The sequence below is a fragment of the Streptomyces sp. NPDC055189 genome (assembly GCF_053606765.1).
Genome location: NZ_JBSGSG010000009.1, coordinates 57,672 through 114,741 on the forward strand (window position 1 = coordinate 57,672; position 57,070 = coordinate 114,741).

Consider the following 57,070-nt stretch of genomic DNA (forward strand, 5'->3'; position numbering starts at 1 on the left):
GACGGTCACAGCGAAGCAGGCCACCGCGACCGCCGCCCCCGAGGCGTCGGCCGTAGATGTCGCAGCTGAGGACTCGCCCGCGAAGAAGGTCGCCGCCAAGAAGACGACGGCAAAGAAGGCCGTCGCCAAGAAGACCGTCGCCAAGAAGGCGACGGCCAAGAAGACGTCCAAGCAGGACGACGAGATGGTGGACGACGAGGCCACCGAGGAGACGCCCGCCAAGGGCAAGCCCGGTGAGGGCGAGTCCACGGAAGAGGGTCCCCAGGCAGGCTTCGTACTGTCCGACGAGGACGAGGACGACGCCCCGGCCCAGCAGGTCGCCGCGGCCGGTGCCACCGCCGACCCCGTCAAGGACTACCTGAAGCAGATCGGCAAGGTCCCGCTCCTCAACGCGGAGCAGGAGGTCGAGCTCGCCAAGCGCATCGAGGCCGGCCTGTTCGCCGAGGACAAGCTGGCGAACGCCGACAAGCTCGCACCGAAGCTCAAGCGCGAGCTGGAGATCATCGCCGAGGACGGGCGCCGCGCCAAGAACCACCTCCTGGAGGCCAACCTCCGCCTGGTGGTCTCCCTGGCCAAGCGCTACACCGGCCGCGGCATGCTCTTCCTGGACCTCATCCAGGAGGGCAACCTCGGTCTGATCCGCGCGGTCGAGAAGTTCGACTACACCAAGGGCTACAAGTTCTCCACGTACGCCACATGGTGGATCCGTCAGGCGATCACCCGCGCCATGGCCGACCAGGCCCGCACCATCCGTATCCCGGTGCACATGGTCGAGGTCATCAACAAGCTCGCGCGCGTGCAGCGCCAGATGCTCCAGGACCTGGGCCGCGAGCCCACCCCGGAGGAGCTGGCCAAGGAACTCGACATGACCCCGGAGAAGGTCATCGAGGTCCAGAAGTACGGCCGCGAGCCGATCTCCCTCCACACCCCCCTGGGTGAGGACGGCGACAGCGAGTTCGGTGACCTCATCGAGGACTCCGAGGCGGTCGTTCCGGCCGACGCGGTCAGCTTCACGCTCCTTCAGGAGCAGCTGCACTCGGTGCTCGACACCCTGTCCGAGCGTGAGGCGGGCGTGGTCTCCATGCGCTTCGGTCTCACCGACGGCCAGCCGAAGACCCTCGACGAGATCGGCAAGGTCTACGGAGTGACGCGTGAGCGCATCCGTCAGATCGAGTCGAAGACGATGTCGAAGCTGCGTCACCCGTCGCGTTCGCAGGTCCTGCGCGACTACCTCGACTAGTCACCAGCGCTCCACAAGGAAGACCCGAAGCCTCGACGAGGCTTCGGGTCTTCTGTTTGTTCGAAGCGTTCACCCGGCGTCGTCCTGTTCTATGCGTCCGCCCCGGTCCGGACGCGCGTGGCGCGGGTGCGGGGCGTGCCGCTCTGGATCACTGTGGGTGTGCCATGGCAACCCAGAGTGAGGAGTTCGCATGCCTCGTCCTTTCGCCCGAACATTTACGGCGGCGTTGGCCCTTGTCGCACCGGTGGCGGTGCTGCCGCTGGCCTCACCGGCCCCGGCGGCGGCCGACAGCGTCGTCATCGGAGGCAGTCCCGTCCGGGTGGCCGACAGTCCATGGGTGGTGGCGCTGTCCAGCCGTGACCGGTTCGGAGGTACGCGCTCAGGACAGTTCTGCGGAGGGGTGGTCGTCGGGCGCTCGACGGTCCTTACCGCGGCGCACTGCCTGGGGGAGGAAGTCCTCGGAGTGCCGCTGAGGAGGATGAGTGACCTGAAGGTGATCGCCGGCCGGGATGATCTGGGCACGTCGGAGGGGCGTGAGATTCCGGTGCGTGAGGCGACGGTGAATCCGAAGTACGACAGCACCTCGAACGCCGGTGACGTCGCGGTGGTGACGCTGGCGAGCCCGCTTCCGGAGGGCTACGTGATCCGTATGGCCGGGGCGGGCGACCCGGCGTACGAGCCCGGCACGCGCGCGGCCGTCTACGGCTGGGGTGACACGACGGGAGCGGGCGATTACGCGCGTACGCTGCGGGCCGCGAATGTGCGGGTGCTGCCCGACTCGACGTGCAAGAAGGCCTATCCGGGCAGTTCTGACGGAACGTACACGCCCGCATCCATGCTGTGTGCGGGGGAAGTCAAGGGCGGTCGTGACGCCTGCCAGGGGGACAGCGGCGGTCCGCTCATCGCGCGCGGGCGGCTGATCGGCCTCGTGTCGTGGGGGAGCGGCTGCGGGCGGGCCGGGAGTCCCGGCGTCTACACGCGGATCTCGGGTGTCGCGCAGGACATGCCTCTGCGCGGCTGAAAGCGCGGGCGTCGTCGGCGCGGGGAGTGCGGGGCGCCGCGGGGGACCGCCGAGAAGGGGTCTGGGCGCCCGTGTGACGAGAGCGGGCGGCCGCCCCTGGGGTTGGCAGGGTCGGCCGCCCGGTCACCGGCCTGGAGAGCGCCGGATGGCTCGTCGTGGGTGCGAGGTGTCAGCGATCCTCGTCGTTTGTTTCCGGGACGGCCGTCAGCCGCTCCGTCTCGTCCTGTATCTCAGCGGCGATCTTCTTGAGTTCCGGCTCGAACTTGCGGCCGTGGTGGGCGCAGAAGAGCAGTTCACCGCCGCTCAACAGGACGACGCGCAGGTATGCCTGGGCGCCGCAGCGGTCGCAGCGATCAGCGGCCGTCAGGGGGCTCGCGGGGGTCAGAACAGTAGTCACGTCGCCTCTTCTCTAGCTCGACGAGCTGTCGTACCAGGGTCAACATCCAACCAGGCCGAAAACGTTCCCGCTCGTGGCTTTTCCTCGAAGTTTTTTCCGAGGCGGCTGTCTGCTGCCGGTTGGCGGCGAATGTGCCGTATTACGTCTCTAACGTGTCGTACGGTTTCGCGCTGTCTGTCAGGTCGGTCGTCCGCCGGCTGGGTTGCCGGTTGTTCATGAGGACGTGCCCGGAGCCTAAATGGTTCATGCCTGGAAGGGAACGTGACGTGCGCTTCACTCAATCGAGGGATCGAACAAGCGTGCGGCACTGGACTAGTGTGAGTTGAGACGAGGGTGGCGTTACAACGGCTCTACCAGGCCTCGGTACCCTCTGAGCGGCAACCGAAGCCGGGTCCTTACCCCAAAGGACCCCATTTGAAATTCAGCGAGGAGCGAACCGCGTGACCGCCGAGACGTCCGTGCCGTCCACAGCGTTGCTGACCGGAGCAGACCGGGACGGTTCCAACTACACCGCGCGGCACCTGCTCGTCCTGGAGGGGCTCGAGGCCGTTCGCAAGCGTCCGGGCATGTACATCGGGTCCACGGACAGCCGTGGCCTGCTGCACTGCCTCTGGGAGATCATCGACAACTCCGTCGATGAGGCCCTGGGCGGCTACTGCGACCACATCGAAGTCATCCTCCACGACGACGCCTCAGTAGAGGTCCGGGACAACGGCCGAGGCATCCCGGTGGATGTCGAGCCCAAGACCGGCCTTTCCGGGGTCGAGGTCGTCATGACGAAGCTCCACGCGGGCGGCAAGTTCGGCGGTGGCTCCTACGCTGCCTCCGGCGGCCTGCACGGCGTGGGTGCCTCCGTGGTGAATGCCCTGTCCGCGCGCCTCGACGTAGAGGTGGACCGCGCGGGGCACACCCACGCGATCAGCTTCCGTCGCGGCGTTCCCGGCGCTTTCACCAAGCCCGGCCCCGATGCCGACTTCGACTCGTCGGCCAAGCTGCGCAAGGCCAAGAAGATCCCAAAGAACCGCACCGGCACGCGCGTGCGCTACTGGGCCGATCGCCAGATCTTCCTCAAGGACGCCAAGCTCAACCTGGACACGCTGCACCAGCGCGCCCGCCAGACGGCGTTCCTGGTGCCGGGCCTGACCATCGTCGTACGCGACGAGTACGGCCTCGGAGAGGGCGGCACCAAGGGCGAGGAGTCCTTCCGCTTCGACGGCGGCATCAGCGAGTTCTGTGAGTACCTCGCCCAGGACAAGGCCGTCTGCGACGTCCTGCGCCTCACCGGGCAGGGCAGCTTCAAGGAGACCGTCCCGGTCCTCGACGACCACGGCCAGATGACGCCCACCGAGGTCACCCGTGATCTCACCGTGGACGTCGCCATGCGCTGGGGCACGGGGTACGACACGACGCTGCGGTCCTTCGTCAACATCATCGCCACCCCCAAGGGCGGCACCCACGTGACGGGCTTCGAGCGCTCCCTCACCAAGACGATGAACGAGGCTCTGCGGGCCCAGAAGGTGCTGCGCGTCGCCGAGGACGACATCGTCAAGGACGACGCCCTGGAAGGGCTGACCGCGGTCGTCACGGTCCGGCTCGCCGAGCCGCAGTTCGAGGGTCAGACCAAGGAGGTGCTCGGCACCTCGGCGGCCAACCGCATCGTCGCCAACGTCATCGCCAAGGAGCTCAAGGCGTTCCTGACGTCCACCAAGCGCGACGCCAAGGCGCAGGCGCGCGCCGTGATGGAGAAGGCCGTCGCCGCGGCCCGCACCCGCATCGCGGCCCGTCAGCACAAGGACGCCCAGCGCCGTAAGACGGCCCTGGAGTCCTCTTCGCTGCCCGCGAAGCTGGCCGACTGCCGCAGCGACGACGTGGAGCGCAGCGAGCTCTTCATCGTCGAGGGAGACTCGGCGCTCGGCACCGCCAAGCTGGCGCGGAACTCCGAGTTCCAGGCGCTCCTGCCGATCCGCGGAAAGATCCTCAACGTTCAGAAGGCGTCCGTGACGGACATGCTGAAGAACGCCGAGTGCGGCGCGATCATCCAGGTCATAGGGGCGGGGTCCGGCCGGACCTTCGACATCGACGCGGCGCGTTACGGGAAGATCATTCTTCTCGTCGACGCCGATGTCGACGGTGCGCACATCCGGATTCTGCTGCTCACCCTCTTCCAGCGCTACATGCGCCCGATGGTGGAGGCGGGCCGGGTCTTCGCGGCTGTGCCGCCGCTGCACCGGATCGAGCTGGTGCAGCCGAAGAAGGGCCAGGACAAGTACGTCTATACGTACTCGGACAATGAGCTGCGCGAAACGCTCCTGGAGTACCAGCGCAAGGGGATCCGTTTCAAGGACTCCATCCAGCGCTACAAGGGCCTCGGCGAGATGGACGCGGATCAGCTGGCGGAGACCACCATGGACCCCCGCTACCGCACGCTGCGGCGGGTCAACATCGGCGACCTGGACGCCGCCGAGCAGGTCTTCGATCTGCTGATGGGCAACGACGTGGCGCCCCGCAAGGAGTTCATCACGAGCTCGGCGGCGACGCTGGACCGCTCGCGCATCGACGCGTAGGGCTCGCGCCATCGGGGCGTAGCGCTCGCGCATCGAGGCCGGTGATCGCGCGACGCCGGTGCGTTGTGCGTACGGCGTGCCGGTGCGTTCCGCCTGCGGAGGTGCTGGTGTGTTCCGCTGGTGCGGAGCGCACTCCACCCGTGGGTGGAGCCGACGGCTCCACCCACGTTCCACCCCTGCGCCGATGTCCTGACCAGGTCTTTTCCGTAGCGTCGAAGGCGTCGGTCCTCCTCGGATCGGCTCCGCACTTCTTCGCCCCACGGAGGCCGTCATGTCTGGGCTCACCAATGTTCTGGTGATCTGCGCCGTCGTCGCGTTGGTGATCGTGCGCCAGTTCAAGGCGCAGCAGATCACCACGGACAGGCGCTGGTGGGTCATACCTGCCGTGCTGGTCTTCATGGTTGTGCGTGAGCCCGACCTGCTGGATCCGCATCACCGGGCGGTGGCCGTCGTTCTGCTCGGCGCGGAGCTGCTGGTCGGTCTGGCCATCGGCTTCGGCTGGGCACGGACCACGCATGTGTGGACGGCGCCGGACGGTGCGGTGTGGGGCAAGGGGACCAAGGCCACCGCCATCGTCTGGACCGTCGGGATCGGGCTGCGGCTCGGCCTGTTCGGCATCGGCGCGCTGCTCGGGGTGCGCCAGGGCAGCGCCGCTCTGATGCTGGCCCTCGCGGCCACGCTCCTGGTGCGCAGCGGCATGCTGGCGCAGCGGGCCGGCCTGTTCCGCCCGGCGTACGGTGTTGCGGACGCGGCGTACGAGCCGATGCGGAAGGACCCCGTGTGATCTCGGACCGGTGGATGAGATGGCCCTCCCGGGAAGGGCTCACCCGGGGAGGGCAGAGCCTCGCCAGGATCTGGTTCGTCAGGGTCCTGAGGGTGGCGATCGCCTGCGGCCTGCTGTGGAACGCGTTCCATCACGACAGGGGCTGGCGCCTGGTGGCCGGGGTCGGCCTGGTCGTGCTCTGCTGCGGGCTTGCCTGGGCTTTCCTGCGTACCTCCTTCGATCGGAGGTTGTGGCCCTCGGTCACTCTGCTGCTCCTGCTGATGGGCGGCGGATATGCCGCCCAGGCGGGCGACTGGAGGGTGCTGGCGCTCGTCCTCTGGTGCAGCACCGGGGTCCTGGCCCTGGAGCGGCTGCCGCTGCTGGCGGCTGCGGCCTGTGTGCCCGTGGCGATGATCGCGTTCGCGGCCCACAACAACGACAACTGGCTCGTCACGGGCCTCATCGTCATCGGGCTCGCGCTGGCCGGGTACACCCTGCGGCTCGATGCCGACGCGCGGGGCAATGCCCAGCGGCTCCTGGCCCAGGAGCGGGCCGCCCGCACCGCGGAGGCCGAGACGGCCGCGCTGGCCGAGCGGGCCCGCATCGCCCGGGAGATCCACGACGTGCTCGCGCACAGCCTCTCCGCGCAGCTCGTCCACCTGGAGGCGGCGCGGCTGCTGATCGAGGGGGACGCGACACGCGATCAGATACTCGAACGCGTGGTGGCGGCGCGGTCCATGGCCAGGGAAGGGCTCGCGGAGACCCGGCAGGCGCTTTCCGCACTGCGCGGGGAGATGACGCCGGTGGAGGACTTCCTGCGCGAGCTGGTCGCTTCGGACAAGGCGTCGGTGTCCGTGACGGGGGAGCGGCGCGCTCTGCCCGCCGAGGCGTCACAGGCGGTGCGACGCGTCGCGCAGGAGGCCCTGACGAACGTCCGCAAGCACGCGCCGGGCGCGAAGGTGTTCGTGCGGCTGGCGTACGGAGAGGGGGAAGTCACGCTGGACGTGCGGGATTCGGGCGGACCGCCGGGTGAACTGGCGGCGTCCGGTGCCGGGTACGGTCTGCTCGGAATGCGGGAGAGGGCCGAGCTGCTGGGCGGCTCGCTGACGGCCGGGCCGGGCGAGGAGGGCTTCAACGTGTCACTGAAGGTGCCCACATGACGGCGGAGGGCGGCGCCAAGGCGCCGGCGCGGGTGATCGTGGTCGACGATCAGACCGTGGTGCGTGAGGGCATCGTGATGCTGCTGGGGCTGTTGCCCGGTATCGAGGTCGTCGGTTCCGGGGGAGACGGCGAGGAGGCCGTCCGGCTCGTCGCCGAACTCGCTCCGGATGTTGTCCTGATGGACCTGCGCATGCCTCGGGTCGACGGCGCGGAGGCCACCCGCCGTATCCGTGCCGAGTATCCGGGGACGCAGGTCGTCGTGCTGACGACCTTCGCCGACGACGACTCGCTCTTCCCGGCGCTGAGAGCGGGCGCGCGCGGCTATCTCACCAAGGACGCGGGCGGGGACGAGATCGTGCGGGCCGTCGAGGACGTGCTCTCGGGTGACGCGGGGCTGTCTCCGCAGATCCAGCGGCGTCTCCTCGAGCGGCTGTCGGAGCCCGAGCAGCCCGCACCCGCGGTGGAGCCGCCCGACGGCCTCACCACGCGCGAGACCGAAGTGCTCGTCCTGATCGCCGAGGGAATGACGAACCAGGAGATCGCCCGGGCGATGAATGTCTCCACCGCGACGGTGAAGACGCACATCAACAACCTCTTCGCCAAGACGGGGCTCAAGGACCGTGCGCAGGCGGTCCGTTATGCCTACGGGCACGGTCTCGTCACGCCACCGAGCAAGCCGCCGGGCGCCGGTCGACCCAAATGGGGTCTTTGATGAGGTCCTTCACCTGATGGGGTGAAGAGGAGGGAGAGAAGAGTCAGGGATCTTCCCGTTCTGTCCATCCTTGGGCACGCGGCCGAACAGGGCTGCGGACAAGGAGAGTTCGGTGGAGAAGCACGACGGGCGCGATGCCGGGCAGGCGCGGACCGGTGATCCGAGAGATCCCTGGTACGACGCGCTTGCGTCCGGCTGGGGCGAGTTGGACGGCACGGGTGCGCCGGCGCCCGTGGTGCCGCCCCGGGCCGCGCCGGAGCGGAGCGCGGCCGACATCTACCTGGAGGTGCAGCGCAGTGCGGCCTTCCAGGAGGTGCGCGCCCGGTATCGGCGCTTCGTCATCCCCGGGGTGGCCGTCTTCTTCACCTGGTACGTCGCGTATGTCGTGACGGCGACGACGGCGCCCGGCCTCATGGCGCGGCCCGTCGCCGGATCCGTGAACGTCGCGATGCTCGCGGGCCTCGGGCAGTTCCTCACGACGTTCCTGCTGACCTGGGCCTATGCCCGGCACGCTCGGCTGAGGAGGGATCGCGCGGCGCTCGACCTGCGCTGGGCCGTGTTCGAGCAGAAGCGGGAGCAAGATCAGAAGCGGGTCCAGGGCCGGCGGCAGCATGATCAGCGGGAAGTCGACTCGAGGGAGCCTGAACACCGGGAACATGACCTGCGGGAACTCGACCACCGCGGACACGACCACCGCGAAGACGACCGGCGAGGGCGCGATCAGCGGGAAACCGGCTCGTGGGGCGTGCAGGAGCCGGTCCGGGGGAGCGAGCGATGACCGCAGACCATCAGACGCTGGCGCTCCTGCTGTTCGGCGTGTTCGTGGCCGTCACCCTCGGCATCACGACGTGGGTGAGCCGGAACCGACACGGCTCGGCGGAGGAGTTCTATGCGGGCGGGCGGCTCTTCTCGCCCATGGAGAACGGTTTCGCCATCGCGGGCGACTACATGTCCGCCGCGTCCTTCCTCGGTATCTCCGGACTGATCGCCCTCTTCGGGTACGACGGGCTGCTCTACTCGGTGGGCTTCCTCGTCGCGTGGCTGGTCGTGCTCTTCTTGGTGGCCGAACTGGTGCGCAACTGCGGGCGGTTCACGCTCGCCGATGTCGTGGCCGCCCGGATGAGGGAGCGGCCCGTGCGCATCGCGGCGGGAACTTCCTCGGTGACCGTGTCCGTTCTCTATCTGGTGGCGCAGATGGTGGGGGCGGGCTCACTGGTCGCGCTGCTGCTCGGCGGGACGAGCGGGGCGGCGCAGGCCTGGACGGTGATCGGCGTCGGCGCGCTCATGGTCGTCTATGTGTCGTTGGGAGGGATGCGGGCCACCACCTGGATCCAGATCGTCAAGGCCGTCCTGCTGATGTGCGGCGCGATCGCGCTGACGGTGCTCGTTCTGGTGCGTTTCCACGGCGACTTCGACCAGTTGCTGAGGACCGCGGCCGACCGCAGTGGACATGGCAGCAAGTTCCTCGCACCCGGCCTGAAGTACGGCGGCGACTGGACCTCGCGCCTGGACTTCATCAGCCTCGGGCTCGCGCTCGTGCTCGGCACGGCCGGTCTTCCGCACATCCTCTCCCGCTTCTACACGGTGCCGACCGCGCGGGCCGCACGCCGCTCGGTCGTCTGGTCCATCGGCCTCATCGGCAGCTTCTACCTGATGACGATCGTCCTGGGCTTCGGCGCCGCGGCCATCGTGGGATCCGATGCCGTACGGGGATCGAATGCCGCGGGGAACACGGCGGTTCCGCTGCTCGCGCTCGATCTCGGGGGCGGCGCGGACTCCACTGGCGGAACGGTTCTGTTCGCGATCGTCGCCGCGATCGCCTTCGCCACGATCCTCGCCGTCGTCGCAGGGATCACGCTCGCCTCCTCGGCCTCCGTGGCCCATGACCTGTACGCGTCGCTGCGGCGCAAGCGTGGGAAGCCGCGCAGCGAGGTCGCGGTGGCGCGCCTCGCCGCTGCGGGGGTCGGGGTGGTCGCGATCGGCCTGGGGCTGCTCGCCCGGGATCTGAACGTGGCGTTCCTGGTGGGCCTCGCCTTTGCGGTCGCCGCGTCCGCGAACCTGCCCGTGCTGCTCTACTCGCTGTTCTGGCGGAACTTCACCACGCGGGGAGCGGTCTGGTCGGTCTACGGCGGCCTGGTGCCCTCCCTGGTGCTCGTCGTGCTCTCACCCGTGGTCTCCGGAGGGCCGAGTTCCCTCTTTCCGGGGGTGGACTTCCAGTACTTCCCGCTGGAGAACCCGGGGCTCGTCTCCATCCCGCTGGGCTTCCTCGCCGGATGGCTGGGCACCGTCACCTCGCGGGAGCCGGCGGACGAGGCCAAGCACGCGGAGACCGAGGTGCGGGCGCTCACCGGGGCGGGAGCGGCGTAACACCCGGCTACGAAGCGCTCGGCGCCCATTCGTAGCGGTGCTCCGGGCGGCCCGTGTCGCCGTACTTGAGACTGAGCCGGACCCGTCCCGAGCGCTCCAGGAGCTTCAGATAGCGCTGTGCCGTCTGACGGCTCAGCCGGGTGCGGTCCGCGAGCTCCTGGGCGGACAGAGGCCCTTCAGCGCCCATCAGGGCCCTGCGGACCAGTTCGGCCGTGGTGGGGGAGTGCCCTTTGGGCAGCTCCGGTGCCGGAGTCGCCGAGAGTGCGCCGAAGATCCGGTCGACCTCGGCCTGCTCGGCCTCGCCGCCGCCGTCCAGGGTGCGGCGCAAGGTCGCGTACGCGTCGAGCTTGGCGCGGAGTCCCGCGTAGGAGAACGGCTTGACCAGGTACTGCAGGGCGCCGTGCCGCATCGCGGCCTGGACGGTGGCGACATCGCGCGCGGCGGTCACCATGATCACGTCGGTCTGATGGCCGCGCTCACGCAGCGTACGGACCACCGCGAGCCCCGTCTCGTCCGGCAGATAGTGGTCGAGCAGGACCAGGTCGACGGGGAGTTCGTCGATGAGGCGCAGCGCCTCGGCGGCGCTGTGGGCCTTCGCGGCCACCCGGAAGCCGGGCACCTTCGCGACATAGGCGGCGTTGACGTCCGCCACCCGGACGTCGTCGTCCACGACGAGCACCTCGATCATCGCGCCTCCTCCGTGGGGGCCGGTTCGGACGCGCGGGCCCGTTCGGACGTGGGAGCCAGTTCGGACTGTGCGAGCGCTTCCGGCAGGACGACGGTGAACTCCGCGCCCCCGTCGGGCGCGGCGCCGGCCCGCGCGCTGCCGCCCTGGCGCTCGGCGAGCCTGCGGACCAGGGCGAGCCCGATGCCGCGCTTGCCGTGCGCCGGGGGCTCCTTGGTGGACCATCCCTCGGTGAAGATCGTCTCGCGCTGATCGGCCGGTACGCCGGGGCCCGTGTCCCGCACCCGCAGGACGACGGCGCGTCCCTCGGTACGCACATCGACCTCCACGCGCGCGTGCGCGGTGCCCGCCGCCGCGTCGAGCGCGTTGTCGACGAGGTTGCCGACGATGGTGACCAGACCGCCCGGGTCGACGAGACGGTCGGGCAGCGCGGTGTCGCGCGGCACGGAGAGGACGACCCCGCGCTCCGCGGCGACCGTGGCCTTGCCCACCAGGAGTGCGGCGAGCAGCGGATCGCCGATCTTCTCCGTGATCTGCTCGGCGGTCACCCGGTGCGCGCCCGCCACCTCGCCGACGAACTCCGCGGCCTCCTCGTACATCTCCAGTTCCAGGAGGCCGAGCAGCGTGTGCATGCGGTTGGCGTGTTCGTGGTCCTGGGCGCGCAGCGCGTCGATGAGGCCGCGGGTGGAGTCCAGTTCGCGGCCCAATTGCTCAAGTTCGGTGCGGTCGCGCAGGGTGGCGACGGCGCCCCCGTCGTCCGTGGGCATGCGGTTGGCGACCAGTACGCGCTGGCCGCGGACGGTCAGGAGGTCGGTGCCCGTGACCCGTCCGGCGAGCACGTCCGTCGTACGGCCCAGGCCGAGCGCGGTGTCCAGCGGCTGCCCGATGGCTTCCGTTCCGAGGCCGAGGAGGCGCTGGGCCTCGTCGTTGAGCAGGCGGATCCGGCCGGCGCGGTCCAGCGCGACGACGCCTTCGCGGATGCTGTGCAGCATGGCCTCGCGTTCCGCAAGGAGTGCCGAGATATCGGAGAAGGCCAGGTCACGCGTCTGCCGCTGCACCCTGCGTGAGATCAGGTAGGCGGCGAGGGCGCCGACGGCGAGGGCGCCGCCCGCGTACGCGAAGAGACCGGGGATGGCGTGGACGAGGCGGGCGCGGACGCTGTCGTACTCGATGCCCACGGAGACGGCGCCCACGATGTCCCCGTCGATGTCCCGCAGCGGCACCTTGCCGCGCGCCGAGCGGCCCAGGGTGCCGTCGTCGATCTCCATGACCTCGTCCCCAGCCAGCGCGTCGCTGGGGTCGGTCGAGACCACCTGGCCGATCTGGTCGTGGTCGGTGTGCGACCAGCGGACGCCGTCCTTGTTCATGATCACGACGTATTCGGCGCCGCTGGCGCGCCTGATCCGTTCCGCTTCCGTCTGCACGGGCCCGTCGACGGTCGGCTTCGAGGAGCGCAGGTCCTCGGCGATCTGCGGCTGGGCCGCCGTGGTCTGCGCGATGGCGAGCGCGCGGCGCATCGCCTGGTCGTCCAGCTGATCGCTGAGAGGCGCGAGGAAGAGCCCCGTGGCGAGCACGGCGACCCCGGCGGCGATCGCCAGCTGCATCAGCAGCACCTGCGAGAAGACGCGCCGCGGCAGGCCGAGGCGGAGTCGTCGGGCAGGGGAGGCGGGGCTCATGTGTACGAACGGTACGGCGACCTGAGCGCTACTCCGAAGTCACTGTGGCGTGGATCTCCTGTACGGAGTCGTACGCGACCTGCCACACCGCCACGACATCCATGCGCGCCGGGGCCGCCAGTGCCGCCCCGCAGCTCTCGGGGCGCGGCGGCAGCGAGGCCCCCTGCGCGACCGTCACGCGCCATTGCCGTCCGTCGGCGTGGGCCACCGTCACGTCCCAGCGGGGGGCCGCACCGTCCGTGTGCACGACGCTCAGGGCGCCCGCGGCGTCCTCGCCCGTCGAGGTGCGCACCGCGAGCTCGGCGGCCTGTCCGGGACGATCCCAGGCGGAACTGCCCCGGCAGCCTGCGGTGACGACGCGGCCCGTGCGCACCCCTTCGAGGATCTCCTTGACGTCGGCCTGCCCGGAGCGGCCGTACGCGTACCCGTAGGGCAGGACGAGGAGCGTGGGGGAGAAACGGTGGCCACCCAGATGGGTGACTTCCCAGGCGCCTTGTTCACCGGAGGCGGCGAGCTCGGCGGCGAGGGGCCTGCCCAGCAGGGCACAGCAGCGGTCACGCTTGCCGTTCGTGCAGACGAGGGCGAGCGGGTCGCCCGTGTGCGGGGTGCCGAAGCCGCCGTGGTCGCCCGCGCCGAGAGCCGCGAAATCGAGGTCGAGCAGCTCCCGGGGCCGGTCCGTGACGTGATCGCGCAGCCAGGTGTTGCCGGGCGCGGTGTGGGCCGCGTACACCCGCCGGAAGGCCGGGGCACGGCTGTCGGCATGGCGTCCGGGGCGGCGGATCAGCGCGACGCGGACGCCGGTCCCCTCGGCGGCTGCCTCAAGAGCGCGGCCGACCTCCGGGTCCAGGTGGCTGGAGGTGAGCGCCTTGGCGCCCCACGGGCCCGGCTGCTCAAGCAGCAGCCAGGTCCTGGCGGTGGCCGCGGTCCCCGCGAGAGGCTCGTCCAGATCCCGCGAAGCGGTGGCGCACTTACTCACAGAGGTGAGCCTAACCTGCGCCGGGTCTGCGGCGATTCATCCCCCGTCGGGTGGCGCGGGCATCGGCTGGGGCGGACGCAGCCCGACGTACTGCCCGCTGGGCCGCATGCGCAACGGGCGCTCCTCGTACTCCTCGAGGGCGTGGGCGATCCAGCCGGCCGTGCGTGCCACGGCGAAGATCGTCTCGCCTGCCTCGGCGGGCATCCCGGACGAGGCGGTCAGGACGGCGAGAGCAAGGTCGACGTTGGCGTGCAGAGCGGTGTGGCGGGCCGTGGTGGCCACCACGTCGCGAGCCGCGGCCAGGGCGGGGCCCGCCCCGGGGATGGCCTCCAGGAGGGAGAAGAGAGCCTGCGCGCGCGGGTCGTCGCCCGGGTAGAGCCGGTGGCCGAGGCCGGGGACGCGGCGGCCCGCGCGGAGTTCGTCGGCCACCACGGGGGCCGCGCTGCCCCGGTCGAGCACGTCCAGGAGCATGCGGTGCGCGAGGCCGCTGGCCGCGCCGTGCAGCGGGCCCTCCAGGACGCCGAGGCCCGCGGACACCGCCGCGTACGGGTGGGCGCGGGCGGAGGCGGCGACGCGGACGGCGAGCGTGGAGGCGGCGAGGTCGTGGTCGACGAGCAGGGCGAGCGCGGTGTCCAGGGCATGCAGGGAGGCGTCGTCCGGCTGCCGCCCGGTCAGCCGTGCCCAGAGCTGATGGGCCAGGGGGCCTGTGTCCCGGTGGGCCCGGCTGACCGGCGGCAGTGCGGTGACGAGGGTGGGGATGAGGGTGCGGGCGGTGCCGATGACGGCCTCTTCGGAGAGATCGAAGCGCAAGGGGTCGGCTGCCGCCGCCGAGATGGCCGCCACGCGCAGACGGTCGGTCGGGCCGCTGTGCTCGGGCAGCGCGTCGACGGCGCGGCGCGCGGCGCTTGCGGTCTCCTCGGGGGCGGTGAAGCGGATTCCGGGGCGCATGACGCCGGTCCACAGCCACTCGGCGACCTCTTCGTAGGAGTGCGTCAGGGCCAGTTGCATCGCGTCCACGCCGCGGTAGTAGTAGCGGTCCTTGTCGATGAGCGTGATGCGGGTGCGGACGGAGAGTTCGCCGCTCGCCGAAGTGGCCGCGAGTTCACGGCGGTTCCTGCGGGCGAGCGACCCGACCTCCTTGGCGTCGAAGGTGCTGCCCCGTGCGCCGGGGCCGCGGCGGCTGGTGAGCTGGCCGCGGCTCACGTAGGCGTACACGGTCTCCGGCTTCACGCCGAGGAGTTCGGCGGCTTCCCGGGTGCTCAGGCGCGGGCCTTCTTCCGGGGTGGCCTCTTGATCCGTCATGGGTGTCACCGTATCCAGATTGCCTGATATTGATTCAATCAATATTGACAGAGATTCAGTCAAGCATGGACAGTCGAATCAAGTCCAGGGAGGAAGTCGAGGAAGAACATGCCGATCAATGGCTCCACCACCACCCCCACCGCACCCGTGGAGGTCCCCCGCGGCCTTGCGGGCGTCGTCGTGACCGAAACCCGGCTCGGCGACGTCAGGGGACACGAGGGCTTCTACCACTACCGCCAGTACTCGGCCGTCGAGCTCGCGCAGACCCGCAGCTTCGAGGACGTCTGGCACCTGATGTTCCACGGCGCGCTCCCGGATGAGGGACAGCGCGCCGCCTTCGCCGCGCGGACCGCGGGCCTGCGCCGGCTGCCCGACGAGGTGCGCGCCGCGCTGCCCGCCATAGCCCGCGCCAGCGCCCTGTCGGGGCCGCTCTCCGGGCTGCGTACGGCACTGTCGCTCTTCGGTGCGGCCAAGGGCCTGCGCCCGGTGTACGACATCGATGAGGACCGGCGCCGCGAGGACGCGCTCGCGGCGTCCGCCGTGGTGCCGACGCTGCTCACTTCGCTCTACCGGCTCGGCCAGGGCCTCGATCCCGTGGAGCCGCGCGAGGATCTGTCGTACGCGGCCAACTACCTGTACATGCTGACGGGTTCGGAGCCGGACGCCGATCGTGCGCGGGCGATCGAGCAGTACTTGATCTCAACCATTGATCACGGGTTCAACGCGTCAACGTTCACGGCCCGGGTGATCACCTCGACGGGTGCGGATGTCGCCGCCTGCCTGGTCGGTGCCGTAGGTGCGCTGTCGGGTCCGCTGCACGGAGGGGCGCCGAGCCGCGCGCTCGACACCCTCGACGCCATCGGTACGCCCGAGCGTATCGACGGCTGGATCCGTGAGCGGGTCCTCGCAGGTGACCGCATCATGGGCTTCGGACACCCCGTCTACCGCACGGAGGACCCGCGTTCGCGCATGCTGCGGGGTATCGCGCAGCAATTCGGGGGCGGGTTGGTGGAGTTCGCGATCGAGGTCGAGCGCCAGGTCGAGGCGATCCTCGCCGAACTGAAGCCGGGGCGTGAGCTGCACACCAACGTGGAGTTCTACGCGGGCGTCGTCATGGAGCTGTGCGGCCTGCCGCGCGAGATGTTCACGCCGACGTTCGCGGCGGCGCGGGTGGTGGGCTGGGGGGCCAACATCCTGGAGCAGGCGCAGGACTCGAAGATCATTCGGCCTGCGGCGCGGTATGTGGGGGCCGTGCCGCCGGTACCGGTGCCGCCCGCAGCGTGACGCCCATGAGTCCCGGCGCAATGGAGTGATGCGTATGAGGTCCGGCGGTGATCGCTCGCCGGACCCCAACTTCTGCTTGGCCGATGGGAGGGGGAGGGGTGCGGCCCCCCGTCCGAGCCGGTGGAAAGTCCCGGAGGCAGGTCTCAACGGGGTGACCGGAGTGCCGACCTCGACGGAAGAGGCCGGGGCGAATGCCGATCTCGGCATCTCGCCCCAGCCTCACGCGCTGGGGATGTCCGCTTTTGCGCGGATGAGTGTCTCCCTGCTGACGATGACGATGCGTTCGTAATCAGCACGTGCGGCGTCCGGGGGCAGCTCGCCGTCGAGGGCTGCTGTGGCCTCTGTCCCGATGACGGCGAAGTTCCCGTCGCTGAGCTCGAAAATGTCGGGGCAGGTGTCGCCGGTGAGACTGCCACGTTCGCGTGGAGACGCACCGATGCGGCGCACGATCTTCAAGAGGATCCCGGTCCTTAGGATTGAAGACGGTCAGAACGGGTACAGATATAGCCCACTTCTCCGGCACATCTGTGCGCCTCCGTCAACTTGGCCCTAATTGATGGGCGGTTGACCCTCGGATGGCGGTTCACCGATGACCCACCATTCCTCTGACTCGGATTCCTCGATCTCGCGGACGAGAGTGTCCGTCATGCGCCCCATCCTGGCCTCGTCCGACGAGTCCTTGAGGCTGGCACGCTGATGACGTGTCGCCCGCCAGTACTGGCGGAAGATCGGGTTCGCACACATCACACGAACGTGTCCGTGCAGCTCCTCCCAGTTGACGACACCGATGCGATAGGCCAGCAGGGCGTTCGTGTAGAGCGCGTTGGCGAAGAGGAACTGCCGCTGCTGGGCCGGTGAGTCCGCCTCGGCGATGCTGAACACCGCGGCCAGGTCGGGATCGTCGATGGCCTTGCGCAGCAAGTACAGCTGCAGCTCGTGCTGCTCCGCCATCATCGTGCGACGCCGGTCGGCCCGCTCTGCTCGATCGACCTGCAGGCGCAGTTCGGCGTACCGGCGTTGTTGTGCGGCAAGCAGAGCCAGGGCTCCCGCCGCGAAGGCGAGGCCCGCTCCGGCGGCCGGACTCACGCCTCGTTTTCCAAAAATCTTTGTGGCCATGTCTCCCCCGAATCAGCGACCGTCCGCCGGTCGTCGTGTGCGGGTCGACAGGGAGCGGACCGGCGAGCGATGGGCGGTGCGCTTGCCGACTCCCAGGGTGCCGAGCGGCTCTGATCGGCAGGGAGGCGGAGAGGAGGCGCACAGGAGGATGCAGCGGTCGCGTGTCCCGGCGCCGTGCTCAATGTGTGCCCCGCCTGCGCCGCTAACAATCGTTCACTTCGCGGTGTTTCTACGCGCACATATCCTGGGGCCGTCTGCATTCGTCGTACGGGATCCGGAGAGGTCGCACGTGAGCAAGCAGCAGATCCCGGTCGTTGTCCTCACCGGTTTCCTGGGTTCCGGCAAAACAACCCTGCTCAATCATCTGCTCCACCGTAGCGGCGGCAGCAGAATCGGTGCGATCGTCAACGACTTCGGGTCCATCGAGATCGACGCCATGGCCGTGGCGGGGCAGCTCGGTGACTCCACCGTCTCGCTCGGCAACGGTTGTCTGTGCTGCGCCGTGGATGCCGGCGAGCTCGACGAGTATCTGGAGAAGCTCGCTCGGCCCGCCGCCCGGATCGACGTCATCGTCATCGAGGCCAGTGGGCTTGCTGAGCCGCAGGAGCTCGTGAAAATGGTGCTGGCCAGCGAGAATCCGCACATTGTGTACGGAGGGCTCGTCGAGGTCGTCGATGCCGCCGAGTTCGACGCGACCCGGCAGGCGCATCCCGAAGTCGACCGGCATCTGGCGCTCGCCGATCTCGTCGTCGTCAACAAGGCCGATCGCGTCCCCGACGAGGAGCGGGAACGCATCCTCGGCGTCGTTCGCGGCTTCGCCGATCGCGCGGCCGTCGTCCCCGCCTCGTACGGGCGCGTCGACGTGGAGATGCTCCTCGACCGCAAGCCCGTGGGGGAGCGGGTCGGCCAACTGTCCTTCGACGACCTGCACGGTCACGACCAGGGTGACGACCACCACGACCACCTGCACTCCGCCTACGAGAGCCTTTCCTTCTCCTCCGAAGTGCCGATGGGCCCCCGCCCGTTCATGGCCCTCCTCGACAGTCGGCCCGAGGGGCTCTACCGCATCAAGGGGTACGTCGATTTCGGCGCCGCCGACCCGCGCAACAAGTACGCCGTGCACGCCGTGGGACGGTTTCTGCGCTTCTACCCCGAGCCGTGGGCGACGGGCGAGCCCCGCCTCACCCAGCTGGTGCTCATCGGGTCGGGCATCGACCTGCCCGCTCTGGAGAAAGAGCTCGGGGCATGTCGTGAGGACGCCCCACGGGCCGGTGCCGACGAGCACGGCATGTGGGGCGTCCTTCGCTACGTCCAGGAGCCCGGACCCGTGGAGCCCGAGCCCGTGGAATAGGCGGCTACGCCGGGCCCGCCACCGCTGCCACCGGCTTCGCCAGGGAGACCCCCGAGCCGTCGCGGCGCGGGTCGATCTCCGGAAGCTGCGCCGGCAGGCCGCTGCGCTGGGCCGCGAGCGGCGGCGTCGGGCCCGCCCACGCGAAGCTCAGGCAGTCCTCGCCCTTCAGGAAGCGCTGGACGCGAACGCCGCCCGTGGCCCGGCCCTTGCGGGGGTACTGGTCGAACGGCGTCACCTTGGCCGTCGTCTGCACCGAGTCGTCGAGCGTGCCGCGCGAGCCCGCCACCGTGAAGACCACGGCGTCCACGGCCGGGTCCACCGCCACGAAGGAGATGACCTTCACGCCGTCCGCGAGCTTGATGCCCGTCATGCCGCCCGCGGGGCGGCCCTGCGGACGGACCTGGGCGGCTTGGTAGCGGAGGAGCTGGGCGTCGTCGGTGATGAAGACCAGGTCCTCCTCGCCCGTGCGCAGCTCGGCCGCGCCGACGATCCGGTCACCGTCCCTGAGGGTGATGACCTCCAGCTCTTCCTTGTTGGACGGATAGTCCGGGACCACGCGCTTGACCACGCCCTGCGCGGTGCCCAGGGCGAGGCCCGGTGAGGACTCGTCCAGGGTCATCAGGCAGATCAGGCTCTCGTCCGCTTCCAGGGAGAGCAGCTCCGAAACCGGTGCGCCTCCGGAGAGGTTGGGTGCCGACGCCGTCTCCGGAAGCTGCGGGAGGTCCACCACGGAGAGGCGCAGGAGGCGTCCCTCGGACGTCACCGCGCCCACCTCGCCCCGCGCGGTGGCGGGGACGGCGGAGACGATCACGTCGTGCTTGACGCGCTTGGTGTCGTGCTCGGCGAACGGCTCGCCGTTGGCCGTACGCGCGAGCAGGCCGGTCGAGGAGAGCAGCACGCGGCACGGGTCGTCCGCCACCTGGAGCGAGAACGTGGGTGCCGGGGCGCTCGCCGACTCCAGGAGGACCGTGCGCCGGTCCGTGCCGAACTTCTTGGCCACGGCGGCCAGTTCGGCGGAGACCAGCTTGCGCAGCTCCGCGTCCGACTCCAGGATCCGGGTCAGCTCGTCGATCTCGGCCTTGAGCTTGTCGCGCTCGGACTCCAGCTCGATGCGGTCGAACTTGGTCAGGCGGCGCAGCGGCGTGTCCAGGATGTACTGCGTCTGGATCTCGCTCAGCGAGAAGCGCTCCATCAGGCGATCCTTGGCCTGCGCGGAGTTGTCGCTGGAGCGGATGAGGCGGATGACCTCGTCGATGTCCACGAGGGCGACCAGAAGGCCCTCGACCAGGTGCAGCCTGGCCTGCTTCTTGCCGCGGCGGAACTCGCTGCGGCGGCGCACGACGTTGAACCGGTGGTCGAGATAGACCTCGAGGAGCTCCTTGAGGCCCAGCGTGAGGGGCTGGCCGTCCACCAGGGCGACGTTGTTGATGCCGAAGGACTCCTCCATCGGCGTCAGTTTGTAGAGCTGCTCCAGGACGGCCTCGGGGACGAAGCCGTTCTTGATCTCGATGACCAGGCGCAGGCCGTGCGAGCGGTCCGTGAGGTCCTTGACGTCGGCGATGCCCTGGAGCTTCTTCGAGCCGACCAGGTCCTTGATCTTCGAGATGACCTTCTCGGGTCCCACGGAGAAGGGCAGTTCGGTCACGACCAGGCCCTTGCGGCGGGCGGTCACGTTCTCCACGGCCACCGTCGCGCGGATCTTGAAGGTGCCGCGCCCTGACTCGTACGCGTCCTTGACCCCGGACAGGCCGACGATACGGCCGCCCGTGGGCAGGTCCGGGCCCGGCACGAAACGCATCAGCGTCTCCAGGTCGGCCCCGGGGTGCTTGATCAGGTGGCGGGCGGCGGCGATGACCTCGCCGAGGTTGTGCGGCGGCATGTTCGTCGCCATGCCGACCGCGATGCCCGACGAGCCGTTGACCAGGAGGTTCGGATAGGCGGCCGGCAGGGTGACCGGCTCCTGCTCCTGGCCGTCGTAGTTCGACTCGAAGTCGACCGTGTTCTCTTCGATCGACTCCGTCATCAGGGACGTCGCGTCGGCCATCTTGCACTCGGTGTACCGCATGGCGGCCGGCGGGTCGTCGTTGCCGAGCGAGCCGAAGTTGCCGTGCCCGTCCACCAGCGGCAGGCGCATGGAGAAGGGCTGGGCCATGCGGACCAGGGCGTCGTAGATCGACGCGTCGCCGTGCGGGTGCAACTTACCCATGACCTCGCCGACGACGCGGGCGCACTTCACATAGCCGCGGTCGGGGCGCAGGCCCATCTCGTTCATCTGGTACACGATTCTGCGGTGCACCGGCTTCATGCCGTCGCGGGCGTCCGGCAGGGCGCGCGAGTAGATGACCGAATACGCGTACTCGAGGAAGGAGCCCTGCATCTCGTCGACGACGTCGATGTCGAGGATCTTCTCCTCGAACGACTCGTCGGGCGGCGGGGTCTTCGTGCTGCGGCGGGCCATCGCTGCTGCGGCTCCTTCACGGTGTCTGCCAGGGCATCAGCAAGATCTGACGCCGACCATCAACGGGATCTGACGCCGACCATTGTGGACTGTCCCACTGACAACGCCGACCACGACCCGGACTTCGGGCACGAGTACGCCGAGCGCGGAGCGGGAACTTCGCCGGTAGTCAGCGCGCTTGCATACAGTGTCAGGACTGGCAGAAATTCCAGCTTTTAGCGATCGAAGGGACGTACATGCCCATGGGTCACACGGCCACAGCCGAGGCCGGCTCCGGCGGCCTGACAGCGACCGAGCACCGGCTGGCCAACGGCCTGCGCGTGGTGCTCTCCGAGGACCACCTGACCCCGGTCGCCGCGGTCTGCCTCTGGTACGACGTCGGTTCGCGCCACGAGGTCAAGGGCCGTACGGGCCTCGCGCACCTATTCGAGCACCTGATGTTCCAGGGCTCGAAGCAGGTGGGCGGCAACGGCCACTTCGAGCTGGTTCAGGGCGCGGGCGGTTCGCTCAACGGCACCACGAGCTTCGAGCGCACCAACTATTTCGAGACCATGCCCACACACCAGCTGGAACTGGCCCTGTGGCTGGAGGCCGACCGGATGGGCTCGCTGCTCTCCGCGCTCGACGAAGAATCCATGGAGAACCAGCGCGACGTCGTCAAGAACGAGCGCCGCCAGCGCTACGACAACGTTCCCTACGGCACGGCGTTCGAAAAGCTGACCGCCCTCTCGTACCCCGAGGGCCACCCCTACCACCACACCCCGATCGGCTCCATGGCCGACCTGGACGCGGCGACGCTGGAGGACGCGCGGAACTTCTTCCGTACGTACTACGCGCCCAACAACGCCGTCCTGTCGGTCGTCGGCGACATCGACCCCCAGGAGACCCTCGCCTGGGTCGAGAAGTACTTCGGGTCCATCCCCTCGCACGACGGCAAGCAGCCGCCGCGCGACGGCTCGCTGCCCGACATCGTCGGCAAGGAGCTGCGCGAGGTCGTCGAGGAGGAGGTCCCGGCCCGCGCCCTGATGGCCGCCTACCGCCTCCCCGAGGACGGCACGCGCGCGTGCGACGCCGCCGACCTGGCGCTCACGGTCCTGGGCAGCGGCGAGTCGTCGCGGCTCTACAACCGCCTCGTGCGCCGCGACCGCACCGCGGTGGCGGCCGGATTCGGCCTGCTGCGCCTCGCAGGGGCTCCCTCGCTCGGCTGGCTCGACGTGAAGACGTCCGGCGACGTGGAGGTCCCCGTCATCGAGGCGGCCGTCGACGAGGAGCTCGCCCGCTTCGCGGAAGAGGGCCCCACGGACGAGGAGATGGAGCGCGCCCAGGCACAGCTGGAGCGTGAGTGGCTCGACCGGCTCTCCACGGTGGCGGGACGCGCGGACGAACTCTGCCGGTACGCCGTCCTGTTCGGCGACCCGCAGCTCGCCCTGACCGCCGTCGGGCGCGTCCTGGACGTCACCGCGGAAGAGGTCAAGGCGGCCGCGGCGGCCCGCCTGCGCCCCGACAACCGCGCGGTGCTCGTGTACGAGCCCGTGGAGGGCACAGCGGCCGCCGAGGCCACCGACGAGGACGAAGAGGAGGCGGCGAAGTGACCGAGGCCGCGACGATGCAGTTCCACCCGCAGCCCCAGGCGGGCACGGCCAGGCCGTGGGCCTTCCCCGCGCCCGAGCGCGCCACCCTGGACAACGGCCTCACCGTGCTGCGCTGCCACCGCCCCGGCCAGCAGGTCGTCGCCGTGGAGGTCCACCTGGAGGCGCCGCTCGACGCCGAGCCCGCGGGCCTCGACGGCGTCGCCACGATCATGGCGAGGGCCTTCAACGAAGGCACCGACAAGCACTCCGCGGAGGACTTCGCCGCAGAGCTGGACCGCGCGGGCGCCTCCATGGACGCGCACGCCGACCACCCCGGCGTCCGGGTCTCCCTGGAGGTCCCGGTCTCCCGCCTCCCCAAGGCGCTCGGCCTGCTCTCCGACGCCCTGCGCGCCCCCGCCTTCGCGGACAGCGAGATCGAGCGCCTCGTGCGCAACCGTCTGGACGAGATCCCGCACGAGGCCGCCAACCCGGGCCGCCGCGCCGCCAAGGAGCTCTCCCGGCAGCTGTTCCCGGCCACGTCGCGCATGTCGCGGCCCCGCCAGGGCACCGAGGAGACGGTCACGGCCATCGACTCGGCCGCGGTGCGTGCCTTCTACGAGAAGCACGTACGCCCCGCCACGGCGACCGCCGTCGTCGTGGGCGACCTGACCGGCGTCGACCTGGACGCCGTCCTCGCCGACACCATCGGCTCCTGGACCGGCGGCACGGCCGAGCCGCGCCCGGTGCCCCCGGTGACCGCCGACGACACCGGGCGTGTCGTGATCGTCGACCGCCCCGGCGCCGTCCAGACGCAGCTGCTCATCGGGCGCGTGGGACCGGACCGGCACGACCGTGTCTGGCCCGCGCAGGTGCTCGGCACGTACTGCCTGGGCGGCACCCTCACCTCGCGTCTGGACCGCGTCCTGCGCGAGGAGAAGGGATACACCTACGGCGTGCGGTCGTTCGGCCAGGTCCTGCGTTCCGCTCCGGACGGCACGGGCGCCGCGATGCTGGCCATCAGCGGCTCCGTGGACACCGAGTCCACCGGACCGGCGCTCGACGACCTGTGGAAGGTCCTGCGCACGCTCGCCGCCGACGGCCTCACGGACGCCGAGCGCGATGTCGCCGTGCAGAACCTGGTGGGCGTGGCCCCGCTCAAGTACGAGATGGCGGCGTCCGTGGCGGCCACCCTCGCCGACCAGGTCGAGCAGCACCTGCCCGACGACTTCCAGGCGCAGCTGTACCGCCAGTTGGCCGCGACCGGCACCGTGGAGGCCACCGCGGCCGTGGTGAGCGCCTTCCCCGTGGACCGGCTCGTGACGGTGCTCGTCGGTGACGCCTCGCAGATCGAGGAGCCCGTCAGGGCGCTCGGCATCGGCGAAGTGAGTGTCGTCACCGGCTGAGCAGGGTGACAGCCTGAGTGACAGTCAGGACATATCGGGACCCCAGCGGCTGGAATTGGCCACTGGGGTCCCCGTATGTCCGAATTAGTAGGGAGGTTACGTGTCTGCCCTGTGGCGTGCGCTACAAAAGCTCTGATCCGTTTGTCGTTTGAAAGACGCCACGCTTAGCGTCTGGTCCGGCTGTTCGTCATGCAGTACGCCGCACCCGCGGCACCGGACAGTCATCGCCGAGTCCCCGTACGGCGCGAGCCAGGGGAGCCGGGGACCCACATGTCCCCTTGGGGTGAATCGGGAACCTTGCCGTGAGGTGAGGGACTCGTAGGAGACCTTCCTGCTCCGAACCCGTCAGCTAACCCGGTAGGCGAGAAGGAAGGAAAGGATCAGCCGCTTCATGGCGTTCACCCGTGCCACCGGGAAGCACCGTCGCCCGAGCCGCCTCACGCGTACGACCGCGAACGTGGCGGGCGTCGCCGCACTGACCACCACCGGTGTCATCGGAGGCCTGGCCGCTCCGGCGCTCGCCGCCGACGAAGCGCCGGCTCCGCAGCACACCGGCCTGACCCAGGCCGTCTCCGTCGGCGACTCGCTCGCCGCGAGCATCGACGCGCAGGCCGCTGCCCAGCAGCAGGCCGCCGACGACGCGGCGGCCGCCAAGAAGGCCGAAGAGGCCGCCAAGAAGAAGGCCGAAGAGGCCAAGCGCAAGGCCGAGGCCGAGGCGAAGGCCAAGGCCAAGAAGGAGCGCGAGGCCAAGGAGCGTGCCGCTCGCGAGGCCGAGCGCAAGCGCCTGAACACCTACGTCGCCCCGGTCTCCGGCTCGTACGTCTCCACGGGCTACCAGACCGGCGGCGCCATGTGGTCCTCCGGCAGCCACACCGGCATCGACTTCCACGCCGCGTCCGGCACCTCGGTCCACGCGGTCGGCTCCGGCACCGTCGTCGAGGCCGGCTGGGGCGGCGCCTACGGCAACAACGTGGTCATCAAGATGAACGACGGCACGTACACCCAGTACGGCCACATGTCGTCCCTCGGTGTCACCGTCGGCCAGGCGGTCACGCCGGGCCAGCAGATAGGCCTCTCGGGCTCCACCGGCAACTCCAGCGGCCCGCACCTGCACTTCGAGGCCCGCACCGGCGAGGACTACGGCACGGACATCGACCCGACCGCCTACCTCCGCTCGCACGGCGTCAGCATCTGATCGAGAGCAGCTGATCGAAGCGGTTCGCGCGACGCGCACCCGATTCACCGAAAGCCCCGGCTCATCGCGAGCCGGGGCTTTCGCCGTTCGGGTGCCGCCTTTGACCATGCCTCGCCTTTGGTCACGCATCACCTTTGGCCAAAAGTATCCATGGATTTCGGCCAGCCATCGGAAATTCAGCCGCTCTGCAATAGAGTCACTGAAAAAGCGTCGATCGACCGCGTTTCGCGGGGATTAAGGCGGAGGTCAGGTCATGCGCATTCCCGCGCACTCGGTGTGCACGGCCATCCGGGACGACATCGTCTCCGGTGTCTACGAACGGGGCGGCCGGCTCACCGAGGAACTGCTCGCGCGCCGCTACGGAGTCTCCCGTGTCCCCGTGCGCGAGGCCCTGCGCACCCTGGAGGCCGAGGGCTTCGTCGTCACGCGCCGGCACGCGGGCGCGTGCGTCGCGGAGCCCACCGAGCAGGAGGCCGCCGACCTCCTGGAGATCCGCCTGCTCCTGGAGCCCCTCGGTGCGGCCCGCGCCGCGCAGCGCCGCACGGAGGCGCACCTGAAGGTCCTGCGCGGGCTCGTCAGGCTCGGCCAGGAGCGCTCCAGGCGCGGCCAGAGCGAGGATCTGCGCTCGCTGGGCGGCTGGTTCCACGAGACGCTCGCCCAGTCCTCCGGCAGCCCCGGCCTCACGTCGCTGCTCACCCAGCTCCGGCACAAGATCGCCTGGATGTACGTCGTCGAGTCCTCGGCCGCGCCCGCGGAGTCCTGGGCGGAGCACGCCGCGATCGTCGACGCGGTCGCCCGCGGGGACGCGGAACGGGCCAGGTCACTCGCCGCGGCCCACGCGGAACGGTCGACGGCCGCGCACCGGCCGCGCTTTCCCCCGCAGGGCCATCGGACCGTGAGCCGTGATCGTGTGAGGGATCCGCAACATGCCGTAAACACGGTGGGCCTCCGGCATTAACAGGGGCGCCGTATACAAAGAAGTGCTATTCGGCGGGGCGGAATTCCTGCTGCCCGAATTCGGTGAAAGCCCCAAGTATTCGACGGGTCGACGCAGAAACGCCGAAGGGCCCGCCCCGATTTCGGGCAGGCCCTTCGGCGTATGAGTACCAGTCTTTACTAGACGGTCTCGGGAAGCTCCTCGAGGCCGTCGGCGACCAGCTTCGCCAGACGGTCGAGAGCGGCGTCCGCACCCTCGGCGTCGGAGGCGAGCACGATCTCCTCGCCGCCCTGGGCGCCCAGACCGAGCACCGCGAGCATGGAGGCGGCGTTCACGGGGTTGCCGTCAGCCTTGGCGATCGTCACGGGGACGCCGGCGGCGGTGGCCGCGCGGACGAAGATGGAGGCGGGTCGGGCGTGAAGGCCCTCGGCCCAGCCGACGTTGACGCGGCGCTCAGCCATGTGTTGCTGCCCTTCCGGATGTCTCACAGTTGTCTAGACCAGTGTCTCATGCCGTCGCGCGTGCTCCGCCGGTCGCCGGTCCGTACGGCGTCGACCGCTGGTCCGTGCTCGGTCGACCGTACGTCCTGATGCCGGGGGCCCGCGCCCCGCCCTTCGACGACTCCTAGCCTGCCCCGGCCGCAGCGCCCCCGCGACCCGTACCCTGGGCCCCATGCAGACCCCGTCGGACCGGCAGGCCTATCCCTCCCACTGGGAAGCCGATGTCGTCCTGCGTGACGGAGGCACCGCCCGGATCAGACCGATCACGGCCGAGGACGCGGACCGCCTGGTCAGCTTCTACGAGCAGGTCTCGGACGAGTCGAAGTACTACCGCTTCTTCGCGCCCTACCCGCGCCTGTCCGCCAAGGACGTCCACCGGTTCACCCATCACGACCAGGTGGACCGCGTGGGTCTCGCGGCCACCGTGGGCGGCGAGTTCATCGCGACCGTGCGCTTCGACCGCATCGATTCACGCGGGATGTCCGCGAGCGCGCCCGCCGACGAGGCCGAGGTCGCCTTTCTCGTGCAGGACGCCCACCAGGGCCGTGGCGTCGCCTCCACCCTCCTCGAACACATCGCGGCCGTCGCCAGGGAGCGCGGCATCCGCCGCTTCGCCGCCGAGGTCCTTCCCGCGAACACCAAGATGATCAAGGTGTTCACGGACGCGGGCTATCAGCAGAAGCGCAGCTTCGAGGACGGCGTCGTACGTCTCGAATTCGATCTGGAGCCGACCGACCGCTCGCTCGCCGTACAGCACGCCCGTGAGCAGCGCGCCGAGGCGCGGTCGGTGCAGCGGCTGCTCACGCCGGGGTCGGTCGCCGTGATCGGCGTCGGGCGCACACCGGGCGGCGTGGGCCGCAGCGTGCTGCGCAATCTGCGCGAGGCGGGCTTCGCGGGCAGCCTGTACGCGGTGAACAGCGCGTTCGACGAGGGGAGCGAGGTCGACGGGGTGCCCGCGTACCGCTCCGTGCGGGACATCGACGCGCCCGTCGAACTCGCCGTCGTCACCGTGCCCGCCGAGCGGGTGCCGCAGGCCGTCGCCGAGTGCGGTGAGCGCGGGGTGCCCGGGCTCGTCGTGATCTCCGCGGGATACGCCGAGAGCGGGCCGGAAGGGCGTGAGCGGCAGCGCGAACTGGTGCGGCAGGCCCGGTCGTACGGCACGCGCATCCTCGGGCCGAACGCCTTCGGGGTCATCAATACGGCGCCCGACGTGCGGCTCAACGCCTCGCTGGCCCCGCATCCTCCCGAGCGGGGGCGGATCGGCCTCTTCACCCAGTCCGGTGCGATCGGTATCGCGCTCCTTTCGGGCCTGCACCGGCGCGGTGCGGGTCTTTCGACCTTCGTGAGCGCGGGCAACCGGGCGGACGTGTCCGGCAACGACGTGCTCCAGTACTGGTACGAGGACCCCGACACCGATGTCGCCCTGATGTACCTCGAATCCATCGGCAACCCGCGCAAGTTCACGCGGCTCGCCCGGCGGGCGGCGACGGCGAAGCCGCTGGTCGTGGTGCAGGGGGCCAAGCACAGCGGGATCGCGCCCACGGGGCATGCGGTGCAGGCCACGCGGCTTCCGTATGCCACGGTGTCGGCGCTGCTGCGGCAGGCGGGGGTCATCCGGGTCGACACCGTGACCGAGATGGTGGATGCGGGGCTGCTGCTCGCGGGGCAGCCGTTGCCCGCCGGGCCGCGGGTGGCGATTCTCGGGAACTCCGAGTCGCTCGGGCTTCTTACGTACGACGCGTGTGTTGCTGATGGGCTTCGGCCGATGCCTCCGCGGGATCTGACCACGGGGGCTACCCCGGATGACTTCCGGGGCGCGCTTGTGGATGCCCTGTCGGACGATGCCTGTGACTCGGTGATCGTCACCGCCATCCCCTGGGTGGGGGAGGACGGGCCCACCACCGCGTCTCCCGAAGGGGAGGAGCTTGCATCTGCGCTGCGGGCGGGGGCCGCGGGGTGTCCGGCGAAGCCGGTTGCCGTGGTGCACGTCGAGCTTGGCGGGCTTGCCGAGGCGCTGGCTGCCGCTAGCCGTACTCGCCCTGACGCCCCTGTCACTGCACCCGGCGCTGAGGGCTGTGCCCACCCTTCCCCAAGCTCTCGGCTTCGCTCGAGCAGGGGAGACCCCAATCGCCCTGCGGAACGCCTGCCCACAGCGGTGGCGGAGACGGTGGACCCTGCCCGTCGAATCCCCGCCTACCCCGCCGCCGAGCGTGCCGTTCGGGCCCTTGCTGAAGCCGTCAAGTACGCCCAGTGGCGGCGCGAGGCCACGGAGCCCGGCAAGGTTCATGAGTACGAGGACATCGACGAGAGCGGGGCCGCCCGGCGGATCGGTGAGTTGCTTGCCGAGCAGGGGGACCCGCGTGGTGCCACCCTCACGCAGGGCGACGCGCGCGAGCTGCTCGGGCGGTACGGCATCGACGTACGCGATGCCCTGCCCGCGCCCGACCCGGACGCGGCCGTGGCGGCCGCCCGTGCGCTCGGCTACCCCGTGGCCCTCAAGACCACCGCCCCGCACCTGCGCCACCGCGCCGACCTCGGCGGTGTCCGCCTCGATCTGGCGGACGAGGAGCAATTGCGCCGTGCCTACGCGGAATTGACCGACACCTTCGGCAAGCCCGTCGAGCTGCGCCCCGTGGTGCAGGCGATGGCGCCCCGCGGCGTGGACACCGTCGTCCGCGCGGTCATCGACCCGGCGGCCGGAGCGGTGCTCTCGTTCGGGCTCGCAGGCGCCGCGTCCGAGCTGCTCGGCGACACCGGGCACCGGCTGATCCCGGTCACGGAGCGCGACGCGGGTTCCCTGGTCAGGTCCATCCGGACCGCCCCGCTCCTCTTCGGCTGGCGGGGCTCGGCGCCCGTCGACACCCCCGCCCTGGAGGAACTGCTCCAGCGGGTCTCGCGCCTCGTGGACGATCACCCCGAGGTGGTCACCGTCTCCCTGGAGCCCGTGGTCGTCGCCCAGCGGGGCCTCTCCGTGCTCGGCGCCTCGGTGCGTCTGGCGCCCCCGCCCGCCCGTGGCGACCTCGGCCCGCGGGCCCTGCCCGGGTACTGAGGCGGCCAGTGGGGCACCGTGTGCCCTCCGCCGGGTCGTAGGATGGACGGCATGGCAAAGACCGGTACGACGACCCAGGGGCTGCGCGCGGCGATCGAGCGCAGCGGCTACTACCCGGCCCTCGTGGCCGAGGCGGTGGAGGCCGCGATCGGCGGCGATCCCATCGGGTCGTACCTGGTCCACCAGGAGACCACGTTCGACGCGAACGAAGTGCGCAGGCACGTGACGGTCCTCGTCCTGACCGGCACCCGCTTCATCGTCAGCCACACGGACGAGCAGGCGGCGGACAGCACGTCCCCGACGCCGTACGCGACGACCTCCACGGAGTCCGTGAAGATCGGCCGGATCTCCTCGGTCGTCGTCAGCCGTGTCGTCGCCAACCCCGAGAAGTACGTTCCGGGCTCGCTGCCCCGCGAAGTCGTCCTGACCATCGGCTGGGGCGCCGTGGCGCGCATCGACATCGAGCCCGCCGCCTGCGGCGACCCCAACTGCGAGGCCGACCACGGGTACACCGGCAGCTCCACCGCCGACGACCTCAGCCTGCGCGTCAGCGAGGCGGGCGACGGCCCGGACGCCGTGCGCCAGACGCTTGCCTTCGCGCAGGCGCTGTCCGAGGCGACCGCGGAGACCGCCCGCTGATGTCCCTGCCCGCCTGGGACGACGTACAGCCGCTCTCCCTCGACTCCGCGCCCCTGCCCGAGTACGGCGCCGGCTCGCTCGCCGACCTGCTGCCCACGCTCGTCTCCCACCAGGGTGTCGAAGGCTTCGCGCCCGTCATCCGGGAACTCGCCCCGGCCGACCGGAACTGCGTCTTCCTGATCGACGGCCTCGGCTGGGAGCAGCTCCGCGCCCACCCGGCGGAGGCACCCTTCCTGACCTCGCTCATCGACTCGTCGCGCGGCGGTACGGGGCGGCCGATCACCGCGGGCTTCCCCGCCACCACGGCGACCTCGCTCGCCTCGGTCGGCACGGGCCTGCCGCCCGCGTCGCACGGCCTGCCCGGCTACACCGTCCGCAACCCCGCGACCGGCGAGCTGATGAACCAGCTCCGCTGGAACCCGTGGACCGACCCGCGCAAGTGGCAGCCCTACCCCACCGTCTTCCAGCAGGCCCACGCCGCGGGCGTGCACACCGCCCAGGTGTCGTCGCCGACCTTCGAGCGAACCCCGCTCACCAAGATCGCGCTGAGCGGCGGCAGCTTCCGCGGCAAGCTCTCCGGCGAGGACCGCATGGACCTCGCGGCCGAGCAACTGGGCGCGGGCGACCGGTCGTTGGTCTACACGTACTACGCCGAGGTCGACGGCAAGGGCCACCGCTTCGGCGTCGACTCCGACGCCTGGCGCGGCCAGCTCATGTACGTCGACCGCCTGGTCCAGCGCCTGGCCGAGCAACTCCCGCCGCGCAGCGCCCTGTACGTGACCGCGGACCACGGCATGCTCGACATCCCCTTCGACGAGCAGTCCCGCATCGACTTCGACGAGGACTGGGAGCTGAGCGCGGGCGTCGCCCTCCTCGGCGGCGAGGGCCGCGCCCGCCATGTGTACGCGGTACCGGGCGCCGAGAGCGACGTCCTGACCGTCTGGCGCGAGGTGCTCGGCGAGCAGTTCTGGGTGGCGAGCCGGGACGAGGCCATCGCGGCCGGCTGGTTCGGCCCGCCCGGCGCCGTCGACGAGCGGGTGTACGGGCGCATCGGCGACGTCATCGCGGCGGCCCACGACGACGTGGCGATCATCGCCACCGAGAAGGAGCCCAAGGAGTCGGCCCTGGTCGGCATGCACGGCTCCATGACCCCCGTCGAGCAGCTCGTGCCGCTCATCGAAGTACGCTCCTGAACCGAAGTGCGCTGTCCCCCCCGTTCGCCCCGAAAGGCCTCAACTCCCCATGCCCGAGCTGGTGTTCTTCTCCGGAACGATGGACTGCGGAAAGAGCACGCTGGCTCTGCAGATCGAGCACAACCGCTCGGCCCGCGGCCTGAAGGGGATGATCTTCACCCGTGACGACCGCGCGGGCGAGGGCAAGCTCTCCTCGCGGCTCGGTCTGGTCACGGACGCGATCGAGGCCGCGGACGACTTCGACTTCTACGCCCATCTCGTCGACCACCTCTCGCGGGGCGGCCGCGCGGACTACGTGATCGTGGACGAGGCGCAGTTCCTCGCCCCCGCGCAGATCGACCAACTGGCCCGCGTCGTCGACGACCTGGGGCTGGACGTCTTCGCCTTCGGCATCACCACGGACTTCCGCTCCAAGCTCTTCCCCGGCTCGCAGCGCCTGGTCGAACTCGCCGATCGCGTCGAGGTGCTCCAGGTCGAGGCCCTGTGCTGGTGCGGCGCCCGCGCCACCCACAACGCCCGCACCGTGGGCGGGGTGATGGTCGTGGAAGGCGCCCAGGTCGTCGTCGGCGACGTCAACCACGCGGCGGACGAGGTGGGTTACGAGGTGCTGTGCCGCCGCCATCATCGCAAGCGGACGACGAGCGCCACGTCGCACGCGGCGGCCCTGTCGCCGGATGTCCTTCCCGTCACCTCCAGCTGATCTTGGCCCTGCGGGGCGGGAGTGCGGGGTTCCTGCGGTTCGCCGTACCGGAGCGTGAACTGCCCTTCTCCTCGGCAAGATTGGTCCACGGGGTGTCGTCGCTGCCGGTGGGCTGGTCACCGACGGCGACATCTCCGCCTGATGCCGGACAATCCGTCCGGCCCGAGGAGAAGGCAGGAAGCGGATGACCACGGGACTCGGCTACAACCCGGCCGTACTGGGACTGAGGTTCGTGCTCGAGGTGACGGCACTCGTCTGCTTCGGATACTGGGCCTGGCGGGTGAGCCCCGGAGCTCTGCGGTTCGTCGCGGTGGTGGCGGTGCCGTTGCTGGTGGCGATCGCCTGGGGAGTGTTCGCGACTCCCGGGGACGAGTCGCGCAGCGGGAACACCGTCGTGGCGACGGCCGGAGCGCTGCGCCTGCTGCTCGAACTCGCCGTCTTCTTCGGCGGGGCGGCGGCCCTGTACGCGGCGGGGGCGCACCTGCCCGCCGTAGTGCTCACCGTGGTCCTGCTCGCCTACCACGCCGTCTCGCTCGACCGCGTTGCGTGGCTCCTTCGCCACTGAACAGCGGACCTGCCCCGCCGCCTCGCCGAGGACGCTTCAGGTCTGCGGTGCCGAGCGCCAGGCATCCGCCTCCACACGGGACTTGAGGGCTTCATTGAGGTCGTTGAAGCGACCCACCGTCTGCCGCACCACCGTCGACAGCACCGGCACCAGGACGCCGCCGAATGTCTCGGACTGCTCCAGATGCGTGCCGCCCTCCCGTGGCGTCAGCCGGAACGTGTGCTCGCCGTCGAAGACGCCCCGTACCCACAGCTTGCCGCGCCAGCGCAGCAGCGCCCCGGGCTCGGCGGCCACCACCTTCGGAGTGATCACCAGGTGGCGGCCGCTGACCTGACGGAGCTTCAGGCTCAGATGTGCTCCCGGCGCGAGATCGCCCGACGCGGCGACGATGAACGGATTCCACTCGGGATACCGCGCGAAGTCAGTGAGCACGGCCCAGACGTCCGCCGGCTCCGCGGATATCTGGACATCGGTCGAGATACGACGCACGTCACTGCGCTCCTCCCGCGGCCGCCACTGGGCCGCCGGTCATGTTTGGTTTTCGGATCCTGACGCTAGCCGCTCCCGCCCCGTGGCCCCAGTGCGCAGAGCGGGCACGCCGAGCCGGGACACCGGATACGTGACCTCTCCGGGTACGGCCCCTCGGTGCCGTGCCCTTCGGGAGTGGCTTTGGAATCCGACGGTGTCAGGAACCCGTCCGTACGAGCGTGAAGACCGCGCCCTCCGGGTCGGCGACCGTGGCCATCCGTCCATGGGCGCTCGCGTGCACGGGCTTGATGACGCGGCCCCCGAGTTCGATGACCCGCTGCACCGACTTGTCGACGTCGGTGACTTCGAAATGCGTCATCCAGTGCGCGCCCCGGTCCCGCGGCAGGGCCTGGCCCACGCCGTGGATCGAGGCCACCGGCCTGCCGTCGACCTGGAGCGTCACATGGTCGAAGTCGACCGAGGCGGGCGCCTCTTCGGTATATCCGAAGACCGCCTGGTAGAACTTCACGACGCCCCCCGTCTCGTGCGTCACCAGTTCGTTCCAGGCGACCGATCCCGGCTCCCCGACCAGCGCCGCGCCCACATGCTCCGCCGCCTGCCAGATCCCGAACACCGCGCCCGCCGGGTCCACGGCGATGGCCATCCGCCCGGCCGCCCCGGCGTCCAGCGGGCCGACACCGATCGTGCCGCAGCAGTGCCGCACGGCCTCGGCGGTCGCGTCCACGTCGTCCGATGCCAGATACGGCGTCCAGGCGATCGGCAGATGATGGTCGGGCGGCAGCTGGCCGATCCCGGCGACCTCGTGGCCGTCGAGCAGCGCCCGTACATAGGGCCCGAGCTGCTCCGGTCCCGGCCGGAACTCCCAGCCGAACAACGCTCCGTAGAACTCCCGGGTCGCGGCCAGGCCGTGCGCCATCAGGCTCACCCAGGTGGGTGTGCCGGGCTCGCGGCGGACGGCCCCCGAGCCGTCACGCTGACCCGTCGACCCCCGTGCCTCCGTCATCGTCACTCTCTCCTCGGCCCGTCATGGTGGCCGCTCGGGTTCCGCTCTCGAACGCGCCTGCCTGTCGCGCGTATGCCCGCCCGTGCAGATGCTCGCACCACCGGTGGCACCGCGCGCCCCGGCCGCGTCGCGGTCCCGCGCTCCGCTCAGAGGATGCCCGGTTTGCCGTTTCTCATCCGTTAACGCGCGATTGCTCGATGGTGTCTTTCGGCTGTACACGGCGTGCCCGATCCCCTACGCCGTGTGTTCGGTGGTCTCCGGCGGAGCAGGGTAGCCGGACTTGACCGATGCGGCCACCCCGTACGTAAGGATGGGGCCATGAATGCCATCATCTCCGCATCCGAACTCGCGAGCGACTCGGCGGGCGAAAACCCGCCAGTGCTCCTGGACATCCGCTGGCAGCTGAGCATGGCGAAGGCGGCGGGCGCCGCCGCCTTCGACGGCCGGGCCGAGTACGAGAAGGGGCACATCCCGGGCGCAGTCTTCGTGGACCTGGACGCCGATCTCGCGGGCCGTGCGGGCTCGGGCGGACGGCACCCCCTGCCGGACGTGGAGCACTTCGGCGCGGTGATGCGGGCCGCCGGGGTGTCCGGCGACCGTGACGTGGTCGTATACGACGGCGGGCAGGGCTGGGCCGCCGCACGCGCCTGGTGGCTGCTGCGCTGGACGGGTCATCCGTCGGTGCGTGTGCTTGACGGCGGGCTCGCCGCGTGGGGCGGTCCGCTGGAGACGGGGGACGAGCGCCCGGCGGCCGAGGGCTCGTTCGCCCCCGTGCCGAACAGCAAGGACCTCCTCGACGCCGACGCCGCGGCGGCCCTGGCCCGCTCCGGGCTGCTCCTGGACGCCCGCGCGGCCGAGCGCTACCGCGGTGACGTAGAGCCGATCGACCGTGTCGGCGGCCACATCCCGGGTGCGGTCTCCGCGCCGACCACGGAGAACGTCACGGCGGACGGCACCTTCAGGCCGGCGGCCGATCTCGCGGACCGCTTCAACTCCCTGGGGGCGTCCGGCACTTCCGAGGTCGGCGTCTACTGCGGCTCCGGGGTGTCCGGCGCCCACGAGGTGCTCGCGCTCGCGGTGGCGGGCATCCCGGCGTCGCTGTACGTCGGCTCGTGGTCCCAGTGGTCATCGGACGAGTCCCGTCCGGTGGCCAAGGGTCCGGATCCGCAGTAGCAGGCGGCACATACGTCGTTGGGCCCCGCACCTGAACGGTGCGGGGCCCGACCACGTACAAGAGGGTGTTACTCCTGCTTCTTGCGGCGCGTGCCGAAGACGATCTCGTCCCAGCTGGGTACCGCGGCACGGCGTCCGGGCCGGACGCCGTCGGCCTCCGCCTGGCGGTCGGTGGTGCCGACGAGGCGGTCACGGTGGCTGGCCACCGAGCGCGGCATCAGGACGTCCGCGTACGCGGCACCCGCCCCGGCCGCGGCGGGCGGCTCCTCGGCGTCCGGGTCCTGCTCGGGCTCCTCCGCGGCCGGAAGATCCGTGGGCGGCAGCGCGGGGCGCTCCGGCACGATCATGTCGCCGCGGAAGCTCGGCACCGCCTCCAGAAGGCTGGTGAGCGAGTCCCGCTCCGACTCGGAGACGGCGGCGGTCGCCGCGGTGGCGGCCGTGCCCTCCTCCGCGGGCTCCGGGGGCAGCGGCGCGCTCGGGCGCTCCAGCTGACGGTCCAGGGCGCGGTCGAGCGGCCGGTCGAGCGAGGGCCTGTCCCGGGGCAGCCGGGCGATGCGCGGCACGAACGGGAAGCTCGGCTCGGGCGCGGCGATGTCGTCCGTCTCGCCGATCAGCGAGCGCGCCTCGTCGTCCACGGCCTGGACGAGCCGCCGGGGCGGGTCGTACGTCCAGCTCGCGGAGTGCGGTTCGGTCGCGACGCGGTAGACGAGCAAGACTTCCCAGGTGCCGTCGTCGCGGCGCCAGGAGTCCCACTGCACGGACTCCTTGTCGGCGCCGCGCAGGAGCAGCCGCTCCGAGACGGCTTCGCCGAGCTGGGGTCCGGTGTTCTCGCCGGGACGGCGCACGGGGGTCTTCCGGGCCCGCTCGGCCATGAAGGCGCGCTCGGCGAGCACGGGTCCTTCGAAGCGGCGGACGCGATCGACGGGGATTCCGGCGAGTGAGGCGACTTCCTCCGCGCTGGCACCGGCCCGTATACGTGCCTGGATGTCGCGGGGGCGGAGGTGGCTCTCCACCTCGATCTCGATCTGGCCGAGACGCGGACGGTCACCGCGCACCGCGGCGCGCAGACGCTCATCGATCGGAAGCGTGTACTCCGTGCTGTCCGCAGCCTTCAGCACCAGCCGTGTGCCGTCGTTGCTGACGGCCACGACACGCAGTTCGGGCATGGGGACCTCCCGGGTGGTGCCTGCCGACGTCACGTGCGTCGCTGCTTCCGCTAGTCGAGTGTGGCCTGCCCGGGTGCAGCCTGCCACAACCTTGCCGAGTTGCCCGGCGTGTCGGGCATGGGCCCTAGGTCGCCGTTATGGCACGGTTACCTCTTCGCAACTCTCAGTGACCACTTTGGTCACCCTGTGCAGCGAGCCCCCTCCCGGCAGGTCCTGGAAGGCCCCGGGCACCCAGGTGGGAGACCGGACCCAGGGCTCGCAACAGTACTCCATTCGGGCCACGCGGGTGGTCCGCCGCGCCGCCGAACTTCTCACGGGGGGCGGGAGTTGGCGCCCGGAGATACCCGGGCAGGGTGGCGCACTAGTGGCACACTTCACGGAATCTCCAGTAACGGAACTATCCACTTCACCCATACGTCCCTTTCTCGGACAGGTAGTCGCGAAAGGCAGGCAAGGGTCGGAGATGCGTGAAAAGCCGGATTCCGGCAAGGAGTCGAAGGACCAGGCGGCGGCTCAGGAGGAGCCCGGCGGAAAGCGGCGCCTCGATCTGAGTGTGCCGCAAGTGGCGGGAAGTGCCGTGGCCGCGGTCGTCGCGGCGAAGCTCGCTTCGAGCTTCGGTGTCTACGGCACGATCCTCGGCGCCGGCGTGGTCAGCGCCGTCGCGACCTGTGGCGGCACGCTCTTCCAGCACTTCTTCCGCCGCACGGGCGAGCAGATACGTGACGTCACCGTGCAGGCCAAGCCGAGGGCGCGGCAGGTCCCCCTGACCGACGGCTCTGGTGCACCGGTGGCGGAGACGTTCAGGGCGGAGCCGTACACGGAGGCGGCGGCATACGCCGGGCCAGGACCGGTGACGACGACCTGGGGGAGGGCGGTCGAGCCGGAGGCCACCTCGGTGCTGCCCGCCGCGGGTGACGCGGAGCGCACGACGGTGCTGCGCGTGGCGGACGCCGACGCGGACCGTACGACGCTGCTGCCGGCGGCCGACGCGGACGCGGACCGTACGACACTGCTCCCCGTGGCGGACACCGGCGCCGACGCCGAGAAGACGCAGATGCTGGGGTCGGTCGACGCCACGCGGCTGGTGCCGCGGGACGACGCGACGCGGGTGCTGCGGCAGGCGGATCCGGCCGGGTCGGCCGTGGCGATGGAGCCGATGGAGCCCGTCGGCCCTCCACCGCCTTCGGACGAGTTCACCGAAGGCATGACGCATCGCACGCAGACCCGCAGCTGGAAGCGCCCGTTGATCGCCGCCGCGGTGGTCTTCGGTGTGGCCATGGCCGGCATCACGACGTACGAGATCGTCTCCGGCGAGGACTTCAGCGGGGGCAGCGGCACCACGATCAGCAACAGCTTCACGGGCCGCAACAGTTCGCCGGACCGGCCCTCCACGCCGTCGACCGATCCCTCCGGGCAGCCGTCCGACGGCGCTTCCACCGGCACGGACGACGGTTCGCGGCAGGACGGGGACGCGTCGCAGGACCCGAACGGGACGAACTCGCAGTCGCCCGACAACGGCAACGACTCGGGCTCGGACTCCGGTTCGAAGGGTGACACCGACAAGGACACGGACTCCGGTACTGACTCCGGGGACGACGACGGTTCGAAGACGGACCCGACTCCCACGCCGACCCCCACCCCGACCCCGACGCAGACGCCGTCGGGCGGCGGCGACACCGGCAACGGCGGCGGAAGCGACGTACAGCGAGGAGAGACCGCCACCCCGTAGAGGGGGCGGTGCCGGCCGCCTCAGTCGCCCAGCACGCGGCGCAGGTAGTCGTTGCCGAACAGGCGGTCCGGGTCCAGGCGGTCGCGCAGAGCCGTGAACTCGGCGAAGCGCGGATAGGCCTGCGCGAAGTAGCCGGCGTCGCGGGTGTGGATCTTGCCCCAGTGGGGCCGGCCCTCGTGCGCGGTGAAGATGCGCTCGGCGGCGGTGAAGTACGCCTGGTAGGGCGTGCCCCGGTACATGTGGACGGCGATGTACGCGCTCTCCCGGCCCGAGGCCGTGGAGAGCGTGATGTCGTCGGCGGGGGCCGTACGGACCTCCACGGGGAAGCTGATCCGCAGGTTCGAGCGCTCCACCATCGTCTTCAGCTCGCGCAGCGTCTCGACGAGGGCCGCCCGCGGAACGGCGTACTCCATCTCCATGAAGCGCACCCTGCGCGGGCTGGTGAAGACCTTGTAGGGGATGTCCGTGTAGGTGCGGGCGGAGAGCGCCTTGCTGGAGATCTTCGCGATGCCGGGGACGGTCGCGGGGACGGCCCTGCCGATCGTGTTGACCACCTGGAAAAGGCCGTTGGAGAGAATTTCGTCCTCCACGAAGGCGCTGACCCGGCCGGGAGGCGCCGCGGGACCGACGCTGCGGTTGTTGCGCTTGGTGTTGCAGTTGCCGGTGTGCGGGAACCAGTAGAACTCGAAGTGCTCGTTCTCCGCGTAGAGCGCGTCGAACTCACTGGTGACCTTGTCGAAGGTCATCGGCTCCTCACAAGCGGTGAGGAAGAAGACGGGCTCCACGGCGAAGGTGATCGCGCTGATCACGCCGAGTGCGCCGAGGCCGATCCGGGCCGCCGCGAAGACCTCGGGGTTCTCCTTCTCGGAGCAGGTGAGGACCGTGCCGTCCGCGGTGACCAGTTCGAGTGCCGTGATCTGTGCGGAGATCGACGCCGAGTCGCGGCCGGTGCCGTGCGTCCCCGTGCTGGTGGCGCCGGAGACCGTCTGCTCCATGATGTCGCCCATGTTCGTGAGCGAGAGGCCCTCGCGGGCGAGCGCCGCGTTCAGGCGCTTCAGCGGAGTGCCCGCCTCGACGGTGACGGTGCCGGCCTCGCGGTCGATCCTGCGGATACCGGTGAGGAGGTCGGGGCGTATCAGGAGGCCGCTGGTGGCCGCGGTCGCCGTGAAGGAGTGGCCGGTGCCGACCGGCTTCACCTTGAGGCCGTCTTCCCTGGCCTTTCGCAGCGCCGTCCGCAACTCGTCGACCGACGCCGGGGTGACCTCACCGGCCGGGCGCACGGTGACATTGCCCGCCCAGTTACGCCACGCTGCTGTGCTCTTCCCGCTGCCCGTTGCCGTGCTCATGGTGGGTCCCTCCCCGTTGCGGAACCGGCTTCTTCAACCGGCGATACCCCAGGAATCCGACCGCCACCGCGACGGCTCCCGACAGTCCGGGGACCGCGTACCCGGCGTCCGATCCGGCCGCGTCGATGACCCAGCCGGCCGCGGAGGAGCCGAGCGCGACGCCGACCATGAGTCCGGTGCTCACCCAGGTCATGCCCTCGGTCAGCTTCGCGCGTGGTACGTGCTGTTCGACGAGGGCCATCGTCGTGATCATGGTCGGCGCGATGGAGAGGCCCGCGATGAACAACGCCACGGCCAGAAACGGAAGGTTCCCGACCAACTGAAGCGGGATCATACTCACGGCCATCGCGCAGACACCCAGCAGCCACCTGGGTGCGGGAGCGCCTTTGAAGTGCATGAGTCCGAAGGCCGCCCCGGCCACGCAGGAGCCGAGGGCGTACACCGCGAGCACCAGGCTCGCCGCCGCCTTGTGGCCCTGGTCCTCGGCGTACGCGACGGTCACCACGTCGATGGACCCGAAGATGGCGCCCGTCGCCGCGAAGGTCGCGACCAGGACCTGGAGCCCGCCGGAGCGCAACGCCGAGCCCTTCGTGTGGTGTTCACGGCCCTGCGGAACGGGCTCGGTGGCCCGCTGTGACGTCAGCCAGAAGACGCCCACTGCGAGGAAGACCCCGGCCATGAGCGGCCCGGCCTCGGGGAACCACACCGTGGAGAGCCCGATCGAGATGATCGGCCCGAAGATGAAGCAGATCTCGTCCACCACGGACTCGAAGGAGTACGCGGTGTGCAGCTGCGGGGTGTCCCGGTAGAGGACCGCCCAGCGCGCCCTGATCATCGAGCCCACGCTCGGCACGCAGCCGACCAGGGCGGCGAAGGCGAAGAGCGTGAAGTCCGGGAGTTCGTACTTCGCGCAGAGCAGGAGCCCGGCGACCGCGGCCAGGGAGACCAGGGTCGCGGGCCGAAGGACCCGGCGCTGCCCGTACCGGTCGACAAGGCGCGAGATCTGCGGGCCGATCGCGGCGCCGGAGAGGGCGACGGTCGCGGAGAGCGCGCCCGCGAGGCCGTAGCGCCCCGTGAGCTGGGACACCATGGTCACGACGCCGATGCCCATCATCGAGAGCGGCATCCGTCCGAGGAAGCCTGCCGTCGAGAACCCCTTGGTGCCGGGGGCGGCGAAGATGGCGCGGTAAGGGCTGGGCACGTGGACTCCGCTGAGGCGCCGGGGCGGCTCCGTGAAAACGATGCGCGGAGCCGTTCCGGTAAGGCGTAAAGATGGCTTATACAGATTACGGCTCCGACAGGCCCGGCCGCACCGTGATTTTCGGCTGTCAGTGGCGGGTGGCAGGATCGGATACATGTCCGATGCGCTCGATGCCTCTCCCTATGACGCCCTGCTGCTGCTTTCGTTCGGCGGCCCAGAAGGCCCCGACGACGTGGTCCCGTTCCTGGAGAACGTGACGCGGGGCCGCGGCATCCCCAAGGAGCGGCTCAAGGAAGTGGGGCAGCACTACTTCCTGTTCGGCGGGGTCAGCCCGATCAACGACCAGAACCGCGCCCTGCTCGACGCCCTGCGCAAGGACTTCGCGGAGCACGGTCTGGACCTGCCGGTCTACTGGGGCAACCGCAACTGGGCGCCCTACCTCACCGACACCCTGCGCGAGCTCGTCCGTGACGGCCACCGCCGCGTGCTCGTCCTCGCCACCAGCGCGTACGCGTCGTACTCGGGCTGCCGGCAGTACCGGGAGAACCTCGCGGAATCCCTCGCCGTGCTCGCTTCGGAGGGCCTTGAGGTGCCGCGCGTCGACAAGCTGCGGCATTACTTCAACCACCCCGGCTTCGTCGGCCCCATGATCGACGGGGTCCTGAAGTCCCTGGCCGACCTGCCCGGTGACGTACGCGAAGGGGCGCACCTCGCGTTCACGACGCACTCCATCCCGACGGCGGCCGCCGACCTCTCGGGGCGCGTCGAGGACCACGGGGACGGCGGCGCGTACGTCGAGGAGCACCTGGACGTGGCCCGCCTCATCGCCGACGCGGTGCGCGAGGAGACCGGCGTCGAGCACCCCTGGCAGCTCGTCTACCAGTCGCGCAGCGGCGCCCCGAGCACTCCGTGGCTCGAGCCGGACATCTGCGACCACCTGGAGGAGCGGCACGCCGCCGGGGCGCCCGCGGTGGTGATGATCCCCATCGGCTTCGTCTCCGACCACATGGAAGTCCTGTACGACCTCGACACCGAGGCCGAGGCGAAGGCCGCGGAGCTCGGCCTGCCGGTCCGCCGCTCGGCGACGGTGGGCGCCGACCCGCGGTTCGCCGCCGCGGTGCGCGACCTCGTCCTGGAGCGGGCCGGCAAGGAGAGCGGGCGCGAGGTCGCGCCCTGCGCCCTGGGCGCGCTCGGCGCGAGCCACGACCTGTGCCCGGTGGGCTGCTGCCCGTCGCGCGTCACCAAGCCCGCGGCCGCGGGCGCCGACAGCCCGTACGCGTAAGGACGTTGAAGTGACCGACCGCACCGACCTCGCCGACCTCAAGGCCGAACTTCTCGGCGTCGCCCTGGAGGCCGCGCACCGCGCCGGAGCGTTCCTGCGCGACGGGCGCCCGGACGACCTGGGGGTGGCCGCCACGAAGACCAGCGCGGTCGACGTCGTCACCGAGATGGACATCGCCTCCGAGAAGCTGATCACCGACTTCTTCGCCGAGCGCAGGCCGCAGGACGGGGTGCTCGGCGAGGAGGGCGCGAGCTCCGAGGGCACCAGCGGCGTCACGTGGGTGATCGACCCGATCGACGGCACCGTCAACTACCTCTACGGCCGCCCCGACTGGTCCGTGTCCATCGCGGCCCGCAAGGACGGCGAGACGCTGGTCGGCGTGGTGCATGCCCCGATGCGCGGCGAGACCTACCGCGCGGTCCTCGGAGAGGGCGCGTTCGTCAACGACAAGCCCGCGCACGTGACCCCCGCACCCCCGTTCGGACAGGCCCTCGTCGGCACCGGCTTCGGGTACGTCGCCGAGCGCCGCGTCCGCCAGGCCGAGGTGGCCCGGCAGCTGATCCCGCTGGTCAGGGACATCCGCCGGGGCGGCTCCGCGGCGATCGACCTGTGCGACGTGGCGCTCGGCCGCCTGGACGCGTACTACGAGCGCGGCCTGAACCCCTGGGACTTCGCGGCCGGTGACCTCGTCGCCCGTGAGGCGGGCGCACTGACCGGCGGACGCCCCGGTCAGGACCTCTCCGGCGAGCTGACCGTCGCGGCCGCGCCCGGCCTCTTCGAGGACCTGCAGCGCCGTCTGGAAGACCTCGGCGCCTGGCACGACTGACCGGACCGCACGCACCGGCACGCAGAAGGGCCCCGGCATCCTGTCCACGGATGCCGGGGCCCTTCTGCCTGTCTGCCTGCTCTGACGGCGTACGGATCAGGCGTGCAGCACGCCGACCTCCACCCCGTGCTCGGCGGCCAGCCGGTGGAGATCTTCGAGCTCGGCCTGCTCGACCTCGGCAAGGAAGTCGTCGCCCGTCTCACGGGCCTTCGTGAGGTCGGACTCCGTGGCCTTTATGCGCTGCAGCAGTCCTGCGGTGAAAGCGTCCATGGTTGCGCCCCCTCGGCTGGGTCGTGGGTCGATGGCACGGGGGTGTGCCCTCAAGGAAGGGGCGATCACGTCCCGCGCCGTCCGCCCTGGAGAAAGCGGGTTGTGGCGCGCCACATACAAAGCGTGATCGCGGGGTGTGAGGTCGTCCTCCCCTGGCTCCCTTCGACGGAAACCTCAACCATCGGAGAAAATCCCGCATTCCCCGGCCGGGACAGCGCCTTACAGCCGGTTTATGACCGAAAGGGGCAGGATGGAGGCCACACCCCACGAACGGACCTGCCCGCAGGGGCACAGAGGAAGGACAGCGCCGTGCGCGTACTCGTCGTCGAGGACGAGCAGCTGCTCGCCGATGCGGTGGCCACCGGACTACGCCGGGAGGCCATGGCCGTCGACGTCGTGTATGACGGAGCGGCCGCCCTGGAACGCATCGGCGTCAATGACTACGACGTCGTGGTGCTCGACCGGGACCTCCCGCTCGTGCACGGCGACGACGTCTGCCGCAAGATCGTCGAGCTCGGCATGCCGACCCGCGTCCTCATGCTCACCGCGTCGGGCGACGTCAGCGACCGCGTCGAGGGCCTGGAGATCGGCGCCGACGACTACCTCCCCAAGCCCTTCGCGTTCAGCGAGCTCACGGCACGCGTACGGGCACTGGGACGGCGTACGAGCGTGCCGCTGCCCCCCGTCCTGGAGCGCGCCGGCATCAAGCTCGACCCGAACCGCCGCGAGATCTTCCGCGACGGCAAGGAGATCCAGCTCGCGCCCAAGGAGTTCGCGGTCCTCGAAGTGCTGCTGCGCAGCGAGGGCGCCGTCGTCTCCGCCGAGCAGCTCCTCGAAAAGGCCTGGGACGAGAACACCGACCCGTTCACGAACGTGGTGCGGGTGACCGTCATGACCCTGCGGAGGAAACTCGGCGAGCCCGCCGTCATCGTGACGGTGCCCGGCTCCGGCTACCGGATCTGATCCCCGGTGGCCGCGACCCCGGCGCCACCAGCAGCGCCTCCGAAACCCACGTGGGACCCCAGGAAGGCCGAACCGCCCTTCCCGTGGCTGCGTCCCACCATCCGTATACGGCTCACCTTGCTGTACGGCGGCATGTTCCTGATCGCGGGCATTCTGCTGCTCTCGATCATCTATCTGCTCGCCGCGCAGGCCCTGCACGTGGGCACCGACCTGCCGTTCAAGATCGTCTCCGGCCAGGTGGCGAGCGACAGCTGCAACTTCCCGCACGAACCGTCGGCAGGCGAGCTCAACAACGCCATGAACGCCTGCGTCAACGAACAGCGCCAGGACGCCCTCGACAACCTCCTCAGTCGCTCGCTGCTCGCCCTCCTGGGGCTCGCGGTGATCGCCTTCGCCTTCGGTTACGCGATGGCGGGCCGCGTCCTCTCGCCGCTCGGCCGCATCACGCGCACCGCGCGCAGGGTGGCCGGCACGGACCTGTCGCGGCGCATCGAACTGGACGGACCCGACGACGAGTTGAAGGAGCTCTCGGACACCTTCGACGAGATGCTCGACCGCCTGGAGCGGGCCTTCACCGCCCAGCAGCGCTTCGTCGGCAACGCATCCCACGAGTTGCGCACCCCGCTGGCGATCAACCGCACGCTGCTCGAGGTGCACCTCTCCGATCCCGGGGCGCCGCCCGAGCTCCATCAGCTCGGCAAGACGCTCCTGGCCACGAACGAACGCAGTGAGCAGCTCGTGGAGGGTCTGCTGCTGCTCGCCCGCAGCGACAACCAGATCGTGGAGCGCAAGCCGGTCGACCTCGCCGAGGTCGCCGACCGCGCCGTCGACCAGGTGCGCTCGGAGGCCGACGCGAAGGGCGTGGAGATCCGCGGTGAGCGGGGTGCGGCCGTCGTCCAGGGCAACGGCGTGCTCCTGGAGCGGATCGCCCTGAACCTCGTCCAGAACGCCGTCAGGTACAACGTGCCGGAGGAAGGCTGGGTCGAGGTCACCACGGAGGCCCAGCACGGCCAGGCGGTCCTCGTGGTGTCGAACACGGGCCCCGTGGTGCCCGCGTACGAGATCGACAATCTTTTCGAGCCGTTCAGGCGGCTGCGGACCGAGCGCACGGGCAGCGACAAGGGCGTCGGACTCGGCCTGTCGATCGCCCGGTCGGTGGCACGGGCCCACGGGGGCCGTATCATCGCGGAGCCGCGCGAGGGGGGAGGGCTCGTGATGCGAGTCACCCTTCCTCTCTGAGATGCTGCCGCGGACGCGCCGAGGTGTTCGCTTTGCGCGGAATTTTCTGGAACTGATCCAAGAGATTCCATGTGCGATCGATCACAGGGGCGAATTTTCGGCCATCTACTCTCCGTGATCGTGAAAGTCGTCGGAAAGCCGGGAAAATCCGGGTTTTCGGGGGTCTTGATCACGGGAAGTACACGGGGTGGCGCCTGTGAAGTGCGACATCCGGACCGTGTACGGTCCCGATCGCCATCCAAACCGATCACCTCTTCAGGGGTGCGGTTGGGTGTCGATTGAGTAACAGACCTTGATGTGAGGCAAAATCTCCGCCTCAGGTCGGGCACAAGTCCGGCCTCTCACGCGTTACGTGCGCTGAGACACCGCAGACACCCAGAGGGGGAGAGCGACATGGCAACGGACTACGACACCCCACGCAAGACCGACGATGACGTCAACGAGGACAGCATCGAGGAACTGAAGGCGCGGCGGAACGACAAGTCGACCTCGGCCGTAGACGTCGACGAGTTCGAGGCCGCAGAGGGCCTCGAACTGCCCGGCGCGGACCTTTCGAACGAGGAGCTCGCCGTTCGGGTGCTCCCGAAGCAGCAGGACGAGTTCACCTGCATGAGCTGCTTCCTGGTGCACCACCGCAGCCAGCTGGCCAAGGAGAAGAACGGCCAGCCGATCTGCCGCGACTGCGACTAGGGCAGGGTCGGCCGTGACAGGCTCGACCCCGCCTAGGAAGCGCCGCTTCCGCAAGCGTGGAGCGGACCAAGAGAACGTCGCCCCCGAGGGCGTGCGTGACGACGAGCGGGGCTCTTCCCCCAACGGAAAAGCTCCGCTCGGACCAGCGAACGCCCTGGAGGCGGCAGACGACGCGACGGCGGTCGACAAGGCGTCAGGGACCCCCGGGTCCAGAGGCCGCGTTGCCGCCGTCACGGACGGAGTCAGGGCGGGCGTGCGCGCGAGCGGACGCGCCGCCAGAGCCGGCATCGGCTATCTCGCCGACCGGATCATCGAAATGGCCCCGCGGATCCCGGTCCGCGACCTGGACACCCTCCGCAAGCAGTTCCCGGGCCTGGACCCCGAGCAGCTCGCGGACAAACTCATCTCCGGCGCGGCCAACGCGACCTCGACGGTCGGAGCCGGAATCGGCGCCGCGGTGATGCTGCCCGTGCCGCCCGCGATGCCCGCGGAGCTGGCCGCCGAGATCACCGGCGTCGCGGCGATCGAGCTGAAGCTGATCGCCGAACTCCACGAGGTCTACGGCCGCCGTCCGCCGGGCAATCTCAAGGAGCGCAGCACCGCCTACCTCACGGCGTGGACCGAGGAGCGCGGCATCGACGTGGTCAAGCCCGCATCGATCAACGCGGCGCTCGGCGGCCAGATGAAGCGCGAGCTGCGCCAGCAGATCATGAAACGCATGGTGCGGAACCTCCCGAACCTGATGCCCTTCATGGTCGGCGCCGCGGTCGGGGCGGTGATGAACCGCCGGGACACCAAGAAGCTGGCTGAGCGGGTCCGTGCGGACCTGCGGAGGTCCCGGGTGCCCTGGGGCGCCCTCATCGAGCTGCCGCCCCTTGAGCAGCCCGTGCAGCCCCTGGACCCTTCGCGCCCCGGAAACCCGCCCGAGGAGCTGGGCGCCTGACGCCGCAGCCCCCCTGCAGAGGGTCTTCTACGAGGCAGAGGGTCTGCTACGAGGCCCGTACCGCCGTGAGAGCCGCCGCGAGCGCCTCGGGGTGCCGCGTCGACACGTACACGTACGGAGTCGGGTCCTGCGGGTCCGTGATCTCCACGCGCAGCGCCGTGGGGATGTAGGCGCGCAGCAGCATGAAGGCGCGCGGATCGGCCTTCGGGCCGCGCCAGGCGCGCGCCCCTTCCGCGTCCAGGACCTCGGCCTCGCCCAGCGCGGCGACCGGGATCTTCGCGTCACCCACGACGAGCGAGTCCGCCACCACGCGGATCCGCGGGGAGCCGTACGAACTGGTGACGACCGCGGCGACCGCCGTCCCGGCGACCAGGCCGCCGAGCAGCGGCAGGGTGCCGAAGGGGAGCATGATCAGCGCCATCGCGATGCCGACCAGGAGCGAGACAAGCCACCAGGAGCGGGGCGCCGTCAGGCGTTCTTCGTAAGGCTGCATGCCAGCAAGCTTGGCACGATGAGCTGAGAGGTCGGACTCGCGGGTAAGGTCTGCGGCTGTGAGTGGTACTTCAGCAGCTCTGACGCCCCCGGCCGACGCAATAGCGCCCGTCCGCCACCCCGACGCGCCCGCCCCCGGCGAGCTCATCGGAGCCCACTACGAGCACTGTTTCGGCTGCGGCGAGGGGCAGGCCCACGGGCTGCACCTCGCGACGCGGGCCGGCGAAGACGTGGGCGTCACCGCCGAGTTCACCGTCCGGGAGGCCCACCAGGGCGCGCCGGGCCTCGCCCACGGCGGAGTGCTCGCCACGGCGCTCGACGAGACGCTCGGCTCGCTGAACTGGCTGCTGCGGGTGATCGCCGTGACCGGTCGGCTCGAGACCGACTTCGTCCGGCCCGTGCCGCTGGGCACCGTGCTCTTCCTGGACGCCGAGGTGACCGCAGTCGCCGGGCGGAAGATCTATTCGCGGGCCACCGGGCGGATCGGGGGCCCCGACGGGCCCGTCGCCGTCCGTGCCGAGGCCCTCTTCATCGAGGTCAAGGTCGACCACTTCATCGAGAACGGCCGCCCGGAGGAGATCCGGGCCGCCATGGACGACCCGGACCAGACCCGCCGCGCACGTGCCTTCGAGGTGAACCCGTGACCCCTGTGTCCACCCTGGCCGCAGTACCCCGCCCCGAGCTCGACGTGCAGATCCGCCGCGTCGACCCCGAGGTGCCGCTGCCGTCGTACGCGCAGCCCGGCGACGCCGGCGCGGACCTGCGGACCACCGAAGCGTGCGAACTCGCTCCCGGTGAGCGGGCGGTGCTGCCCACCGGAGTGTCTATCGCGCTCCCGGAGGGGTACGCGGCCTTCGTGCACCCGCGATCCGGGCTCGCCGCACGCTGCGGTGTCGCCCTGGTGAATGCCCCGGGGACGGTGGATGCCGGGTACCGTGGAGAGATCAAGGTGATCGTGGTGAATCTCGATCCGCGCGAGGGCGTGCGGTTCGAGCGCTTCGACCGGATTGCTCAACTGGTCGTCCAGCAGGTCGAGAAGGTGCGCTTCCGCGAGGTGGCGGAGCTTCCCGGCTCGGCGCGGGCCGAGGGGGGCTTCGGGTCCACCGGTGGCCATGCCGCCGTGGGCGCAGGCTCGGATGAACAAACGGGTGGGAATCGATACGCATCGGTCGTATCTGACCGGGAAGGACAGTGACGTGTTCGGACGTCGCAAGAAGGACAGTGCCGCCGAGGACGCGGCGGGCGAGGCCGAGCAGGTCGTCGGGGCCCCTGACGGTGCTGACAGTGACGACACGGCCGCGGCGCCGTCACGCGTGAGGCTCGAGCCCGAGCCCCGCCCCGACGGACCCTGGGATGACTCGGAGGTCCGGGAACCCGGCGAGGGCCGGGTGGACCTGGGCGGCCTCTTCGTACCGGGTGTCGAAGGCATGGAGCTGCGGGTGGAGGTCGCGGGAGACGCGATCGTCGCCGCGACCGTCGTGCTCCAGGACAGCGCCATCCAGCTGCAGGGCTTCGCCGCCCCCAAGAAGCAGGGCATCTGGGGCGAGGTCCGCGAGGAGATCGCCTCGGGCATCACCCAGCAGGGCGGTGTCATCGACGAGGTCGAGGGCCCCCTCGGCTGGGAGCTGCGCGCGCAGGTTCCGGTGCAGCTGCCGGACGGCACGGGTGGCGTGCAGGTCGTGCGCTTCATCGGCGTCGACGGTCCGCGGTGGTTCCTGCGCGGTGTCATCTCCGGCCAGGGCGCGGTGCAGCCGCAGGCCGCGGGACTCCTCGAACAGATCTTCCGGGACACCGTCATCGTGCGCGGCGAGGGCCCGATGGCCCCCCGCGACCCGATCGTCCTGAAGCTTCCGGACGACGCCCAGATGGTCGCCGAGGGCGCCGTCCAGCAGGAGCAGCAGGAGGGCTCGCGCTTCGCGGGCGGCATGGGCCAGCTCCAGCGGGGTCCGGAGATCACCGAGGTCCGCTAGACGAACCGGACGTGTCCGGGCGCCCGCGTGCGCCCCGGTCACGGGCAGCAGCAAGGCCGATGGGCCGCATTCCCTGACGGGAGTGCGGCCCATCGGCGTTTTCGCAGGTGAGAGCGGTAGGGCGGCGGCAGACGTAAGAAAGTCGTCAATGGGGCGCCAAGGGACGTAAGGGAGCCGTCAACGGCGGTCGAATCCGGCCACGGAGGGGGTTTCCTCAAGACGTCAGATCAATCGCCTCTCATCTAGGAGCACACGATGGCCGACGTGGCCTTCGTCGTCACCACGCTCGCGGTATTCGCGCTGGTGGCGTTCATCGCCAAGGGGGTGGCGAAGCTGTGACTGCCGAGAACATCGTCGGTCTCGTAGTGGCCGTCGCCCTGCTGGGCTATCTCGTCCTCGCTCTCGTGTTCCCGGAGAGGTTCTGAGTACGACATGAGTCCTGTTCTTGCTGGTGTGCTCCAGTTCCTTGCGCTGATGGCGGCGCTGGCCCTGGCATACCGCCCGCTGGGCGACTACATGGCCGGGGTCTACTCCTCCGACAAGCATCTGCGGGTCGAGAAGTGGATCTACAAGGGCATCGGCGCCGACCCGAACACCGAGATGCGCTGGCCCGCCTACCTGCGCGGGGTCCTCGCCTTCTCCGCCGTGAGCATGCTGTTCCTGTACCTGCTGCAGCGGCTCCAGGGTTCGCTGCCCGGCTCCCTCGGCTTCAAGGCCATCGATCCGGACCAGGCGTTCAACACCGCCGCGTCCTTCGTGGCGAACACCAACTGGCAGTCGTACTACGGCGAGCAGGCCATGGGCCACGTCGTGCAGACCGGCGGCCTCGCGGTGCAGAACTTCGTCTCCGCGGCCGTGGGCATCGCCGTCGCGGTCGCACTGGTACGCGGCTTCGCCCGCTCCCGCACGGGTGAGCTCGGGAACTTCTGGTCGGACCTGGTGCGCGGCACCGTCCGCGTCCTGATCCCCATCTCCGTGATCGGCGCGATCGTCCTGGTGGCCTGCGGGGCGATCCAGAACTTCTCCGGCATCCACGGGGTCGGCCAGTTCATGGGCGGCAGCCAGGAGTGGAACGGCGGGGCGGTGGCCTCGCAGGAGGTCATCAAGGAGCTGGGCACCAACGGAGGCGGCTACTTCAACGCCAACTCCGCCCACCCCTTGGAGAACCCCAACGGCTTCTCCAACCTCTTCGAGGTCTTCCTCATCCTGCTGATTCCCTTCGCGATCACGCGGACCTTCGGGCGGATGGTCGGCTCCCTGAAGCAGGGGTACGCGATTCTCGCCACGATGGTCACCATCTGGGTCGGGTTCACCGCGCTGATGATGTGGACGGAGTTCCACCACGGGGCGCCCGCCTTCGACATCGCGGGCGGGGCGATGGAGGGCAAGGAGACGCGGTTCGGGATCGGCGGCTCGGCGATCTTCTCGGTCGCCACGACGCTGACCTCCACGGGCGCGGTCAACTCCTTCCACTCCTCCAACACCGGGTTCGGCGGCGGCCTCGACCTCCTCGGCATGCAGCTGGGGGAGATCGCGCCCGGTGGCACGGGATCGGGCCTCTACGGCATGCTGATCATGGCGATCATCGCGGTGTTCATCGCGGGACTCATGGTGGGCCGTACGCCGGAGTACCTCGGCAAGAAGATCGGCACCCGCGAGATCAAGCTGGCGGCCTGCTACATCCTCATCACGCCCGCCCTGGTGCTCGGCTTCACCACGGTGTCGATGGCGCTGCCCACGCCCAAGGACTCGATGCTCAACTCCGGTGCGCACGGCTTCTCCGAGATCCTCTACGCCTACACCTCGGGCGCCAACAACAACGGTTCGGCCTTCGCGGGGCTGAGCGCGGACACGAACTGGTTCAACACCACGATCGGTCTCGCGATGCTCCTCGGCCGCTTCCTGCCGATGGTGTTCGTCCTGGCCCTCGCGGGTTCGCTCGCCGAGCAGAAGCCGGTTCCTGCGACAGCGGGCACGCTGCGCACCGAGAAGCCGCTGTTCACCGGGTTGCTGGTCGGCGCCATCATGATCATCACCGGTCTGACCTACTTCCCCGCGCTCGCACTGGGGCCGCTGGCCGAAGGGCTCGCGTCATGACCACCGACATAAAGAAGCCAGAGGAGCCCGGCTCCATGTCCACCGCCACTCCCACCCGTACTCCCGGCCAGGCTCCGCACCAGGACGTGCCCGGCGGGCACAAGGACGCCGACCGCGTCGGCGGGGGCCTGTTCGACCCCCAGCAGCTCCTGAAGTCCTTCCCGGACGCCGTGCGGAAGCTCGATCCGCGGGTGATGGTCAAGTCTCCCGTCATGTTCGTGGTGCTCGTCGGCTCGGTGATCACCACCGTCCTCGCGGTCAAGGACCCTGGCGACTGGTTCGGCTGGGCGATCGCGGTCTGGCTCTGGCTGACCACGATCTTCGCCAACCTGGCGGAGGCGGTGGCCGAGGGGCGCGGCAAGGCGCAGGCGGACACCCTGCGCAAGGCCAAGACAGACACGGTCGCGCGCCGCCTGAACGGCACGGCCGAGGAGCAGGTGCCGGGCACCGAGCTGCGCATCGGCGACCTGGTCGTCTGCGAGGCGGGCGACGTGATCCCCGGCGACGGCGACGTCGTCGAGGGCGTGGCCTCCGTCGACGAGTCGGCGATCACCGGTGAATCGGCCCCGGTCATCCGGGAGTCGGGCGGTGACCGCTCCGCCGTCACCGGCGGCACGAAGGTCCTCTCCGACCGCGTCGTCATCAAGATCACGACGAAGCCCGGCGAGACGTTCATCGACCGCATGATCAACCTGGTCGAGGGCGCGGCCCGGCAGAAGACGCCCAATGAGATCGCGCTCAACATCCTGCTCGCGTCCCTCACCATCGTCTTCCTGCTCGCGGTCGTCACGCTCCAGCCGTTCGCCGTGTACGCCGGTGCCGAGCAGTCCATGATCGTGCTCGCCGCGCTCCTGGTCTGCCTGATCCCGACCACGATCGGCGCCCTGCTCTCCGCGATCGGCATCGCGGGCATGGACCGCCTGGTCCAGCGCAACGTCCTTGCCATGTCCGGACGGGCCGTCGAGGCGGCCGGTGACGTCTCCACGCTGCTGCTCGACAAGACGGGCACCATCACGCTCGGCAACCGGCAGGCCGCCGAGTTCGCGCCGGTGCGCGGGACGACCGAGGCCGAACTCGCGGACGCCGCCCAGCTCTCGTCGCTGGCCGACGAGACGCCAGAGGGCCGCTCCATCGTCGTACTGGCGAAGGAGAAGTACGGGCTCCGCGAGCGCCACCAGGGTGAGCTCGAGGGCGCCGAGTGGGTCGCCTTCACCGCCCAGACGCGGATGTCGGGCGTCGACCTCGTCGCGGGCGCGGGCGCGGGCGGGGGCGGGCGCAAGGTCCGCAAGGGCGCGACCGGTTCGGTCGTCGCCTGGGTCACCGGGAACGGCGGCACCGTCTCCGACGACGCGCAGGCCCTGGCCGACGCCATCTCGCAGGCCGGCGGTACACCGCTCCTGGTCGCGGCGCAGGACGAGAAGGGGGCGCGTGTCCTGGGCGTCATCCACCTGAAGGACGTCGTCAAGGAGGGCATGCGGGAGCGGTTCGACGAGCTGCGCCGGATGGGCATCAAGACCGTCATGATCACGGGTGACAATCCGCTGACCGCCAAGGCGATCGCGGACGAGGCGGGCGTGGACGACTTCCTCGCCGAGGCCACGCCCGAGGACAAGATGGCCCTGATCAAGCGCGAGCAGGCCGGCGGCAAGCTGGTCGCGATGACCGGCGACGGCACGAACGACGCGCCCGCCCTTGCCCAGGCGGACGTGGGCGTGGCCATGAACACCGGTACCTCGGCCGCCAAGGAGGCCGGGAACATGGTGGACCTGGACTCCAACCCCACCAAGCTCATCGAGATCGTCGAGATCGGCAAGCAACTCCTGATCACCCGGGGCGCGTTGACGACCTTCTCGATCGCCAACGATGTGGCGAAGTACTTCGCGATCATCCCCGCCATGTTCGCCGTGGTCTATCCGGGACTCGACAAGCTCAACATCATGAACCTGTCGTCCCCGGAGTCGGCGATCCTGTCGGCCGTCATCTTCAACGCGCTGATCATCGTCGCCCTGGTGCCGCTGGCCCTGAAGGGCGTGCGATACCGGCCGATGAGCGCGGACCGGATGCTGCGGCGCAACCTCGGGATCTACGGGCTCGGCGGGCTCGTCGCGCCGTTCATCGGCATCAAGATCATCGACCTGATCATCTCCCTCATCCCCGGTCTTTAGCTCCCCGAAAGCGTGCTGATCATCATGAACAACTCACTGGGAAGCACCGCCCGGTTGCTGGGGGCCGGGCTGCGTGCCCTGCTCATCCTCACCGTCATCTGCGGTGTCATCTATCCGCTGGCCGTCACCGGTATCGCCCAGGGTCTGCTCAACGGCAAGGCCAACGGCTCCGAGGTCAGGTCGGACGGCAAGGTCGTCGGCTCCGAGCTGATCGGGCAGCGCTACGACCTGCCGCTGAAGAAGGGCCAGGACACCGCGGAACCGGATCTGAAGTGGTTCCAGCCGCGCCCGTCCAACGGCCTGGGCTCCAACCAGGACGCGGGGGTGAACACGCAGTACGACCTGATCCTCTCCGGCGCGACGAACCTCTCCGGCGACAACAAGGACCTGATCGCGAACGTCAAGGCGGCCAAGGCCGCCGCGGTCAAGGACAACTCCACGGCCGACTTCGAGGTCAAGCCGTCGGACGTGCCGGCCGAGGCCGTCACCTCGTCCGGCTCGGGCCTGGACCCGCACATCTCTCCGCGGTACGCGGAGCTCCAGGCCCACCGGGTGGCCGAGAAGAACGGCCTCGCCGTGAACAAGGTCGAGAAGCTGGTCGACGAGCACGTCGACGGGCGGATCCTCGGCTTCATGGGTGAGCCCCGGGTCAACGTCCTGCAGCTCAACATCGCGTTGAAGGGGCTTGTGGCCGACGCCGACAAGAGCTGACGCTTCCTCAAATCCCTTGTGACTCGCGGTGCTTCGGTCTTGTGACCGGAGCATTGCGGGCCACGATCGCGTACGTCCATACTGTGCCGGTCACTCGGGGGGAGACCGGTGCGGTGAGTGGACGGCGCATGCCCGCCGTGGTGCGGAGCGGCCGGCATCACGGGATGGTGCTCGGGGCCGCCGGTCTTGCCGTCCTGCTGGCGGCGACCGTGCTCGCCGCTCTTGTCGCGCTGACCGAGAACGCCGTCGAGGGCGGGGTAAGGCAGCGGCTCACCGCGGACAGGGAAGCCGCCGTCGAGGTCGCGGGGCGCTACGGCGCCGACAACGTGCGGCGCTTGGACGGTGACGTGCGGGCCGCGGTCGACCGCACCTACGGCGACGTACCCCACCGCACACGCCTCGCCCTGCGGGCACCCGCGGCGCGCAACGACGAGCTCACCGTGACCGAGGCCGGGGGCCGCCGCCGCGAGGACGCCACCGTGTCCGTGGTCGCGATGGAAGGAGCGCGATCGCACGCGGGGCTCGTGGCGGGGCGGTGGCCGGGGGGAGGTGCGGGTACCGGTGCGGCCGGTGCGGTGGATGATCCCGTGGAGGCCGTGCTGACCAGGGCGTTTGCCGCCGAGCTCGCGGTGCGGACCGGTGACGATGTGGTCGTGCGCGGCGCCGGTGGGCGTGCGGTGCGGATGGAGGTCGTCGGGCTCTATACGACCGAGGGGCACGCTCCCGCAGTGTGGGCAGGGCTGAGCAGTACGTTCGGCACCGCCGACTCCATCGCGCTCACGGCGCGCGACGCGTTCACGGCACGGCCCGGGCTCGCGAAGGACGCGGGCGCCCTGTGGATCGGAGTGCCCGACGCGCGGGGGCTGCGGCTCGGCGACATCGGGCCGTTGTCGGAGAGGGCCGGGAAATTCGGCGGCAGCGATTCCGCGCTCTCGGTGCTGCGGGGCAGGGGGCCGGACGCCGACCTGACCGTATCGGCGGGGCTTCGCAGGGCGCTCGACCGGCTCACCACACCCATCGCCGTGGCCCGTGCCGGGCTCTACGTCCCCGCCACGCTGCTCGCCGCCCTCGCGGTCGCCGCCCTGGTGCTCACCGGGCGTCAGCTCGCCGAACACCGGCGCCCGGAGTTGGCGTTGCTTGCCGCGCGGGGCGCGGGGACGCGACGGCTTGTGGTGTCCACCGGGGTGCAGTGGGCGGTGATCGCCCTTCCGGTGGGGGTCGCCGCGCCGTTCCTCGCCGGGCCGCTGCTGAGGCTGCTCGAAGGGGCGGGGCTGCTGCACGGCGGGGTGCCGGACGCGGCCGGGATCGGTGCCGTGTGGGTGGCCTCCGCCTTCGCCGTCGCGGTGCACGGGTGCGCGGTGCTGTTGCCCACCGTGCGGGTGGTGCGGGACCGGCGGGCGGTGAGCCGCCTTCGCCTGCGGGCGGGGAGGTTCGCGGGGACGCAGCGGGTGGGGGCCGACGTGGCGCTGGCGGCGGTGGCTGTCCTCGGGTGGCTCCAGCTGAGGCAGTACCGGTCGCCGGTGACCGGTGACGGCGTCGACCCGGTGCTCGTGTTCGCGCCCGTGGTGATGACCACCGCGGCCGCGCTGCTCGTGCTGCGGCTGCTGCCCTTCCTGACGCGGGCCATCGAGCCGCTTGCCCGGCGGGGCAAAGGGCTCGTGCTGCCGCTCGGCGGGTGGCAGATCGGGCGGCGCGCGGCCCGGCACGCCGGGCCCGCCCTGGTCGTGACGCTTGCCCTGGCCGTGGCGGCGTTGAGCAGCACCGCCCTTGCCATTCTCGACCGGGGGGACCGGGATCAGGCCGCGTTCGCGGTGGGTGCGGACTTGCGGATCGAACCGGGGGAGAGCGTGCCGTCCGGGGAGCGGCGGGCGACGTACGGCGCGCTGCCGGGCGTCGACGCCGTTACTCCTGTGGTGACCACGGAGGGCTATATCGGGCAGGACGCGGTGTCCGTCACCGGGATCAACACCGGGCGGGGTCCGGTGCCTTCGCTGCGGGGGGATCTGGCGGAGCGGCCGGTGCGGGAGCTTGTCGCGCCGCTGGGGGAGGGGGTGGCCAGGCACGGGCTTCCTGTTGAGGGGCAGGGGCAGGGGCAGGGGCAGGAGCAGGAGCGTGGGTCGGGTGAGCTTCCGCTTCGGGTGCGGCTCTCGGTGGATGGTCCGGGTCGCGGGGTCGTGCCGGTCCGGATGACCGTCTTCTTCGAGGACGAGGACGGGCTCGTCCACTCAAGTGCCGTGCTTCTTGAGGAAGGCGGCGATCGGGTGGTGCCGCTGAAGGTGCCGGTGCGTGGTGGGGGCGGGGGTGGTGAGGGCGCGGGTGGTGAGGGCGTGCGTGGTGAGGGCGTGCGTGGTGGTCTGCGGATCCTGCAGATCGACCTGAGCATGGTGGGCGAGACGGTGCGGCGTACCTACCGGCTCCGTGTCGACCGGGTGCCGGGGCTCACCGAGGAGGCCGAGTGGCGCGACCTGCGCGAGGACGCGCCGGACCGCT

At 70.4% G+C, this 57,070-nt stretch carries 51 protein-coding genes, 1 pseudogene and 1 riboswitch (2 of these 53 only partly in view); of the genes and pseudogenes, 36 read left to right on the forward strand and 16 right to left on the reverse strand.

The features are described from left to right. Both ACWFR3_RS09205 and ACWFR3_RS09210 read left to right on the forward strand, forming a co-directional pair. Positions 1-1,240, forward strand: partial view of an RNA polymerase sigma factor gene (locus ACWFR3_RS09205; RefSeq protein WP_453733934.1) — the 3' portion only. 305 nt of this gene lie to the left of the window's left edge; 1,240 of the gene's 1,545 nt are visible here — the last part of the coding sequence; its start codon lies off the left edge, out of view; its stop codon occupies positions 1,238-1,240. Positions 1,241-1,430: 190 nt separating this feature from the next. After that, positions 1,431-2,261 carry a serine protease gene (locus ACWFR3_RS09210; protein ID WP_453733935.1) on the forward strand — a complete coding sequence of 277 codons (831 nt, stop codon included), beginning with the start codon at positions 1,431-1,433 and terminating at the stop codon, positions 2,259-2,261. Between the two features lie 169 nt (positions 2,262-2,430). Here the strand turns inward: ACWFR3_RS09210 and ACWFR3_RS09215 are convergent, their stop codons facing one another. After that, entirely contained in the window at positions 2,431-2,658 is a 228-nt protein-coding gene (locus ACWFR3_RS09215; RefSeq protein ID WP_160507629.1) for a DUF7455 domain-containing protein, read from the reverse strand. Positions 2,659-3,098: 440 nt separating this feature from the next. On the opposite strand from ACWFR3_RS09215, the gene ACWFR3_RS09220 reads away from it, so the two are divergent. The 6 genes and pseudogenes from ACWFR3_RS09220 (at position 3,099) to ACWFR3_RS09245 (ending at position 10,225) form a co-directional block, all read left to right on the forward strand. Then, positions 3,099-5,222, forward strand: coding sequence for a DNA gyrase/topoisomerase IV subunit B (locus tag ACWFR3_RS09220; RefSeq protein ID WP_453733936.1), 2,124 nt, complete (start codon positions 3,099-3,101; stop codon positions 5,220-5,222). A gap of 271 nt (positions 5,223-5,493) precedes the next feature. Beyond that, positions 5,494-6,006, forward strand: coding sequence for a DUF1453 domain-containing protein (locus ACWFR3_RS09225; RefSeq protein WP_453733937.1), 513 nt, complete (start codon positions 5,494-5,496; stop codon positions 6,004-6,006). Next, complete coding sequence (locus ACWFR3_RS09230; RefSeq protein ID WP_453733938.1) at positions 6,003-7,145, forward strand: sensor histidine kinase; 1,143 nt, start codon at positions 6,003-6,005, stop codon at positions 7,143-7,145. Before ACWFR3_RS09225 ends, ACWFR3_RS09230 begins: the two co-directional genes overlap by 4 nt. Further along, the gene (locus ACWFR3_RS09235) at positions 7,142-7,858 is read left to right on the forward strand and encodes a response regulator (protein ID WP_453733939.1); all 717 of its coding nucleotides are present in this window, start codon (positions 7,142-7,144) and stop codon (positions 7,856-7,858) included. Before ACWFR3_RS09230 ends, ACWFR3_RS09235 begins: the two co-directional genes overlap by 4 nt. Before the next feature lie 112 nt (positions 7,859-7,970). Beyond that, positions 7,971-8,432 (forward strand): annotated as a pseudogene (locus tag ACWFR3_RS09240) (DUF485 domain-containing protein); the annotation flags it as partial. 200 nt (positions 8,433-8,632) lie between these two features. After that, entirely contained in the window at positions 8,633-10,225 is a 1,593-nt protein-coding gene (locus tag ACWFR3_RS09245) for a solute symporter family protein (protein ID WP_453733940.1), read from the forward strand. A gap of 7 nt (positions 10,226-10,232) precedes the next feature. Here the strand turns inward: ACWFR3_RS09245 and ACWFR3_RS09250 are convergent, their stop codons facing one another. From ACWFR3_RS09250 to ACWFR3_RS09265, 4 genes are read right to left on the reverse strand one after another with little or no spacing between them, the layout of a single operon-like run. Then, the gene (locus tag ACWFR3_RS09250) at positions 10,233-10,913 is read right to left on the reverse strand and encodes a response regulator (RefSeq protein ID WP_453733941.1); all 681 of its coding nucleotides are present in this window, start codon (positions 10,911-10,913) and stop codon (positions 10,233-10,235) included. Further along, complete coding sequence (locus ACWFR3_RS09255; RefSeq protein WP_453733942.1) at positions 10,910-12,586, reverse strand: sensor histidine kinase; 1,677 nt, start codon at positions 12,584-12,586, stop codon at positions 10,910-10,912. Before ACWFR3_RS09255 ends, ACWFR3_RS09250 begins: the two co-directional genes overlap by 4 nt. 28 nt (positions 12,587-12,614) lie before the next feature. Further along, positions 12,615-13,562, reverse strand: coding sequence for a sucrase ferredoxin (locus ACWFR3_RS09260; protein WP_453733943.1), 948 nt, complete (start codon positions 13,560-13,562; stop codon positions 12,615-12,617). A gap of 36 nt (positions 13,563-13,598) precedes the next feature. After that, positions 13,599-14,864, reverse strand: coding sequence for a citrate synthase family protein (locus tag ACWFR3_RS09265; RefSeq protein ID WP_453733944.1), 1,266 nt, complete (start codon positions 14,862-14,864; stop codon positions 13,599-13,601). A gap of 108 nt (positions 14,865-14,972) precedes the next feature. Here ACWFR3_RS09265 and ACWFR3_RS09270 point away from each other — a divergent pair, with 108 nt between their 5' ends. Further along, entirely contained in the window at positions 14,973-16,148 is a 1,176-nt protein-coding gene (locus ACWFR3_RS09270; RefSeq protein ID WP_453733945.1) for a citrate synthase/methylcitrate synthase, read from the forward strand. Between the two features lie 219 nt (positions 16,149-16,367). Here ACWFR3_RS09270 and ACWFR3_RS09275 read toward each other — a convergent pair whose 3' ends face one another. Continuing rightward, complete coding sequence (locus tag ACWFR3_RS09275) at positions 16,368-16,604, reverse strand: hypothetical protein (RefSeq protein WP_453733946.1); 237 nt, start codon at positions 16,602-16,604, stop codon at positions 16,368-16,370. A 93-nt stretch (positions 16,605-16,697) separates the two neighbouring features. Continuing rightward, positions 16,698-17,234, reverse strand: a complete 537-nt coding sequence (locus ACWFR3_RS09280) for a DUF6082 family protein (RefSeq protein WP_453733947.1) — start codon at positions 17,232-17,234, stop codon at positions 16,698-16,700. A gap of 319 nt (positions 17,235-17,553) precedes the next feature. On the opposite strand from ACWFR3_RS09280, the gene ACWFR3_RS09285 reads away from it, so the two are divergent. Further along, on the forward strand, positions 17,554-18,615 hold the full coding sequence (locus ACWFR3_RS09285) for a CobW family GTP-binding protein (RefSeq protein WP_453733948.1): 1,062 nt from the start codon (positions 17,554-17,556) through the stop codon (positions 18,613-18,615). 4 nt (positions 18,616-18,619) lie between these two features. On the opposite strand, the gene ACWFR3_RS09290 is transcribed toward ACWFR3_RS09285, so the two are convergent. Then, on the reverse strand, positions 18,620-21,073 hold the full coding sequence (locus ACWFR3_RS09290) for a DNA gyrase/topoisomerase IV subunit A (protein ID WP_453733949.1): 2,454 nt from the start codon (positions 21,071-21,073) through the stop codon (positions 18,620-18,622). A gap of 236 nt (positions 21,074-21,309) precedes the next feature. On the opposite strand from ACWFR3_RS09290, the gene ACWFR3_RS09295 reads away from it, so the two are divergent. The 4 genes from ACWFR3_RS09295 (at position 21,310) to ACWFR3_RS09310 (ending at position 26,200) form a co-directional block, all read left to right on the forward strand. Further along, positions 21,310-22,665 (forward strand): M16 family metallopeptidase, encoded by a 1,356-nt coding sequence (locus ACWFR3_RS09295; RefSeq protein WP_453733950.1) that lies wholly within the window; start codon positions 21,310-21,312, stop codon positions 22,663-22,665. After that, entirely contained in the window at positions 22,662-24,047 is a 1,386-nt protein-coding gene (locus tag ACWFR3_RS09300) for a M16 family metallopeptidase (RefSeq protein ID WP_453733951.1), read from the forward strand. Before ACWFR3_RS09295 ends, ACWFR3_RS09300 begins: the two co-directional genes overlap by 4 nt. A 215-nt stretch (positions 24,048-24,262) precedes the next feature. Then, a riboswitch (cyclic di-AMP (ydaO/yuaA leader) is annotated at positions 24,263-24,426 on the forward strand. A 12-nt stretch (positions 24,427-24,438) separates the two neighbouring features. Beyond that, entirely contained in the window at positions 24,439-25,242 is an 804-nt protein-coding gene (locus ACWFR3_RS09305) for a M23 family metallopeptidase (RefSeq protein WP_453733952.1), read from the forward strand. A 253-nt stretch (positions 25,243-25,495) separates the two neighbouring features. Further along, positions 25,496-26,200, forward strand: coding sequence for a GntR family transcriptional regulator (locus ACWFR3_RS09310; RefSeq protein ID WP_453733953.1), 705 nt, complete (start codon positions 25,496-25,498; stop codon positions 26,198-26,200). 158 nt (positions 26,201-26,358) lie between these two features. Here ACWFR3_RS09310 and ACWFR3_RS09315 read toward each other — a convergent pair whose 3' ends face one another. Continuing rightward, entirely contained in the window at positions 26,359-26,640 is a 282-nt protein-coding gene (locus ACWFR3_RS09315; RefSeq protein ID WP_190085156.1) for an HPr family phosphocarrier protein, read from the reverse strand. Positions 26,641-26,681: 41 nt separating this feature from the next. On the opposite strand from ACWFR3_RS09315, the gene ACWFR3_RS09320 reads away from it, so the two are divergent. The 6 genes from ACWFR3_RS09320 to ACWFR3_RS09345 all read left to right on the forward strand — a co-directional run bounded on the left by ACWFR3_RS09320 (position 26,682) and on the right by ACWFR3_RS09345 (position 32,825). Then, entirely contained in the window at positions 26,682-26,807 is a 126-nt protein-coding gene (locus ACWFR3_RS09320) for a hypothetical protein (RefSeq protein ID WP_453733954.1), read from the forward strand. Between the two features lie 44 nt (positions 26,808-26,851). Continuing rightward, positions 26,852-29,728, forward strand: coding sequence for a bifunctional acetate--CoA ligase family protein/GNAT family N-acetyltransferase (locus ACWFR3_RS09325; protein ID WP_453733955.1), 2,877 nt, complete (start codon positions 26,852-26,854; stop codon positions 29,726-29,728). 51 nt (positions 29,729-29,779) lie between these two features. After that, complete coding sequence (locus ACWFR3_RS09330; RefSeq protein WP_453733956.1) at positions 29,780-30,367, forward strand: DUF5998 family protein; 588 nt, start codon at positions 29,780-29,782, stop codon at positions 30,365-30,367. After that, positions 30,367-31,560, forward strand: a complete 1,194-nt coding sequence (locus ACWFR3_RS09335) for an alkaline phosphatase family protein (RefSeq protein WP_453733957.1) — start codon at positions 30,367-30,369, stop codon at positions 31,558-31,560. The genes ACWFR3_RS09330 and ACWFR3_RS09335 overlap by 1 nt, the downstream gene beginning before the upstream one ends. A 49-nt stretch (positions 31,561-31,609) precedes the next feature. Continuing rightward, the gene (locus ACWFR3_RS09340; protein ID WP_453733958.1) at positions 31,610-32,260 is read left to right on the forward strand and encodes a thymidine kinase; all 651 of its coding nucleotides are present in this window, start codon (positions 31,610-31,612) and stop codon (positions 32,258-32,260) included. A gap of 184 nt (positions 32,261-32,444) precedes the next feature. Then, positions 32,445-32,825, forward strand: a complete 381-nt coding sequence (locus ACWFR3_RS09345) for a YrdB family protein (protein ID WP_453733959.1) — start codon at positions 32,445-32,447, stop codon at positions 32,823-32,825. 36 nt (positions 32,826-32,861) lie between these two features. On the opposite strand, the gene ACWFR3_RS09350 is transcribed toward ACWFR3_RS09345, so the two are convergent. Further along, positions 32,862-33,314, reverse strand: a complete 453-nt coding sequence (locus tag ACWFR3_RS09350; RefSeq protein WP_453733960.1) for an SRPBCC family protein — start codon at positions 33,312-33,314, stop codon at positions 32,862-32,864. A gap of 196 nt (positions 33,315-33,510) precedes the next feature. Beyond that, positions 33,511-34,317 carry a VOC family protein gene (locus ACWFR3_RS09355; protein WP_453733961.1) on the reverse strand — a complete coding sequence of 269 codons (807 nt, stop codon included), beginning with the start codon at positions 34,315-34,317 and terminating at the stop codon, positions 33,511-33,513. Between the two features lie 318 nt (positions 34,318-34,635). On the opposite strand from ACWFR3_RS09355, the gene ACWFR3_RS09360 reads away from it, so the two are divergent. Then, positions 34,636-35,490: a sulfurtransferase gene (locus tag ACWFR3_RS09360; protein ID WP_453733962.1), complete on the forward strand. Its 855-nt coding sequence runs from the start codon at positions 34,636-34,638 to the stop codon at positions 35,488-35,490. 68 nt (positions 35,491-35,558) lie between these two features. On the opposite strand, the gene sepH is transcribed toward ACWFR3_RS09360, so the two are convergent. Beyond that, positions 35,559-36,656: a septation protein SepH gene (gene sepH / locus ACWFR3_RS09365; protein ID WP_453733963.1), complete on the reverse strand. Its 1,098-nt coding sequence runs from the start codon at positions 36,654-36,656 to the stop codon at positions 35,559-35,561. A gap of 463 nt (positions 36,657-37,119) precedes the next feature. Between sepH and ACWFR3_RS09370 the strand changes: the two genes are divergently transcribed. Then, on the forward strand, positions 37,120-38,385 hold the full coding sequence (locus ACWFR3_RS09370) for a hypothetical protein (RefSeq protein WP_453733964.1): 1,266 nt from the start codon (positions 37,120-37,122) through the stop codon (positions 38,383-38,385). Between the two features lie 20 nt (positions 38,386-38,405). On the opposite strand, the gene ACWFR3_RS09375 is transcribed toward ACWFR3_RS09370, so the two are convergent. Both ACWFR3_RS09375 and ACWFR3_RS09380 read right to left on the reverse strand, forming a co-directional pair. Further along, positions 38,406-39,731: a D-arabinono-1,4-lactone oxidase gene (locus tag ACWFR3_RS09375; protein ID WP_453733965.1), complete on the reverse strand. Its 1,326-nt coding sequence runs from the start codon at positions 39,729-39,731 to the stop codon at positions 38,406-38,408. Further along, entirely contained in the window at positions 39,685-40,932 is a 1,248-nt protein-coding gene (locus tag ACWFR3_RS09380; protein WP_453733966.1) for an MFS transporter, read from the reverse strand. The genes ACWFR3_RS09375 and ACWFR3_RS09380 overlap by 47 nt, the downstream gene beginning before the upstream one ends. Positions 40,933-41,086: 154 nt before the next feature. Here ACWFR3_RS09380 and ACWFR3_RS09385 point away from each other — a divergent pair, with 154 nt between their 5' ends. Together ACWFR3_RS09385 and ACWFR3_RS09390 are read left to right on the forward strand one after the other, a co-directional pair. Further along, complete coding sequence (locus tag ACWFR3_RS09385) at positions 41,087-42,214, forward strand: ferrochelatase (RefSeq protein ID WP_453733967.1); 1,128 nt, start codon at positions 41,087-41,089, stop codon at positions 42,212-42,214. A gap of 10 nt (positions 42,215-42,224) precedes the next feature. After that, entirely contained in the window at positions 42,225-43,040 is an 816-nt protein-coding gene (locus tag ACWFR3_RS09390; protein ID WP_453733968.1) for an inositol monophosphatase family protein, read from the forward strand. 96 nt (positions 43,041-43,136) lie between these two features. Here the strand turns inward: ACWFR3_RS09390 and ACWFR3_RS09395 are convergent, their stop codons facing one another. Continuing rightward, positions 43,137-43,310: a hypothetical protein gene (locus tag ACWFR3_RS09395; protein ID WP_351173867.1), complete on the reverse strand. Its 174-nt coding sequence runs from the start codon at positions 43,308-43,310 to the stop codon at positions 43,137-43,139. A 309-nt stretch (positions 43,311-43,619) separates the two neighbouring features. Between ACWFR3_RS09395 and ACWFR3_RS09400 the strand changes: the two genes are divergently transcribed. The 4 genes from ACWFR3_RS09400 to ACWFR3_RS09415 all read left to right on the forward strand — a co-directional run bounded on the left by ACWFR3_RS09400 (position 43,620) and on the right by ACWFR3_RS09415 (position 47,145). After that, the gene (locus ACWFR3_RS09400) at positions 43,620-44,273 is read left to right on the forward strand and encodes a response regulator transcription factor (RefSeq protein WP_135331070.1); all 654 of its coding nucleotides are present in this window, start codon (positions 43,620-43,622) and stop codon (positions 44,271-44,273) included. A 6-nt stretch (positions 44,274-44,279) separates the two neighbouring features. Continuing rightward, positions 44,280-45,512, forward strand: coding sequence for a sensor histidine kinase (locus tag ACWFR3_RS09405; RefSeq protein ID WP_453733969.1), 1,233 nt, complete (start codon positions 44,280-44,282; stop codon positions 45,510-45,512). A gap of 393 nt (positions 45,513-45,905) precedes the next feature. Next, on the forward strand, positions 45,906-46,202 hold the full coding sequence (locus tag ACWFR3_RS09410; RefSeq protein WP_055563079.1) for a DUF4193 domain-containing protein: 297 nt from the start codon (positions 45,906-45,908) through the stop codon (positions 46,200-46,202). Between the two features lie 13 nt (positions 46,203-46,215). After that, the gene (locus ACWFR3_RS09415; protein WP_453733970.1) at positions 46,216-47,145 is read left to right on the forward strand and encodes a hypothetical protein; all 930 of its coding nucleotides are present in this window, start codon (positions 46,216-46,218) and stop codon (positions 47,143-47,145) included. A 46-nt stretch (positions 47,146-47,191) separates the two neighbouring features. On the opposite strand, the gene ACWFR3_RS09420 is transcribed toward ACWFR3_RS09415, so the two are convergent. Continuing rightward, entirely contained in the window at positions 47,192-47,638 is a 447-nt protein-coding gene (locus ACWFR3_RS09420; protein WP_453733971.1) for a DUF3093 domain-containing protein, read from the reverse strand. A gap of 58 nt (positions 47,639-47,696) precedes the next feature. On the opposite strand from ACWFR3_RS09420, the gene ACWFR3_RS09425 reads away from it, so the two are divergent. From ACWFR3_RS09425 to ACWFR3_RS09460, 8 genes are all read left to right on the forward strand, one after another. After that, on the forward strand, positions 47,697-48,281 hold the full coding sequence (locus tag ACWFR3_RS09425) for a PaaI family thioesterase (RefSeq protein ID WP_365858313.1): 585 nt from the start codon (positions 47,697-47,699) through the stop codon (positions 48,279-48,281). A gap of 44 nt (positions 48,282-48,325) precedes the next feature. Further along, positions 48,326-48,832 (forward strand): dUTP diphosphatase, encoded by a 507-nt coding sequence (gene dut / locus ACWFR3_RS09430; protein ID WP_453734036.1) that lies wholly within the window; start codon positions 48,326-48,328, stop codon positions 48,830-48,832. 1 nt (position 48,833) lies between these two features. Beyond that, the gene (locus ACWFR3_RS09435) at positions 48,834-49,607 is read left to right on the forward strand and encodes a DUF3710 domain-containing protein (RefSeq protein WP_453733972.1); all 774 of its coding nucleotides are present in this window, start codon (positions 48,834-48,836) and stop codon (positions 49,605-49,607) included. Between the two features lie 335 nt (positions 49,608-49,942). Continuing rightward, on the forward strand, positions 49,943-50,032 hold the full coding sequence (kdpF, locus tag ACWFR3_RS09440) for a K(+)-transporting ATPase subunit F (RefSeq protein ID WP_033264828.1): 90 nt from the start codon (positions 49,943-49,945) through the stop codon (positions 50,030-50,032). A 7-nt stretch (positions 50,033-50,039) separates the two neighbouring features. Further along, entirely contained in the window at positions 50,040-51,704 is a 1,665-nt protein-coding gene (kdpA, locus tag ACWFR3_RS09445) for a potassium-transporting ATPase subunit KdpA (RefSeq protein ID WP_453733973.1), read from the forward strand. Then, positions 51,701-53,869 carry a potassium-transporting ATPase subunit KdpB gene (kdpB, locus tag ACWFR3_RS09450; protein WP_453733974.1) on the forward strand — a complete coding sequence of 723 codons (2,169 nt, stop codon included), beginning with the start codon at positions 51,701-51,703 and terminating at the stop codon, positions 53,867-53,869. Before kdpA ends, kdpB begins: the two co-directional genes overlap by 4 nt. A 24-nt stretch (positions 53,870-53,893) precedes the next feature. Further along, a complete protein-coding gene (locus tag ACWFR3_RS09455) occupies positions 53,894-54,580 on the forward strand; it encodes a potassium-transporting ATPase subunit C (protein ID WP_453733975.1) in 687 nt (228 codons plus the stop codon). Between the two features lie 113 nt (positions 54,581-54,693). After that, positions 54,694-57,070: the 5' portion of an FtsX-like permease family protein gene (locus tag ACWFR3_RS09460; protein ID WP_453733976.1), read on the forward strand. It continues 986 nt past the right edge of the window; 2,377 of the gene's 3,363 nt are visible here — the first part of the coding sequence; it begins with the start codon at positions 54,694-54,696; the stop codon falls past the right edge of the window.

Coding starts and splice junctions, on each gene's coding strand:
- ACWFR3_RS09210 (WP_453733935.1), top strand. CDS start 1,431: ATGCCTCGTCCTTTCGCCCGAACATTTACGGCGGCGTTGGCCCTTGTC.
- ACWFR3_RS09225 (WP_453733937.1), top strand. CDS start 5,494: ATGTCTGGGCTCACCAATGTTCTGGTGATCTGCGCCGTCGTCGCGTTG.
- ACWFR3_RS09235 (WP_453733939.1), top strand. CDS start 7,142: ATGACGGCGGAGGGCGGCGCCAAGGCGCCGGCGCGGGTGATCGTGGTC.
- ACWFR3_RS09245 (WP_453733940.1), top strand. CDS start 8,633: ATGACCGCAGACCATCAGACGCTGGCGCTCCTGCTGTTCGGCGTGTTC.
- ACWFR3_RS09250 (WP_453733941.1), bottom strand. CDS start 10,913: ATGATCGAGGTGCTCGTCGTGGACGACGACGTCCGGGTGGCGGACGTC.
- ACWFR3_RS09255 (WP_453733942.1), bottom strand. CDS start 12,586: ATGAGCCCCGCCTCCCCTGCCCGACGACTCCGCCTCGGCCTGCCGCGG.
- ACWFR3_RS09265 (WP_453733944.1), bottom strand. CDS start 14,864: ATGACGGATCAAGAGGCCACCCCGGAAGAAGGCCCGCGCCTGAGCACC.
- ACWFR3_RS09270 (WP_453733945.1), top strand. CDS start 14,973: ATGCCGATCAATGGCTCCACCACCACCCCCACCGCACCCGTGGAGGTC.
- ACWFR3_RS09290 (WP_453733949.1), bottom strand. CDS start 21,073: ATGGCCCGCCGCAGCACGAAGACCCCGCCGCCCGACGAGTCGTTCGAG.
- ACWFR3_RS09295 (WP_453733950.1), top strand. CDS start 21,310: ATGCCCATGGGTCACACGGCCACAGCCGAGGCCGGCTCCGGCGGCCTG.
- ACWFR3_RS09305 (WP_453733952.1), top strand. CDS start 24,439: ATGGCGTTCACCCGTGCCACCGGGAAGCACCGTCGCCCGAGCCGCCTC.
- ACWFR3_RS09310 (WP_453733953.1), top strand. CDS start 25,496: ATGCGCATTCCCGCGCACTCGGTGTGCACGGCCATCCGGGACGACATC.
- ACWFR3_RS09315 (WP_190085156.1), bottom strand. CDS start 26,640: ATGGCTGAGCGCCGCGTCAACGTCGGCTGGGCCGAGGGCCTTCACGCC.
- ACWFR3_RS09325 (WP_453733955.1), top strand. CDS start 26,852: ATGCAGACCCCGTCGGACCGGCAGGCCTATCCCTCCCACTGGGAAGCC.
- ACWFR3_RS09330 (WP_453733956.1), top strand. CDS start 29,780: ATGGCAAAGACCGGTACGACGACCCAGGGGCTGCGCGCGGCGATCGAG.
- ACWFR3_RS09335 (WP_453733957.1), top strand. CDS start 30,367: ATGTCCCTGCCCGCCTGGGACGACGTACAGCCGCTCTCCCTCGACTCC.
- ACWFR3_RS09340 (WP_453733958.1), top strand. CDS start 31,610: ATGCCCGAGCTGGTGTTCTTCTCCGGAACGATGGACTGCGGAAAGAGC.
- ACWFR3_RS09345 (WP_453733959.1), top strand. CDS start 32,445: ATGACCACGGGACTCGGCTACAACCCGGCCGTACTGGGACTGAGGTTC.
- ACWFR3_RS09355 (WP_453733961.1), bottom strand. CDS start 34,317: ATGACGGAGGCACGGGGGTCGACGGGTCAGCGTGACGGCTCGGGGGCC.
- ACWFR3_RS09360 (WP_453733962.1), top strand. CDS start 34,636: ATGAATGCCATCATCTCCGCATCCGAACTCGCGAGCGACTCGGCGGGC.
- sepH (WP_453733963.1), bottom strand. CDS start 36,656: ATGCCCGAACTGCGTGTCGTGGCCGTCAGCAACGACGGCACACGGCTG.
- ACWFR3_RS09370 (WP_453733964.1), top strand. CDS start 37,120: ATGCGTGAAAAGCCGGATTCCGGCAAGGAGTCGAAGGACCAGGCGGCG.
- ACWFR3_RS09375 (WP_453733965.1), bottom strand. CDS start 39,731: ATGAGCACGGCAACGGGCAGCGGGAAGAGCACAGCAGCGTGGCGTAAC.
- ACWFR3_RS09385 (WP_453733967.1), top strand. CDS start 41,087: ATGTCCGATGCGCTCGATGCCTCTCCCTATGACGCCCTGCTGCTGCTT.
- ACWFR3_RS09395 (WP_351173867.1), bottom strand. CDS start 43,310: ATGGACGCTTTCACCGCAGGACTGCTGCAGCGCATAAAGGCCACGGAG.
- ACWFR3_RS09410 (WP_055563079.1), top strand. CDS start 45,906: ATGGCAACGGACTACGACACCCCACGCAAGACCGACGATGACGTCAAC.
- ACWFR3_RS09420 (WP_453733971.1), bottom strand. CDS start 47,638: ATGCAGCCTTACGAAGAACGCCTGACGGCGCCCCGCTCCTGGTGGCTT.
- kdpA (WP_453733973.1), top strand. CDS start 50,040: ATGAGTCCTGTTCTTGCTGGTGTGCTCCAGTTCCTTGCGCTGATGGCG.
- kdpB (WP_453733974.1), top strand. CDS start 51,701: ATGACCACCGACATAAAGAAGCCAGAGGAGCCCGGCTCCATGTCCACC.
- ACWFR3_RS09455 (WP_453733975.1), top strand. CDS start 53,894: ATGAACAACTCACTGGGAAGCACCGCCCGGTTGCTGGGGGCCGGGCTG.